The sequence below is a fragment of the Pseudomonas sp. NFX5 genome (assembly GCF_049132125.1).
GTDB lineage: Bacteria > Pseudomonadota > Gammaproteobacteria > Pseudomonadales > Pseudomonadaceae > Aquipseudomonas > Aquipseudomonas marginalis.
Genome location: NZ_JAFMZG010000018.1, coordinates 1 through 56298, shown reverse-complemented (window position 1 = coordinate 56298; position 56298 = coordinate 1). Strand labels below are relative to the sequence as shown.

The window sequence follows — 56298 nt, the reverse complement described above, 5'->3', positions numbered from 1 at the left end:
TAGATATCAATTGCGAACAAATCTCATCCTCTGCTAGCGTGCGCACTTCCTGAACCCTCCGTTCTTCTCAAGGTAGTGCTGTGCCCTCCTGGAATTCGCAGATCGCGCGCCTGTTCGCGGAGCAGAAGAAAGCCCTCGAAGCCTTCGTCACTCGCCGCACCGGCAGCGCCCAGGTGGCCGCCGACCTGACTCAGGAGTCGTTCCTGCGCCTGGCTCGCATGGACTGCGGCGAAAAGATCGACAACCTTCCAGCCTTCCTCTTCACCATCGCCAGCAACCTGGTGCGCGATCACCAGCGCCAGGCCATCCGCCGTGAGCGCCTGGACGCGGGCGAGCCCAGCGAAGAGCTGCCGTGCAGCAATCCGGGTGCCGACGAGCAATTAGCCGCCTACCAACAGGAACAACTGATGCAGGATGCGATCCTGGCGTTGCCCCCAGCGACTCGGCAGATCTTCCTGCTTTATCATGTCGACGAACTTTCCTACCGCGAGATTGGCGAACGCCTGTCGATCACGGCACGCAGTGTGGAATACCAACTGCGTCGCGCCTTGATTGAATGCCGCGCGTACATCAAGACGCGGCTTGCCTGCGATGAACAAGGACGTCGCTCATGACCGCCACCTCCACTGCCGACGTGTTGTTTGACGAAGCGTCCGGCTGGTATTTCCGCCTGCAGGCCGAGGACGTGACGCCGGCTGACATGGACGCCTTTGCCGCCTGGCTGGGGCAAGGCCCGGCCCAGGATGACGCCTGGCGGGAAGTGCAGGCGATGCTCGGCGGCCTGCGCGAACCGGCGCGGGTGATTCGCCGCGCCGAACAGGCCGCCTGGCGCAAACCGGCGCGAGCCTGGCAGCGTTGCGCGTGTGCTGCGGCGGTGTTGCTGGCCGTGGGGCTTACCGTGCAGAACACGCCATGGCTCGATCGCCTGCGCGCGGACTACACCACCGGCACCGGCGAGTCGCGCAGCATCGAACTGGCCGACGGCTCGCACCTGCAACTCAACACCGACAGCGCGGTGCAGATCCGCTTGAGCGGGGGCGAACGGCAAATCCGTTTGCTGCGTGGCGAAGGCTTTTTCGACGTCACCAAGGATTCGACACGGCCGTTCGTGGTGCAGTCCGGCGACGGCTGGGTGAAGGTGGTCGGGACGCAGTTCAGCGTTGCGCGGCGCGATGCGCAGACGCGGGTGCAGGTGGCGCAGGGCAAGGTGCAGGTCAGTGCCGGCAGCGGTGAACCGGTGTACCTGGAGCCAGGGCGGGCCGTGGAATATCAAGGCCAGCGCCTGGCCGAGGTGCATGCTTTCGACCCGGCCAGCGGCTTTGCCTGGCGCCAACGGCAACTGGTGTTCCGCCAGCAGCCGCTGTCGGAAGTGGTGAGCGAGTTGAATCGCTATTGGCCCGGCAAGACTCTGGTGCTCGGTGATGCGCTGCGCAACCGCGTGGTGTCGGGTGTGTTTGAAATCGACAAACCCGAAGCCGTGATCAAAGCGCTGGAGTACACCCTTAACCTGCGTGCCGAGCACTACACCCCATATTTACTGGTGTTGCGCGAAGGCAAGGCATCGTAATCGCAACTTTTTGAAAAAACTTTCAGGGTTTCTCCCCAGGCACTCGTCCTTGATCACTGAGGCGTAAATAGTAAGCACTCTCAAGTAGTGCGGCGCCGATCACAGACTTTTTGCACCGGGGAGCACCATCCATGGCACATCGATTCGCCGCACGGTCCTTGTTGGCACTGGCCATTTCCATGGCCTGTGGCACTGCGCCGCTGTATTTGCAGGCCGCCGACACCACCCAGGCCCAGACCTACCGTTTCGATATTGCAGGGCAAAGCCTGGACGGTGCGCTGGCGGCGTTTTCGGCGGTGACGCGAGTTCAGGTGCTGGTGTCGGGTGAGTTGACCCAGGGCGTGCTGTCGCCGGGTGTCAAAGGCAGCCTCGGCCAGCGTGAAGCCTTGGGGCAACTGCTCGGCGGTACCGGGCTGAGTGCGGCGTTTATCAACGCGGACACCGTGACCCTGGAAAAGCGCATGGACACAGGCTCCGCCATCGAAGTCGGCGCCACCACCATCAGCGCCGAACACTTGGGCGCCACCACCGAAGGCAGCGGCTCCTACACCACCGGCGCAGTGACCCTGGGCAAGGGCGAACAGAAACTCAAGGACATCCCGCAATCGGTCAGCGTCATGACCCGCAAGCAGATGGACGACCAGAACACCACCAAGCTCTCCGAAGTGGTCAAGCGCACGCCCGGCCTGACCGCGACCAAATCCCCGGGCCCCGGCATGTTCATCTTCTCCCGTGGCTTCGAGATCGGCACCCTGCAATACGACGGCGTCGGCATCCCGCGTAACACCTACGCGCTGGGCAGCTACCTTACCGAAAACATGGCGATCTACGACCGCGTCGAAACCTTGCGCGGTCCGGCCGCTTTGCTGCAAGGCGCCAACAGCCCAGGCGGCACCATGAACCTGGTGCGCAAGCGCGGCCAGCAGGCGCCTACGGTGACCGTCACCGCCAAGGCCGGTTCGTGGGATCACTATGGCACCCAGGTGGATGCGGGTGGTCCGCTGAACGCCGAAGGCACGTTGCGCGGCCGCTTTGTGGCGGATTACGACACCACCGATTCCTTTGTCGACTATGCCGGCGGCTGGAATCAGACGGTCTACGGGGCGGTGGACTACGACTTCACGCCTGACACCACCGTGGGTGTTGGTATCAGCAACCAGAAAGGCCATTCACGCCCCAACTTCATGTCGCTGCCCCGTTATGCCAACGGCAACGATATTGGCCTGTCACGCTCCACCTTCGTCGGTGCCAGCTGGAACCGCGCCGTCAACAACCAGACCCAGGTGTTCGCCGACATCGAGCATCGCTTCAACGACGACTGGAAAGTGAAAGCCGCCCTCGTGGCGATGGACGAACATAACGACGCGACCTACCAAGCGACGTGGGACGCCATCCCCAACCCCGGCGACACCGGTAACGTGCGCTATGTGGACTGGGTTACCGACTTCAATACCAAAAGTCGTGGTGCGGATGTGTATGTCAACGGCGAGTTTGAAGGCCTGGGTTTCCAACAGGAGATGGTGTTGGGCGCCAACTATTCCAAGCTCACCACAGACGACCAATGGGCCCGTGCGGCGACGGCTGGCGCCGATATTTTCAACATCGACCACAACCGTCCGCAGCGCGATAAGTACCAGCTGTTTCAGGCAGGAAATGCGTCGAGGAGCTGGTACGACATTCGTCAGAAAGGCATCTACGGCACCTGGCGCGTGAAAGTGCTCGATCCGCTGACCTTGATCGTTGGTGCACGTACCAGTTGGTATGACTATTCCTACATCGACCAGAGTGGTTCCAGGGGGGTGTACGGCAGTCCGTCCGGAAGCGCCACTCAGACGAATGGCAAGGTCACGCCGTATGCGGGCCTGGTATATGCCCTCAATGACCAATGGTCTGCCTATGCCAGTTACGCCGATGCGTTCGAACCACAAACCAACCGGACAACTTCCGGCTCCTTGCTCAAGCCTATCGAGGGCAAGAACTACGAGCTGGGTCTCAAGGGGGAGTTGGCGGATGGTCGTCTGAATACCTCGTTCGCGATCTTCCGTTATGATCAGGAAAATCGCGGCGTCCAAGACCTTCAAGGGCCGATGAACTGCGATGGCTGGTACTGCTCGGTCGCCTCGGGCAAGGTCCGAAGCCAAGGCTTGGAAGCCACATTGAGCGGCGAAGTGCTGCCGGGTTTGCAACTGGTCTCCAGTTACACCTACAACACCACCAAATTCCTCAAGGACGACACCTACGAAGGCAAGGTCTTCAGTACCTGGACGCCCAAGCACTTGCTCAAGGTCTGGGGCGATTACCAATTGCCGGGGGACTGGAATAAAGTCAGCGTCGGCGCCGGGGTGACCGCGCAAAGCAGTACCGTGGCCTACGACCGCACCTTCAGTGTGCCGGGCAATGCACTGTGGGATTCGCGGGTGGCCTACAAGATCAACCAGGAGTTCACCGTCGCGGCGAACCTGTACAACATGTTCGACAAGAAGTATTACATCCCTGCCTACAACGCGAACTGGGGCAGCAACTACTACGGTGATCCGCGTAATGTGATGTTTACGATGACCTACACGCCGCAGTTCTGATTACATCCGGATATAAAAATGCCCCGCATTTGGCGGGGCATTTTCATGTGTGGCGGTTAGCCCTTACAGCCCATCCAGCATTGCCTTGTTACGTACCGCACCCTTGTCGGCACTGGTCGCCAACAAGGCATAGGCCTTCAACGCGGTCGTGACTTTGCGCGGACGCTTCTCCACCGGCTTCCAACCTTTCTTGTCCTGCTCGACCCGGCGCGCTGCCAGCTCTTCATCGCTGATCAACAGGTTGATCGAGCGGTTTGGAATGTCGATCAGGACCTTGTCGCCGTCCTGCACCAGGCCAATCGCACCGCCGGCAGCGGCTTCAGGTGACGCGTGGCCGATGGACAGGCCCGAGGTGCCGCCGGAGAAACGGCCGTCGGTGAGCAGGGCGCAGGCTTTGCCCAGGCCCTTGGACTTCAGGTACGACGTCGGGTAGAGCATCTCTTGCATACCCGGGCCGCCTTTCGGGCCTTCGTAGCGGATGATCACGATGTCGCCTTCTTTGACTTCGTCGGCGAGGATGCCGCGTACCGAGCTGTCCTGGCTTTCGTAGATCTTGGCGCGGCCTTCGAAGACGTGGATGGATTCATCCACGCCGGCGGTTTTCACCACGCACCCGTCAAGCGCAATGTTGCCGTACAGCACGGCCAGGCCGCCTTCCTTGGAGTAGGCGTGCTCGACACTGCGGATGCAGCCGTTTTCACGGTCGGCGTCCAGGGTGTCCCAACGGGTCGACTGGCTGAACGCGGTCTGGGTCGGGATACCGGCCGGGCCAGCCTTGAAGAAGGTGTGCACGGCTTCGTCGTCAGTCAGGGTGATGTCCCACTTGGCGATGCCTTCGGCCAGGGATTTGCTGTGCACGGTCGGCAGGTCGGTGTGCAGCAGGCCGCCACGGGCCAGGGAGCCGAGGATCGAGAAGATCCCGCCGGCGCGGTGCACGTCTTCCATGTGGTACTTCTGGATGTTCGGCGCGACCTTGCACAGTTGCGGCACATGGCGGGACAGGCGGTCGATGTCGCGCAGGTCGAAATCGATCTCGGCTTCCTGGGCCGCAGCCAGCAAGTGCAGGATGGTGTTGGTGGAACCGCCCATGGCGATGTCCAGGGTCATGGCGTTTTCGAACGCCTTGAAGTTGGCGATATTGCGCGGCAACACCGACTCATCGTTCTCGCCGTAGTAGCGCTTGCACAGCTCGACGATGGTGCGGCCGGCCTGCAGGAACAGCTGCTCGCGGTCGCTGTGGGTGGCCAGGGTCGAACCGTTGCCTGGTAATGCCAGGCCGAGGGCTTCGACCAGGCAGTTCATCGAGTTGGCGGTGAACATGCCGGAGCACGACCCGCAGGTCGGGCAGGCGCTGCGCTCGTATTCCGCGACCTTCTCGTCAGAAGCGCTGGAATCGGCGGCGATGACCATGGCGTCGACCAGGTCCAGGCCATGGGAGGCGAGTTTGGTCTTGCCGGCTTCCATCGGGCCGCCGGAGACGAAGATCACCGGGATGTTCAGGCGCAGGGCGGCCATCAGCATGCCGGGGGTGATCTTGTCGCAGTTCGAGATGCACACGATGGCGTCGGCGCAGTGGGCGTTGACCATGTACTCCACGGAGTCGGCGATGATCTCGCGGCTCGGCAGGGAATACAGCATGCCGTCATGGCCCATGGCGATGCCGTCGTCCACGGCGATGGTGTTGAATTCTTTTGCCACGCCGCCAGCGCGTTCGATCTCGCGGGCGACCAGTTGGCCCAGGTCCTTGAGGTGCACGTGGCCGGGTACGAACTGGGTAAAGGAGTTGGCAATGGCGATGATCGGCTTCTTGAAGTCGTCATCTTTCATCCCCGTGGCACGCCACAGTGCGCGGGCGCCGGCCATGTTGCGGCCGTGGGTGGATGTTTTCGAGCGGTAATCTGGCATGGAGCACTCCGGGCGGCTAATCAGGTACTAAACAGGGGAGTGAGCTTCTATTGACGTCTGGAGCACTCAGAAATAGCCGTGTGTCCGGAGGTTGCCTCAAACGCTGCGGGATCGCCGCGCGCAGTGGCCTTGAGCTCATAAACCCGCCGGGGGATGACTGGCGATGAATAGGGCCGATTCTACACCGCTGGCGGCTGGAGGGAACGGGATACTCAGGGCCGCTGGCTTTGTTTAGACTGGCGGCCCTTTGCCCCTACCCCTCTCCAAAGGAATTGGAATGCCCGGTATCCATCGTTTTCTTGGGTTCTACCTGCTGATCGGTCTGATCCAGGGAATCGTCTTCTATTACTCCGATCAGCTCTATCGCTTGAGCGAAACCGTGTTTTTTGTCACCTACACCGTGGTGTTGGTGGGCGGTACCACCTTGCAACTGCTGGGGGAAAAAGCCCGACAGTGGCGGTCGTTGCTGCCTACGCTGGCATTCACCCTGTTGATGGGTGGCATGACGCTGTGGGTCTGCTACGGCCTCGACCATGTCGGCAATAACCGCTGGGCGATCAATTCCTGGTTTATCAGCGTGGTGGTGTTGAGCTATGTCTGTGCCACGTTTCTGTTCGCCTGGCCCGCCGAAAAAGGGCAACGCTGGCGTTATGAAGACCTGTTCCAGCAGGCCTGGAACAGCGTATTCATCGTGCTGTATGCCCTGATCCTGGTGGGGGTGTTCATGTTGCTGCTCAAGCTATGGGGCCGACTGTTCCTGATGCTGGGCATCGAATTTTTTGAGCGCCACTTCTGGAGCCAGCTATTCCTGTGCATCAGCTTGCCGTTGGTGTTCGCCTTGGGCATGTACCTGGCGGCGCGCAGCGAGAAAGTCATCGGCCAGATGCGCGGCATGCTGTTCAGCGCCTGTGGCTTGTTGTTGCCGTTGATCGCCCTGATCAGCCTGCTGTTTACCCTGACCTTGCCGTTCACCGGGCTCGGTCGGATTTGGGCGACGGGTTATTCCACGCCGATTCTGCTGGTGCTGGCGGGGGCGCAGCTGTTCTTGCTCAATGGTGTTTTTCAGGAGGGCGTTCAACCTCCACCGTACCCCAAATGGTTAACGCGGTTTATCGAATTGAGCCTGCTGTGCCTGCCGGTTCTCGCCGCCCTGGCGTTTTATTCGAGCTGGTTGCGGGTCGAGCAATATGCCTTATCGCCACAGCGCTTCATTGCACTGGCGGCGGCGTTACTCTGTGGTTTGTATGGCCTGGCGGCCGTGTGGGCGGTGGTGTTGCGTTCGCCGGTCTGGCTGGCCAACCTGCGTGTTACCAACCCGGCCTTGGCGCTGCTGTTTTGTGGGCTGGTGGTGTTGGTCAACACGCCGATCCTCGATCCGGTGCGCCTGAGCGTCGACGATCAGGTCCGGCGTTTGCTCGACGGGCGTACCAAGGCTGAAGCGTTTGACGCGCACTACCTGCGTTTTGGCCTGGAGAAGGCTGGGGAGGCGGCGTATGCCAAGTTGCAGGTCGACCTGGACCAGGAGCGCATTCTGGACCCGGAATCGCGCCGTGCCTTGCGTGAGCGGATGGAAGACACCTCGCTGAGTTTCAGTGAACAGTATGAAAAAGAGCGTGCCCGCCGGCCCAAGCCCGAGCTGGAATGGATCGGCCCCGAGCCCAAGGGCAGCGAGCAGTTTGCCGAGCTCAGCCTGAACACTGACTCTGGGTGCGAGCCCGGCTGTGTGTTGTGGGCGGTGGACTTCGATCAGGACGGGCAGCCCGAAGTGCTTGCGATACCCCGCACCAGTTATCGCCATGACTTCAAGCCGCCGCGCATTTTTGTCCTGGACGATAAGGGCGAATGGGACGATCGCGGCCCTCTCGTATGGACGCAACTGCCCGACGGCTATGTGGACACCGAGACCCTGATCCACGATATCCGTGAGGGCAAGATCTCGTTGGTCAAGCCTCGTTACCGGCAGTTGCAGTCCAGTGACATGTTGCTCACGCCGGTGGTTCGTGAGCCGTAGTCCGCCGATTGGTCACCAGCCCCCAGAGGCTGAATCCGATAAAACTGAGGGCGATGCTCATCAATAGATGATCGCCGGCCTGGGCCAGTGCCGCGCTGCCGACAGCGGCAGTGAGAAACATGATGCTATTGCCCGCCGACGCCGCCGTGCCCGCGCTGCTGGAGAACAACAGCATTGCTGCGGAAATCGCGGCGGGCCTGACCAGGGTGACGGCCAGGGCGCTGATCAGCATCGGGATCAACAAGGTCACGGTGGTCATGGCTTCAATGCTGACGATCAGCGTTAACAGCGCGCCTGCGACGAGCAGCAAGCCAAGACCGATATTGATTTGCCGGGACAGCGCCATGCGTTTTTGCAGGTACGAGGCAGCAACGCCGCCGAGCAGGTAGGCCAGGCCGTACACCATCAGCACCAGCGCATATTGGTATTCGGACAGCTTCAGCGCATCCATGAAAATCAGCGGCGTCACGCTGATCAAGGCGAAGTAGCAGGCAAACACCAGGGCGGCGATCCACCAATAGCGCAGAAAGTCCCGATTGCGCGCCACGGCCTTGAGTGTGCCGATGATGGATACCGGTTCGCGGTGCGGGCTGGAGGACTTCGACGGCAGGATACAGAGCGCATGGATCAACATGCCCGATGCCATCAGCGCAAACCCATAGAAGCTCCCTTGCCAGTCGAAGGTGGTTTGCAGCCAGGAGCCGATCAGCGGCGACAGCGCGACAAACGAGCCGCTCAGGGTCATGTAATAGAGGCGCACCCGGGCTCGGTCCTGTTCGTCGAACAGGTCTTCCACCAGTGCATGGCCCAATACGAAGAAGCCGCAGCCCATGGCCTGGACCGTGCGGAACAGCAGGAAGGTCAGGTAATCCGGCGCCATGGCGCAGCCTATCGCCCCGAGGATCGACAGCGTGATACAGCCGATCAGGACTTCCTTGCGTCCCCATTTATCCGAAAGTGGACCGGCGAGCAGTTGGGAGATGGAAAAGACCAGGGTGAACAGGCTGATGGACAGCGCGATGTCTGCGCTGGGCGTGTCGAACCGGGCGGACAGGGCGGGGAACGACGGGAGCAGGATATTGATCGGGAAAAAGCTGATCAGTGAGATGCAGGTGATGAGGATGAAGCGGGAGAGGGTGGGCCCAGACATTGTTTTTGTTTTCCGGAGTAAAGCCAGAAACCGATACTAGTCTGCGAAAAGTGGAATTCAATCAAAAGTGTTGAGAGAAACTTCCTGAATGGACGTGGCTTGCTTGGGTAGGAAAAGTTTTCACGGCAACCACAAAACAAATGTGGGAGGGGGCAAGCCCACTCCCACATTTTTATCTGTGCTTGGCTTTAGCTGTTTGGCAACAACCGGCACGTAATGCTCTTGATATACCGCGTCTCGACAATCGCCGGATGCACCGGATGATCCGGGCCCTGCCCGCCACGTTCCAGCATCTGGATATTGCGGTCCAGATGGCGGGCGCTGGTCAGCAGGATATTCTGCAGGTCGTCTTCCGGCAGGTGCATGGAGCACGAGGCGCTGACCAGGATGCCGTCCTTGCTGAGCAGGCGCATGGCTTGCTCGTTCAGGCGGCGATAGGCGCCTTCGCCGTTCTTCATGTCTTTCTTGCGTTTGATGAAGGCCGGTGGGTCGGCGACGATCACGTCGAAGCGTTCTTCGCTGGCTTTCAATTCCTTGAGGGCTTCGAAGACGTCACCTTCGATGCAGGTCATCTTCTCGGCAACGCCGTTCAGCGCGGCGTTGCGCTCCACGCCATCGAGGGCGAAGGCCGAGGCGTCGACGCAGAACACTTCACTGGCGCCGAAGGCCGCGGCTTGCACGCCCCAGCCGCCGATGTAGCTGTACAGGTCGAGTACGCGTTTGCCTTTGGCATACGGGGCCAGGCGCGCGCGGTTCATGCGGTGGTCGTAGAACCAGCCGGTTTTCTGGCCCTGGATCACCGGGGCTTCGAATTTCACGCCGTTTTCTTCCAGCGCCACCCACTCCGGCACCAGGCCGAACACGGTTTCGACGTAGCGGTTGAGGCCTTCGGCGTCGCGCGCGGCGGAGTCGTTCTTGAACAGGATGCCGCTCGGCTTGAGCACTTGGGTCAGGGCGGCGATCACGTCGTCTTTATGGGCTTCCATGGTCGCCGAGGCGATCTGAACTACCAGGATATCGCCGAAACGGTCGACCACCAGGCCCGGCAGCAGGTCGGAATCGCCGTAGACCAGGCGGTAGAACGGCTTGTCGAACAGGCGATCACGCAGGGACAGGGCGACGTTCAGGCGGTGCACCAGCAGCGACTTGTCCAGTGGCAACTTGATGTCGCGCGACAGCAGGCGTGCGCAGATCAGGTTGTTCGGGCTCATGGCCACGATGCCCAGGGTCTTGCCGCCGGCCGCTTCCAGGATGGCCTGGTCGCCCGCCTGGAAGCCGTGCAGAGGGGTGGCGGCCACGTCGATTTCGTTGCTGTAGACCCACAGGTGGCCGTTGCGCAAACGACGATCGGCGTTGGCTTTGAGACGCAGGCTTGGCAGGGACATGACGTCGCTCCGGAAAAAAGAGCGGGAGTATACCTTGTTATGTAGGAAATGGCCGGGCTGCCGGATGTGCGGGGAGGTGTCAGCCGAGGGTTGATAAGGGTTAGAATCCCCACCTAGCCCAGAGTGTGTACTTATGTCCCAAGAGCTTTCCGCCGAACAGATCCAGCAGGCCCTCCAAGGCATCAGCGTGCCGCCTCAGCCGCAAATCATGGTGGATTTGCAGATGGAGCAGTACATGCCCGACCCGGACCTGGAAGTGATCGCGCGGTTGATCTCCCAGGACCCGGGCCTGTCCGGCGCGCTGCTGAAGATCGTCAACTCGTCCTATTACGGCCTGAGCAACAAGATCGCCTCGATCCAGCGCGCGGTGAACCTGCTGGGCAGCCGTTCGATCATCAACCTGATCAACGCCCTGTCGATCAGGGGCGAGATGAGCGACGACACCATCGTCACCCTCAACCGCTTCTGGGACACCGCCCAGGACGTGGCCATGACCTGCCTCACCCTGGCCAAGCGCACCGGCGCCCAGGCGGTGGACGAGGCCTATGCCCTGGGGCTGTTCCACGACTGCGGCGTGCCGCTGATGCTCAAGCGTTTCCCCAACTACATGACGGTGCTCGAAGAGGCCTACGCCAACGCCGGCCCCGACTGCCGCGTGGTCGACACCGAAAACAATGCGTTCAACACCAACCATGCGGTGGTCGGCTACTACACCGCCAAGTCCTGGCGCCTGCCGGAGCATGTGACCGACGCCATCGCCAACCACCACAATGCCCTGGCGATCTTCAGCGATGAGACGTCGCGCAATCCGCAGCTGAAAAACCTGCTGGCGATCCTGAAGATGGCCGAGCACATCTGCTCGTCCTGCCGCGTGCTGGGCAACCAGTCGGTGGACCATGAGTGGAATGCCATCGGCCATCTGGTGCTGGACTATGTGGGCCTGTCGGACTACGACTTCGAAAGCCTGAAGTTGTCGATCCGCGAACTGGGCGCGCACTGATCCCCCCCTCACGAGGTACACATGCCCGAGTTACCAGAAGTCGAAACCACCCGGCGTGGGATTGCGCCGCACCTGGAAGGCCAGCGGGTCAGCCGCGTGGTGGTGCGTGAGCGGCGCCTGCGCTGGCCGATCCCGGAAGACCTGGATGTGCGCCTGTCCGGCCAGCGCATCGTGCTGGTGGAGCGGCGCGCCAAGTACCTGTTGATCAATGCCGAAGTGGGCACTTTGATCAGCCACCTGGGCATGTCGGGCAACTTGCGCCTGGTCGAAGTCGGCATGCCGGCGGCCAAGCATGAACATGTGGATATCGAGCTGGAGTCCGGCCTGGCCCTGCGCTACACCGACCCTCGGCGTTTCGGCGCGATGCTCTGGAGCCAGGACCCGCACAACCATGAACTGCTGATTCGCCTGGGGCCGGAGCCGTTGACCGAGCTGTTTGACGGTGAGCGTTTGTTCCAGCTGTCCCGCGGCAAGTCGATGGCGGTGAAACCGTTCATCATGGACAACGCGGTGGTGGTGGGCGTGGGCAATATCTATGCGACTGAGGCGTTGTTTGCGGCAGGGATTGATCCGCGTCGCGCGGCCGGCGGCATTTCACGCGGGCGTTATTTGAAGCTGGCGATCGAGATCAAGCGCATTCTGGCGGCGGCAATCGAGCGTGGCGGCACCACATTGCGGGACTTTATCGGTGGCGATGGGCAGCCGGGGTATTTCCAGCAGGAGTTGTTCGTCTACGGCCGCGGTGGCGAGGCGTGCAAGGTCTGCGGGACTGAGCTGCGCAATATGGTGCTGGGGCAGCGGGCGAGTGTGTTTTGCCCCAGGTGCCAGAGCTGATTGCTGTGTAGTGGTTGATATCGCTATCGGGGGCAAGCCCCCTCCCACTTTTTGACTTGCGAATGAATCCAAATGTGGGAGGGGGCTTGCCCCCGATGAGGCCCTGATAGGCGCTGAAGAAGCTCAAGCCTTACCGGTAATCTTCCGGTACTTCTCCATCAACTGCTCTTCCGTCTCCGGATGGGCTTCATCCAGCGGAATGCAATCCACCGGACACACCTGCTGGCACTGCGGCTCGTCGTAGTGACCGACGCACTGGGTGCACAGGTTGGGGTCGATCACGTAGATCTCTTCGCCCTGGGAGATGGCGGCGTTCGGGCACTCGGGTTCGCAGACGTCGCAATTGATGCAATCGTCGGTGATGATCAGGGACATGGAAACTCCTGCCAGGGCTGTCAGCCAAGGCATCTGAAAACTAATGCGCGCAATTGTGCCGCATTGGCGCCCGCAGTGCGAGCTGTGGTGAGCGGGCTTGCCCCGCGTTGGGCAGCGAAGCGGCCCCAAAACCAGACGACCGGTTATTCACCTGAGGCGACGCGAGTCTTTATTAGGGCTGCTACGCAGCCGAACGCGGGGCAAGCCCGCTCACCACATTACTTCTTGAAGCGCAGCGTCAGCGCATCAGCCACGGCCGGATGCACGAACTTGGTGATATCCCCGCCCAAAGCGGCAATTTCACGGACCAACGTCGAGGAAATGAACGAATAACGTTCCGACGGCGTGAGGAACAGGCTTTCCACGTCCGGCGCCAGTTGGCGGTTCATGTTGGCCAGCTGGAATTCGTATTCGAAGTCCGACACCGCGCGCAGGCCACGCAGGAACACATTGGCGTTCTGCTCCTTGGCGAAATGCGCGAGCAACGTGGAAAAGCCCACCACTTCCACGTTGGGCAGGTGCTTGGTGACCTCACGCGCCAGCTCCACGCGCTGTTCCAGGGGAAACAGCGGGTTTTTCTTGGGGCTGGCCGCGACTGCGATGATCACATGGTCGAACAAACGAGAGGCGCGTTCGACCAGATCGCCATGGCCTTTGGTAATCGGGTCGAAGGTACCTGGGTACAACACTCGGTTCATCGCGTCGTCCTGGCGGAGTCCGTTGGGGAACCGGATGGTATCGCAGCCATCCCGGTCGGCCAAGTCAACTTATGCATAAGAAAGCCGTATAGACACCGTGAATAGCGTGTTTTTTCACGCTGTTTTCAGACGTTCGGCCAAGGCTGTCGCCAGTTGAGCGGTTAATCCGTACACCGATAATTGCGGGTTGGCCCCAATACTGGTGGGGAATAGCGAACCGTCGTGGATCGAGAGGTTGCGCAATTGGTGATGGCGACCGAGGCTGTCAGCCACCGCATTTTTGGGATCTTCGCCCATGGCACAGCCGCCCATCACATGGGCGCTGCCCAGGGTTGTCCGGTGCAATTCCAGATTCAAACCCTCAATGACGCTGCGTGCCTCGGCCAAGGTGTTCACGAACCGTGCGTCATGGTGCATGGGCTTGACCGACTTGGCGCCCGCCGCGAACTGGATTTCGGCCATGCTGTGGAAGGCCCGGCGCAGGCCATCCCAGGCGTAGGGCGAAACCTGATAGTCGAGCACCGGCGTACCGTCACCGCGTAAATCCACGCTGCCGCCCTGGCTGTCGGGGTGAAAGCCGTCACGCAACAGCGCGAGCATGGCGTGGGTATGGGGCAATTGGCCCATGTCCAGGGCGTTCTGCGTGCCATAGCCGCCGAACAAGGTGCTGGCCAATGCTGGATGCAAGGGCGGCGCTTCAAGCTTGTAGGACATTTTGCCGGTGGTGCCGTCCTGCCACTGGAAATGGTCGGAGTAGATCGACTGCGGCGCGCCGTAGAACGGGTTGATCACCTCGTCGAACAATGCGGCGGAGAAGTTCACCAAGTGCAAAAAGGTCCGCTTGCCCAGCCGCGAATGCGGGTCGGGGGCACCCGAGCGCATCAGCAGCGCCGGGCTATTGATGCCGCCGCCCGACAGCACGTAATGCTTGGCCTTCACTGTGATCTTGCGCCCGGTAGGCGCCACGCAGCGCGCGTCCATCGCTACGCATTCCAGGCTGCTGATGGTGTCGCCGCTGTATTTGAGCTGCTCGGCGCGGGCCAGGTACAGCAGCTCGCCGCCTTTTTCCAGGGTGGACGGGATGGTGGTCACCAACATCGACTGCTTGGCGTTGACCGGGCAGCCCATGCCGCAATAACCCAGGTTGAAGCAGCCACGGACGTTGCGCGGGATCACATGCCAGCTGTAGCCGAGCTTTTCGCAGCCTTTGCGGATCACATCATTGTTGGCATTCGGGGGGATGGCCCATGGTGCGATGCCCAGGCGCTGCTCCATCTTTTCGAACCACGGTGCCATCTCTGCACTGCTGTGGCCTTTTACCGCGTACTCGCTGGCCCAATGGCCGAGGGTGGCGTCCGGGGTACGGAAGCTGGAGGTCCAGTTGATCAGCGTGGTACCGCCCACCGCGCGGCCTTGCAGGATGGTGATGGCGCCGTCCTTGCTCATGCGGCCGATGCCTTCCTGATACAGGCTGGCGTAGGCCTCGTCCTCCAGCAGCTTGAAGTCGCTGCTGGTCTTGAGCGGGCCTTCTTCGATCAACAGTACTTTGTAGCCGGCGGCGCTGAGGATCTCGGCAGTGGTGCCGCCACCGGCACCGCTGCCGATGATGGCCACGTCGGCCTCCAGGGTCAGGTCGCGGTCGAGGGCGGCGCCATCGTGGGTTTTCCAGCCGCGGGCCAGGCCGTCGCGGAACAGATCGGGTACGGGCATCAGGGTCGTCTCTTGTTTTTATTGTGAGGGATGCAAATCAGATCTTCGGCGGGCCGGGGTAGCCGCAATGCGCCCAGGATTCGGGCCGGAAGTACCAGGCCATGATCACCAGCTTGAGCAGCGAGCCCTGGCCCATGCGCAGCAGGTTCAGGTAGCTGTTTTCCCAGCGGTGCAGGAAGTTGCGGATCTGCTCCGCGCTGGCGTTTTCCCAACTGCCCCAGATGCCGGTCAACGGGCCGCGCGTAATGCCCATGCCGAGCACATCGAACAGCTGCTGGGTGAGCTTGAACATCTCCGGCGACAGGTGTTGCAGGCTGTAGTCGAGTTTTTTCAACGTGTCTTCAATCCCGGCGACCACATCCTGAGCGCTGGCCACGCCTTCGAGCAGCACCGGGATCACCGCGCGCAGGAACGGCAGGTCACTGCTGCGCAACATGGCAAAGCCGCTGGCCGGGGTGCTGCTGGAGCAGCCGCTGAGGCTGGCGCCCAGCCCGGCCGTGGCCAGGAAAGCGCCGGCGCACAGACTGATTTTCAAGACGCCGCGCCGCGACAGCGCGGGTGAATCAATGAGGCTAGGGTTCATTGTTATTGTTATCCCGTGGGTGGCGGTGTCAGCGGACAAACAGCTTCTGGATCAGTTTCTGGATCGATTTGCCGTAGGGCGGGTAGATCAATTTCGCCGCGTTCAGGCGCTGTTTCACCAGCACACCCTTGGCCTTGCTGAACGTCAGGAACCCTTCATGGCCGTGGTAGTGGCCCATGCCCGAGGGGCCGATGCCGCCAAAGGGCATGTCGTCCTGGGCCACGTGCAGGAGGGTGTCGTTCAGGCAGACACCGCCGGAATGGGTCTCGTGGAGGACCCGGTCCTGCTCGCGCTTGTTGTAGCCGAAGTAATACAGGGCCAGCGGGCGAGGGCGCTGGTTGATGTAGGCAAAGGCTTGGTCGATGCCGCGATAAGGCACGATCGGCAGCACCGGGCCGAAGATTTCGTCCTGCATCACGGTCATGTCATCGCTGACATTCAGCAGCAGGCTATGGGCCATGCGCCGTGCCTGGCCCTGGTCGTACAGCGGGATCAGGGTGGCGCCCTTGTCGGTGGCGTCCTTGACGTAGGCATTGAGCCGGGCCAATTGACGCTCATTGATGATGGCGGTGTAGTCCGGGTTGTCGGCCAGCGTCGGATAAAACCCGCGAACCGCCTTGCTGTAGGCCTCGACGAAACCCTCCACGCGGTCCTCCGGCACCAGCACGTAGTCCGGGGCCACGCAGGTTTGCCCGGCGTTCAAGGCTTTACCGAAGGCGATGCGTTCGGCGGCGTCCTTGAGCGGTACGTCGGCGGAGACAATGGCCGGCGACTTGCCGCCCAGTTCCAGGGTGACCGGCGTGAGGTGTTCGGCAGCGGCGCGCATCACGTGCTTGCCAATACTGGTCGCGCCGGTAAACAGCAGGTGATCGAAGCGCAGCTTGGAAAACGCCATGCCCACCTCGGCCTCTCCGAGCACCACGCACACCAGGTCCTCGGGGAAAATCCTCGCCAGTAACGCCTTGAGCAGTTCGCCGGTAGCGGGCGTGGATTCGCTGAGCTTGAGCATCACCCGGTTGCCTGCGGCCAACGCACCGACCAGTGGGCCGATGGCCAGGTACAGCGGGTAGTTCCACGGCACGATCACGCCGACCACGCCCAGGGGTTGGTAAATGACTTTGGCTGACGCAGGTTGGAAGGCCAGGCCTACAGCGCGGCGGGAAGGTTTCATCCAGCCTTTTAGGTGTTTGCTGGCGTAGTGAATGCCATGCAGGCTGGGCATCAGTTCGGCGAACAGGGTTTCGTCGGCGCTGCGCTGGCTGAAATCCTGGCTGATCGCATGGATCAGTGCCTGGCGCTCGTCACTGAGCACATCCCGCAAGGCCTTCAGCCACTGTTGGCGCTGTGCAGCTGGCGGCATCGGGTTGGCGGCGTAGGCGCGGCGTTGGGCGTCGAACAGGTCCTGGAGTTGATCCAGCGCCTGGGCATCTTGCAGGTAGGCAACGTTGGCAGACATGGCGCAGCACCGATTGTTATTGGTCTGCGTGGATTTTTAGAGTCATTGCTCTAAATTGTCAAATGACATTGCAGCAACATGCAGATTTATCCTGGCAAGGATAGGCCGTAAGATGCCCTATCACGTGTACAGAAGCTGATTCCCCTATGGCACCACGAGTAAAGACCAGCGAGCGTATTGTGCAAACCAGCCTGGAGCTTTTTAACCAGCAGGGCGAGCGCAGTATCAGCACCAACCATATCGCCGCCCATATGGAAATTTCGCCGGGCAACCTGTACTACCACTTCCCCAACAAGCAAGCGATCATCTCCGTGCTGTTTCGCGAATATGAAGCGTTGGTGGACAGTTTCCTGCGTCCGCCCCAGGGGCGTGCAATGGTCGTGGAGGACAAGCGCTTTTATCTCCAGGCCGTACTGGCCGGCATGTGGCGCTACCGTTTTCTGCACCGCGATCTTGAACACCTGCTGGAGAGCGACCCGGAGCTGGCCACCGGCTATCGGCGTTTTTCCCAGCGTTGCCTGATCCAGGGCGGCGCCATCTACCAGGGGTTTGTCGATGCAGGCATCCTGAACATGGACCCGGTGCAAACCGAAGCCCTGACCCTCAATGCCTGGATCATCCTCACCTCCTGGGTGCGTTTCCTGTGCACCACCAATGAAAACTCCGCCCACCTGAGTGCCGAAGCCATCAAGCGCGGTGTGTATCAGGTGCTGGTGCTGGAGGCGGGTTTCGTTACGCCCCAGGCGAAAGAAGCGGTGGATGCACTGTTCAAAGAGTTTTACGTGCCGTTGAACCAGGCACTGGAAGACGTGAAGTAGGACCTTTCCCGAATCTGTTCACAGGAGTCCATCATGCCGCTTGCCCAACTGATCAGCCCCCAGCAATTGGCCGAGCGCCAGACGTCGGCGGGGCTGGTGATCCTGGATTGCCGTTTTGCCCTGGAAGACCCGGATTACGGGCGTTGCAGCTACGCCGAAGGGCATATCGAGGGTGCGCAATATGCCGACCTGGAGCGCCATCTCAGCGGGCCGGTGATCAAAGGTGTGACCGGTCGTCACCCGTTACCGGCGGCGGGCACCTTCGCCGAGCAACTGCGGACATGGGGCATCCATGCTGACACCGATATCGTGCTGTATGACGACGGCCCTGGCGCCTATGCGGCTCGTGCCTGGTGGCTGCTGGCCTGGCTGGGCAAGCGTGACGGTGTGTTTATCCTGGACGGCGGCCTCAAGGCCTGGCATGCCGCGGGTTTCCCGTTGAGCCTGGACGCGCCGGTAACCGAGCGTGGGACTTTCGATGGCGCGCCGGACAATCACCTGCTGCTGGATGCCGAACACCTGCAAAAACGCCTGGGCCAACCCGGCCTGACCCTGATCGATGCCCGCGCCCAACCGCGCTTTCGCGGTGAAGTTGAGCCCATTGATCCGATTGCCGGGCATATCCCCGGTGCGCAATGTGCGGCGTTCAACGAAAACCTGGGCAGTGACGGGCGTTTCCTCCCGGCCGAGCAACTCAAGCAGCGCTTCGCCGCGCAGTTGCAGGGGCGCTCGCCGGAGGAACTGGTGGCGTATTGCGGTTCGGGCGTGACGGCCTGCCACAACCTGTTCGCCCTGAGCCTGGCGGGTTACCCGTTGGGCAAGTTGTATGCGGGGTCGTGGAGCGAGTGGATTACCGATCCGACACGGGCAATTGCTACGGGTGACTGAGTTCCCGGCCCGGTAAGCCCAGTCCAAATGTGGGAGGGGCTTGCCCCTCCCAGGTGTTTAACCGTGTCGTGCCAATAACCATTGTGGGATGCGCCGCTCCAGGTAGTAGCCTGGGCGTTTCAGCGAGCCATCGACGAAGCCCACGTGCCCGCCCTTGGCCGTCAGCTCAAACTCGGTGCACGCCGACAGCTCGCTGGCCTCGGGCAAGCTGTGGGCGAATACGAACGGGTCGTCGGCCGCCTGGATAATCAGCGTCGGTGTGCGGATCGTGCCCAGGTAGTAGCGACTCGACGCGTGACGGTAATAGTCCTCGGCACTCAAGAACCCATGCAGCGGCGCGGTAACCCGGCCGTCGAAGTCCCAGAAGGTGCGCATCTTCTCCAGCGAGCCAAGCGCTTCCAGGGTTTTCAGCCCGTCCGCGCGGCCATCCTGTAAAAAACGGCGTTGTTTGACGCGGATATACGCGAGCATTTCACCCATGAAGTGCTTTTGATAAATCCGCGAGAAACCTATCCCGATCCGGTCTGCACACTGATCCAGGCGAAATGGCACCGACACCGCCGCTGCGCCTTGCAGCCCGGACGCCTCGCCGGTTTCCTCCAGGTGCTTGAGCAGCACATTGCCCCCCAGCGAATAACCCACCGCATACAGCGGCGCCAACGGCCGCTTGGCGCGCAGGTGCGCAATCGCGGCGGCGAGGTCTTCGCTGGCGCCTGAGTGATAGCTGCGCGCCAGCAGGTTGGGCTCGCCCGAGCAGCCGCGCCAGTTCAAGGCCGCACTGGCCCAGCCTTGGGCGCCGAGGACTTTTTGCAGGCCGGCCACATAGGGGGAATTGGATGAGCCGGTCAGCCCGTGCAGCACCAGCACCAACGGCGCCTGTGCGTCATGGGGGCCATGCCAGTCGAGGTCGAGAAAGTCGCCGTCTTCCAGCCACAGGCGTTCGCGTTGGCGTTCGATATGGGTAGTCGGCCGCCACAGCGGCCCCCACAGGGTTTGCAGGTGAGGGTTGCCGAGGCCGAAGGCGGGGGTGAACTGGTCGGAGGACGGTGTCATGACACTCTCAGTTTTGAGCTGACTCACTGTCTGTGGTGAGCAGGCTTGCTCACCACAGATTTTAAGCGACGCTTTCGACCAATCGATGCCACAGCGCGTAATACACACGACCGGATTTCTGCTCCCGGTGCAGGCGCCAGGCGCCCGGCAAGCCCAGGGTAGACGGCGCGGTCTCGCTTTCAGTGTAGATCCACGCATCCGGTGCCAGCCATTGGCGCTCTTCGAGCAAGGCGCACACGGTCGGCAACAGGTTCTGGTTGAACGGTGGGTCGAGGAACACCACGTCGTAGGCACTGGGCGCCTGGGTTTCCAGGTAGCGCAGGGCGTCGGCGGTCTGCACCTGGCCATTGGTGCAGCGCAGGGTGCCCAGGTGTTCCTTGAGGCTGGACACCGCGACATTGCTGGCATCCAGCGCCTGGGCCTGGGCTGCGCCACGGGACAGCGCCTCCAGGAACAGCGCGCCACTGCCGGCGAACGGGTCCAGCACCTTGGCGCCGGCGATGTACGGCGCCAGCCAGTTGAACAGGGTTTCACGTACGCGATCCGGCGTCGGGCGCAGGCCCACGACGTCGGGGAAGCTCAGCTTGCGGCTGCCCCATTCGCCGCCAATGATGCGCAGTTGGCCCACACCGTTATGCACGTTGTGGACAGGTTTTTTCGGGCGAGATGAACTGGCCATTAATGCTCCGGAACCCCGAGCGGCTGCTCGGCAGGTTTATCAGTGGGGGGCGGTAGTGGCTTTTGCGCAGTCGTTGGGCCGGCGGTCACGATGACCATCTTGTCGGCGCTCAAGTGTTTGTTCAAGGCAGCCTTGACCTGCTCTACGGTCAGGGCCTGGGATTGTTTCATGAAATCTTCCAGATAGCTCAGCGGCAGGTTGTAGAAACCCATGGCGCCCAGCTGTCCGACGATATCGGCGTTGCTTGCGGTGGACAGCGGGAAGCTGCCGGCCAGCTCGCGCTTGGCGTCATCCAGTTCCTTTTGCGTCGGGCCGGTCTTGAGGTAGTCGGCGAGCACGTCTTCGACCAGGCGCAGGGTGCCGCCGCTCATTTCGGCGCGGGTCTGCAGGTTGATCATGAACGGGCCACGCACTTGCATCGGCGAGAAACCGGAATACACCCCATAGGTCAGGCCACGTTTCTCGCGCACTTCGCTCATCAAGCGGGTTCCGAAGCCGCCGCCGCCGAGAATCTGGTTGCCCAGGGACAGGGCTGCGTAGTCCGGGTCGGCGCGGTCGATGCCCAATTGGGCGAACAGCAGGTGAGTCTGTTTGGACGGGAACTCGATATGGCTCAGGCCGGCCTTGGGCTCGGTCGGCTGGGCGATCTTCGCCATGGCCGGGCCCTTGGGCAGCGAAGCGGACACTTTGGCGGTCATCGCTTCGGCTTCGGCGCGGGTCAAGTCGCCGACCACGGCAATCACTGCATTACCCGCCGCATAAGCCTTGGCGTGGAACGCCTGCAGCTGCGCGAGGGTAATCTTCGGAACGCTTTGCGGCGTGCCTTCACTCGGGTGAGCATAGGGGTGATCGCCGTACAGGCGCTTGAACAGCTCCAGGCTCGCCAGCTTACCGGGATTCTGCTTCTGGTATTCAAAGCCGGCGAGGATCTGGTTCTTGATCCGCGCCAGGGAGTCGGCGGGGAAGGTCGGCTTGCCGATCACCTCGTCAAACAGCGCCAGGGCGGCGTCGCGTTTAGCGCTGTCGCTGAGGCTGCGCAGGGACACCAGCGCCATATCGCGATAAGCGCCATTGCCAAAGTCGGCGCCCAGGCCTTCAAAACCACTGGCAATCTGGCTCACATCCTTGCCCGGTACGCCTTCGTTGAGCATGGCGTTGGTCATCAGCGCCAGGCCCGGCACGTTGCCGTCCTGGCTGCTGCCGGCGGCGAACAGGATGCGCATGTCGAACATCGGCAACTCATGGGCTTCGACGAACAGCACCTTGGCGCCTTCGGCGGTGGTCCAGGTTTGCACGTCGAGCTTGCGGTTGGTCGGCGCCTTGCCGTCCAGTTCCGCCAGGGATTGCAGTTTGTTGGTCGATTGAGCCTTGTCCAATGCCTGGCTGGCGACGGAGTCACTCGGGCGCAGGAAGTACACGGCGCTCGCCGCGATCAACGTGACGACGATCAGGCCCGGCAGGATCAGGCGGCTGCTTTTGCGATCACTCATGAGCGGTCTCCTCAGGCAAAACATGGGCGACGCTCAGACGTTCGCGGGTGAAATAGGTGCGCGCGGCCTTCTGGATATCTTCCGGGGTCACGCTTTGCAGGTCGGCCAGTTCGGTGTCCATGAGTTTCCAGGACAGGCCCACGGTTTCCAGGGAGCCGATGGCCGTGGCCTGGCTGGTGATGGAATCGCGTTGGTACACCAGGCCGGCAATGACCTGGGCACGGATGCGTTCCAGTTCTTCGGCGGTCGGTGGCTTGGCCTTCAACTCTTCCAGCAGGCGCCACAGGCCGGCTTCGGCTTGGGCAACGGTCTTTTTCTTCTGCTGGTTCGGGGTGGCCGAGAGGGTGAACAGGCTGTCGCCCCGGGTGTAGGCGTCGTAGTTGGTGGACGCGGCGGATACCAGCTCTTCGCCACGCTCCAGTTGCTCGGAGATCCGTGCACTGTAGCCGCCGTCCAGCAGGGCCGAGATCAGGCGCAGGGCCTGGACCGAACGCTTGTCTTCGGCGGTGGCCAGGCCAGGTACGTTGAAGCCCAGGATCACGCTCGGCAATTGGGTCTGCACATGCATGGTCAGCAGGCGCTCGCCGGGCTCGGCCAGCTCCATCGGAACCTTGGCGGGCGGTACGTCACGCTTGGGGATCGGGCCGAAGTAGCGCTGGGCCAGGTTTTTTACCTCGTCCGGGGTGACGTCGCCGACCACCACCAACGTGGCGTTGTTCGGTACATACCAGGACTGGTACCAGTGGCGCAGCTCCTCGACCTTCATGCGGTCGAGGTCGGCCATCCAGCCGATGGTCGGGGTGTGATAGCCGCTGGCCGGGAAGGCCATCGCCTTGAAGCGCTCGAAGGCCTTGGACATCGGGTTGTCGTCGGTGCGGAGGCGGCGTTCTTCCTTGATTACCTCGATTTCGCGGCTGAACTCGTCGGCCGGCAGGCGCAGGCTGGCCATGCGGTCGGCTTCCAGCTCAAAGGCAACGCCCAGGCGGTCACGGGCCAGCACCTGGTAGTAGGCGGTGTAGTCATCGCTGGTGAAGGCGTTTTCTTCGGCGCCCAGGTCACGCAGGATCAGCGAGGCTTCGCCGGGGCCGACCTTGGCGCTGCCCTTGAACATCATGTGCTCCAGGGCGTGGGACAAACCGGTCTGGCCCGGGGTTTCGTAGCTCGAACCGACCTTGTACCAGACCTGGGAAACCACCACCGGCGCGCGATGGTCTTCGCGCACGACCACCTTGAGGCCGTTATCCAGGGTGAATTCATGGGTGGGTTGTGGGTCGGCAGCCAAGGCTGAAAGGGGCAGACAAACTGTGCTGAACAGCAGGCCTGCGGCGTGGCGGGCTAGAGCATTCATTCGTTTTTAAACCTGTTGGGCTGCCCGCTTGGTCTTAGCGTCGGCGGGCGAGGAGGTGCTAGGATACTGATCCGACCTAGGGACGGCCACTATGGCTGTCTTGTTAAGGCCCTATTTAGGCCTTACAAAATGTTGCGCATGAACGAGCTGGCTAAAAAACAGTCTGTTACGCATCGAATTTTATTTACCGATGTGCCCCTTGGCGCGTCGCTACCTTGAGATAGCCGTCTCCATGTTTGGTTCCAACGACGACAAGAAGACCCCAGCTGCGGCTGGCGAGAAGAAAGGCCTGTTCGGATGGCTGCGCAAAAAGCCGCAGGAAACCGTCGCTGAACAGCCACAGGTTCAAGCTGAGCCGATCCCCGAGCCTATAGTAGAAGCCGAGCCCGTTGCCGAAGCGCCGGCGCCGGTGGTGTTGCCGATGGCTGAGCCGGTGTTGCAGCCGGTGGCCGAGGTGGAGCCTGAGCCCGAACACAAGCCGTGGCCTGAGCTGCCGGTGCCCGAAGAGCCTGTGGCGCTGGTTGAAGATGTGCAGGCCGAGCATGTGGTGCCGCCGATTCCGGTGACCGTTGAGCCACAGCCGGTCGTTGTCGAAGCTCCCGCCCCCGTGCCCGCGCTCGTCGAGCCAGTGGTTGCCGCTCCCGCCGTCGTCGAAGCGCCCGTCGCCTCCACCGAAACCAGCAAGACCGGCTTCTTCGCCCGCCTCAAGCAAGGCCTGAGCAAGACCAGCGCCAGCATCGGCGAAGGCATGGCCAGCCTGTTCCTCGGCAAGAAAGTCATCGACGATGAGCTGCTGGAAGACATCGAAACCCGCCTGCTGACCGCCGACGTGGGCGTCGAAGCCACCGCCGTGATCATCCAGAGCTTGACCCAGAAGGTCGCGCGCAAGCAGTTGACCGATGCCGACGCCCTCTACAAATCCTTGCAGGCCGAACTGGCTGCGATGCTCAAGCCCGTTGAGGCGCCGCTGGTGATCACCCCGAACAAGCCGTTCGTGATCCTGGTCGTGGGTGTCAACGGCGCCGGCAAGACCACCACCATCGGCAAACTGGCCAAGAAGCTGCAGTCGGAAGGCAAGAAAGTCATGCTCGCCGCCGGCGACACCTTCCGCGCCGCTGCCGTCGAGCAATTGCAGGTCTGGGGGGAGCGCAACAAGATCCCGGTCATCGCCCAGCACACCGGTGCCGATTCCGCCTCGGTGATCTTCGACGCCGTGCAAGCCGCCAAGGCTCGTAACATCGACGTGCTGATCGCGGATACCGCCGGTCGCCTGCACACCAAAGACAACCTGATGGAAGAGCTGAAGAAAGTCCGCCGCGTGATCGGCAAGCTCGATGCAGACGCCCCGCACGAAGTGCTGCTGGTGCTCGACGCCGGTACCGGGCAGAACGCCATCAGCCAGGCCAAGCAATTCAACCAGACGGTCCAGCTGACCGGCCTGGCCTTGACTAAGCTCGACGGCACGGCCAAAGGTGGCGTGATCTTCGCCCTGGCCAAGCAGTTCGGGTTGCCGATTCGTTATATCGGCGTCGGTGAAGGCATCGACGACCTGCGCACCTTTGAAGCCGAACCCTTTGTCCAGGCACTGTTTGCCGAGCGGGAGCGTTCATGATTCGATTCGAACAGGTCGGTAAACGCTATGCCAACGGGCATGTGGGCTTGCATGAGCTGAGCTTTCGAGTGCGCCGCGGCGAGTTCTTGTTTGTCACCGGTCACTCGGGGGCCGGCAAAAGTACGCTGTTGCGCCTGCTGCTGGCCATGGAACGCCCGACCACGGGCAAGTTGCTGCTGGCGGGCCAGGACCTGGCTACCATCAGCAATGCGCAGATCCCGTTCCTGCGCCGCCAGATCGGCGTGGTGTTCCAGAACCACCAGTTGCTGTTCGATCGCACGGTGTTCAACAACATTGCCCTGCCGTTGCAGATTCTTGGGCTGTCCAAGGCCGAAATCGTCAAGCGTGTGGATTCGGCCCTGGAGCGCGTGGCGCTGTCGGACAAGACCGACCTCTACCCCGGCGACCTGTCCACCGGCCAGCAACAGCGCGTCGGCATTGCCCGCGCCATCGTCCACCGCCCGGCCTTGCTGCTGGCGGACGAACCCACCGGTAACCTCGACCCGCGCCTGGCGGCCGAGATCATGGGCGTATTCGAAGACATCAACCGTCTGGGCACCAGCGTACTGATCGCCAGCCATGACCTGGCGCTGATCGCCCGCATGCGCCATCGCATGCTGACCCTGCAACGCGGTCGCCTGATCGGTGACGGGGAGGCTGGCGTATGAGTGCAACACGTAGCCCCAAGGTTTCCGAGCGCGTGGCGCCGAAACCGGCCGATCCGCAACCGAAAAAGAAAAAACACGACGATGACGATGGCCCCGACTTCAGCACCCTGCTGCGCGCCTGGATCGAAAGCCATCGCGCCAGCCTGCTGGACAGCCTGCGTCGCCTGGGCAAGCAGCCGATCGGCAGCTTTTTTACCTGCCTGGTGATGGCCGTGGCCCTGAGCCTGCCGATGGGCTTGTCGTTGCTGCTTAATAATGTCGAGCGCCTGGGCGGTTCCTGGCAGCGTGCGGCACAGATTTCCCTGTACCTGAACCTCGATGCCAGCACCAAGGAAGGCGAAGCACTACGGGACGATATCAAGAACATGCCGGGCGTCGCGGACGCCGAGTACGTCAGCCGCGACCAGGCCCTTGAGGAGTTCCAGCAACAGTCCGGCCTGGGCGAGGCGCTGAAAGAGCTGCCGCAGAACCCGCTGCCGGGCGTGGTGCTGGTGACGCCGAATGAAGTCGACAAGGCGGGCCTTGAAGCCCTGCGACAAAAACTCGCAGAGATGCCGAAGGTGCAACAGGCGCAACTTGATCTAGTCTGGGTGGAGCGCCTGGCGGCGATCCTCAAGCTGGGCGACCGGTTTGTGTTCGGCCTGACGGTGCTGTTGGTGTCTGCATTACTTTTGGTGATAGGTAATACCATTCGTCTTCATATTGAAAACCGTCGCACCGAGATAGAAGTGATTAAACTGGTCGGCGGCACGGACAGCTATGTGCGTCGGCCTTTTCTGTACATGGGCGCGCTTTATGGCCTGGGTGCGGGGATTTTGTCCTGGGGCGTGCTGGCGTTCGGCCTGAACTGGCTGAACGACGCGGTTGTCGGGCTTGCCGGCTTGTACGGCAGCGATTTTGCCCTGGCCGGGGTGCCGGTTGCCGATGGTCTGTCGCTCTTGCTTGGCGCGGTATTGTTGGGTTATATCGGTGCCTGGATTGCGGTCGCACGGCATTTACGCGAGCTGGCACCGAAGTAGTTAATGTCAGGGTAATGTGGTTTCGTTTGTATTGGCCGTATCAGTGGTTTAGGGAACTTGTCCTACGGTTCCCGGTCAATTTTCGCAGTGCTGAACTGCACGAGTTATGTGAGTCGGAGGTTTTTTCGTATGACCACTTCTTTGCAACCTGCTTATGCCTTGGTCCCGGGTGCGAACCTGGAAGCCTATGTGCACACGGTCAACAGCATTCCATTGCTGACGCCCGAGCAGGAGCGTGAACTGGCCGAGAGTCTCTACTATGAGCAGGATTTGGGGGCGGCTCGGCAGATGGTGCTCGCCCACCTGCGTTTTGTCGTACATATCGCCCGTAGCTATAGCGGCTACGGCCTGGCCCAGGCTGACCTGATCCAGGAAGGCAACGTCGGCCTGATGAAGGCTGTAAAGCGCTTCAACCCTGAGATGGGCGTGCGCCTGGTGTCGTTTGCCGTGCACTGGATCAAGGCGGAAATCCACGAGTTCATCCTGCGCAACTGGCGCATCGTGAAAGTCGCGACCACCAAGGCCCAGCGCAAGCTGTTCTTCAACCTGCGCAGCCAGAAAAAACGCCTGGCGTGGCTGAACAACGAGGAAGTCCACCGCGTGGCCGAAAGCCTCGGCGTGGAGCCCCGTGAAGTGCGCGAGATGGAAAGCCGCTTGACCGGCCATGACATGGCCTTCGACCCGGCCGCCGAAGCGGACGACGACAGTGCTTTCCAATCGCCGGCCAACTACCTGGAAGACCACCGGTACGACCCGGCGCGTCAACTGGAAGACGCCGACTGGAGCGATAACTCCAACCACAACCTGCACGAAGCGCTGGAAGTGCTGGACGACCGCAGCCGTGACATCCTCTACCAGCGCTGGCTGGCGGAAGAAAAAGCCACGCTGCACGACCTGGCGCAGAAGTACAACGTGTCGGCCGAGCGCATTCGTCAGCTTGAGAAAAGCGCGATGAACAAGCTGAAGTTGTCGATCGCCGCCTGAACATGTGGGAGGGGGTAAGCCCCTCCCACATTTGTTTTGTGTTGTATCAGTCGGACCAAGGCGCTTTGCGGGAATTGTTCAGTTCCACCAGGTAACCCTCTCCGCCCAGCTGGCTCATCTGCTGGCGAATCCAGGCTGCCCGCCGCGCCACATACGCGGTCGGATGGCTGGCACTCCACACCCGTGGATTAGGCAACACCGCCGCCAGGTAGCTGGCCTGCTGCCGGGACAACCCCTTGGCACTCACCCCAAAGTGATGTCGCGCCGCCGCTTCTGCGCCAAACACGCCTTCATCCCATTCCACGCTGTTGAGGTACACCTCAAGAATCCGCTGCTTGGGCCAGAACACCTCGATCAGCCCGGTAAACCAGGCCTCCAGGCCTTTGCGCAAATAACTGCGACCCGCCCACAGGAACAGGTTTTTCGACACCTGCTGGCTCAGCGTGCTCGCGCCACGGATCGAACCGCCGCGTTCGTTGTGCAGGAGCGCCGCCTGGATCGCGCCGAAATCAAAGCCCCAGTGCTGCGGGAAACGTTGGTCTTCACCGGCCATCACCGCCACTTTCAGCTCGTCGGAGATCTCGTCCCACGGCACCCAGGTGCGTTGCAGGTCAATGGGCTCGCCGTCGAACCAGGATTCGACCTTGCGCTCCACCATCAGCGCGGTGAAGGGCGGCGGGACGACACGGAACAGCAGCACCAGCAGAACACTGCCGATGGCAAACCATTTCACGATGGTGAGAAAGCGTTTGAAGAGGACACGCAGCATAGAGATGGCTTGGCCGAACCCGTTGAGCGGGCCATTATACAGACCCTGCCCAATGAGTCTGACTGGAGTTCCTCATGCTGCGTAGCTTTCTGATGCTGGCTGCCTTTTTCGGCTTCACCGGTGTCGCCCTCGGTGCGTTCGCCGCCCATGGCCTGAAAAGCCGCCTGAGCGCCGAGTACCTGGCGATCTTTCACACCGGCGTGACTTATCAGTTGGTGCACACTCTGGCGCTGTTCGGCGTGGCGCTGCTGCTGGCGCATATTCCGGGGCGCCTGGTGACGTGGGCGGGCGTGTCCTTTGTCGTCGGTATCCTGCTGTTCTCCGGCAGCCTGTACGTGCTGACCACCACGGGGATCAGCAAACTCGGCATCATTACGCCCTTCGGCGGGTTGGCGTTCCTGCTGGGTTGGTTCTTCCTGGGCCTGGCTGCCTGGCGCATGCAACTGACCGCTTGACGCTTGGAGCTGACCTTCAGGTGCCAATCGGGCTAGAATGCTGGCCCCTAAAATCGATGGCGGCCCGTGGCATGCGCATTCAGTTGAACGGCGAATCCCTTGAACTGCCCGACGGCGAAACCGTTGCGGCCCTGCTGACCCGCCTGGACCTGACCGGGCGTCGCGTCGCAGTGGAACTCAACCTGGATATCGTCCCGCGTAGCCAGCACGCCGAGACCACGCTCACCGAGGGTGACCAGGTCGAGGTGGTCCACGCCATCGGCGGCGGCTAGTCCCGCGCTTTTATGTAGCCCCGGATTCTGCAGAACCTCACCCCATTTCGAGGATTTCCCATGAGCATCGTTCGTAGCGACAAGCCCTTCGTCCTGGCCGGTCGTACCTACCAGTCCCGTCTGCTGGTCGGCACCGGCAAGTACCGCGACATGGAAGAAACCCGCCAGGCCATCGAAGCCTCGGGCGCCGAGATCGTGACCTTCGCCGTGCGCCGTACCAACCTCGGCCAGATCGAAGGCGAGCCGAACCTGCTCGACGTGCTGTCGCCGGATCGCTACACCTTCCTGCCGAACACCGCCGGGTGCTACGACGCCATCGAAGCCGTGCGCACCTGCCGCCTGGCCCGTGAACTGCTCGACGGCCACAACCTGGTCAAGCTGGAAGTGCTGGCTGACCAGAAAACCCTGTTCCCCAACGTGATCGAAACCCTCAAGGCCGCAGAAACCCTGGTCAAGGAAGGTTTTGACGTGATGGTCTACACCAGCGATGACCCGATCATCGCCCGCCAACTGGCCGAAATCGGCTGTATCGCCGTGATGCCGCTGGCCGGCCTGATCGGTTCCGGGCTGGGTATCTGCAATCCGTACAACCTGCAGATCATCCTCGAAGAAGCCAAGATCCCGGTCTTGGTGGACGCCGGTGTCGGTACCGCCTCCGACGCCACCATCGCCATGGAACTGGGCTGTGACGCGGTGCTGATGAACTCGGCCATCGCCCACGCCCAGCAACCGATCATGATGGCCGAAGCCATGAAACACGCCATCGTCGCCGGCCGCCTGGCCTACCTCGCCGGGCGCATGCCAAAAAAACTCTACGCCAGCGCCTCTTCGCCGCTGGATGGTCTGATCAAGTAAGAGCCATTGATGACTGAATCAAACGAAACGCCGAACACTGTGGAAGAAGGCGACGAGTCCAAGCACCGCCGCATCAAGAGTTTTGTGATGCGCGCCGGCCGCATGACCGAGGGCCAGCAAAAGGGCCTGGAGCAAGGTACGCCGCTGTTCGTCCTGCCCCTGGCCGACGCGCCGGTGGACTATGACCAGGTGTTCGGCCGTTCGGCCCCGCGTTCCCTGGAAATCGGTTTCGGCATGGGTCACTCCCTGCTGGAAATGGCCGCAGCCTCGCCGGAACAGGATTTCATCGGTGTGGAAGTCCACCGCCCAGGTGTCGGTGCGCTGCTTAATGGCGTGCTGACTCAAGGCCTGACCAACCTGCGGGTCTATGACTGCGACGCGATCGAAGTGCTCAACCGCTGCATCGCCGACAACAGCCTCGACCGCCTGATGCTGTTTTTCCCGGACCCTTGGCACAAGAGCCGTCACCACAAGCGCCGCATCGTCCAGGCTTCCTTCGCGGAACTGGTGCGCAGCAAGCTGAAAGTCGGCGGTATCCTGCATATGGCTACCGACTGGGAACCCTATGCCGAATACATGCTGGAAGTGATGGACGTTGCCCCTGGCTACCGCAACCTGGCGCAAGACGGCAAATGCGTACCACGCCCGGCCGAACGCCCGATCACCAAGTTCGAGCGGCGTGGTGAGCGGCTGGGGCATGGGGTTTGGGATTTGAAGTTCGAGAAGCTGGCGTAACTCGCCACTGACTTGAAATGCAATTCAATGTGGGAGGGGGCTTGCCCCCGATAGCGGTGGATCAGTCACTTTGATGTCGACTGACCCTCAGCTATCGGGGATAAGCCCCCTCCCACAGTTGTTTTGTGTTGGATTTGAGGTCAGCGGCGATCGGCGACGACGCCAATCAACACCAGCACCACCACCAGCACCGGCGCCAGGCTGTAGTTATTGAACTGGCTCAAGCCACGCACAATCCACGGCGTCGCATAGATCAGCGCCGCACCACTGCCGATCATGCACAGCAGGGCCATCAACGGTACGCGCAACGCGCCGGCAACGCTGCCCAGGCGTGCTTCGACCCAGCCCTTGATGTCGGCGCCAAACAGCACCAGCAAACAGCCCACAAGGGCCAGGGAGATTTCCGACAGGTTGCTGCGGCTCCAGCGGGATACGGTGGCGAGCAGGTCGAGTACCAGATCCATTCGATTTCCTTAGAGCGATCAGCTCAAAAACTTCTGCAACAGGTCATTGAGAAAGAGTTGCCCGCGGTCGGTGGCCGCCAGGCGTGACGGTTCGACCTGCATTAAGCCACTTTGTTCTGCCTCGCGCCGCGCCTCGTCGAGGCTCGCCAGGTCGAGGCCGGTGCGTTCGGCGTAGAGCGTGGCGTCGACGCCCTCGGTGAGGCGCAGGGCGTTCATCAGGAACTCGAACGGCAACTCTTCGTTGGTCAGCGCCTTCGCCCCGGCCTGGAAGCTTTTGGCCGGGTTGAGGTAGTCCTTCGGCGCGCGGGTCTTCCAGGTGCGCACAATGCGCCCGTCCGGATGGCTGAGCTTGCCGTGGGCGCCGGCGCCGATGCCGATAAAGTCGCCGAAACTCCAGTAGTTGAGGTTATGTCGCGCCGGGCGCCCGGGCTGGGCGTAGGCCGACACTTCGTATTGTGCGTAACCGTGTTCGGCCAGCAGCGCCTGGCCGGCTTCCTGGATGTCCCACAGGGTATCGTCTTCCGGCAGCGCGGGCGGCTGGTTCCAGAACACGGTGTTGGGTTCCAGGGTCAACTGGTACCAGGACAGGTGTGTGGGTTTGAGCGCGATAGCCTGGCGCAGGTCGCTTAACGCATCGTCCAGGGACTGATCGGGCAAGCCGTGCATCAGGTCCAGGTTGAAGTTGTCGAACCCGGCCTGGCGCGCCATTCCGGCGGCGCGTACGGCCTCGTCGCCGTTGTGGATACGGCCCAGGGCCTCAAGCTTTGCCTGCTGGAAGCTCTGGATGCCGATGGACAGCCGGTTGATCCCCAGCGCGCGGTAGGCGACGAACTTCTCTTGCTCGAACGTGCCGGGGTTGGCTTCCAGGGTGATTTCGATGTCGCCGGCAAACGGGATACGTGCTTCCACGCCTTTGAGCAATCGGCCCAGCGCCGCAGCGCTGAACAGGCTTGGCGTGCCGCCGCCGAAGAAGATCGAACTCAGTTCGCGCCCATACACCGCGTGCAGGTCCTGATCGAGGTCGGCCAGCAAGGCGTCCACATACTCTTCTTCCGGCAGCACCTTGCTGGCGGTGTGGGAGTTGAAGTCGCAGTAAGGGCATTTGCGCACGCACCACGGGATGTGGATGTACAGCGCCAGGGGCGGCAGCACCGGCATGGCCGCCCGTGGTGTTTGCGCGCCACCGTGGATCAGCGGCTGCGCGGAGGTGTTCCGGGTCATTTCAAGCCCAGGCGCTGGCGCAGCAAATCCATTGCGCGGGCGCGGTGGCTGATCTGGTTCTTGTCGGCCGGGCTCAATTCGGCGCTGGAGACATTGCGCTCCGGCACCCAGAACAACGGGTCATAGCCAAAACCGTGCTCACCGCTGGCAGCGTGCAGGATGCGCCCGTGCCACAGGCCTTCGCAGAGGATCGGCAGCGGGTCATCGGCATGCCGCACCAAGGCCAGCACACAGACGAACTGCGCGCCGCGCATCGCGTCCGGCACGTCCTTGAGCGCGTCCAGCAGCTTGGCGTTGTTGGCCGCGTCGCCCTTGCCATCGGCATAACGCGCCGAGTAGATACCCGGCGCGCCGCCGAGGAAGTCCACCGCCAGGCCAGAGTCGTCCGCCAGCGCCGGGAGGCCCGAGATCCGTGCGGCATTGCGCGCCTTGAGGATGGCGTTCTCGACGAACGACAGGCCGGTCTCTTCCGGCTCCACCTGGCTGAACTCGCCGATCGAGCGCAGCTGCACGGATTCGCCGAGCATGGCCTGGAGTTCTTTGAGCTTGCCGGCGTTATGGCTGGCCAATACGAGTTGAGTAAGGTTCATCATTCCGCCGGAAACAGTTCCTGGTTGAATTGGAAGCTATGGGCTTTGCCGCCGGTTTCCACATTGATGGTAAACGTCTTGTATTCCCGCTGCGTCACGGAGTACGGCGCGAGGTAATTGATCCCGCCTTTCTCGTCGATTTGCTTGAACGTCAGGATCTCGCTCTTGCCGCCCAGGTCCTTGATGGTGCCTGTCACCTGCGCTGCCACCGGGGTTACGCCCTTGATCACGGTCACATTGATCAAGCCCTTCTCCTTGCTGCGCACCACGCCGACTTTCTGGGCGGTTTCCGGCTGCAGGAAGCTGGAGGTGAAGGTGTTGTAATGAACGGTGATATCACCGAAGTCTTTCTTGCGATTAGCGTCGATAGTGTCCGCCGCCATGGCGCTGGCGCCCAGGCATGCAGTCAGTAGAAAAATAGCCAAGCGACTCATGATCGTCCCTCTTGAAAATGATTAGACGGCAATCTTGTGATCCGTCAGGCCAGGGCTGCTGACCCGGTAGATACCAATTTCGCCCAACAGATTGGGCCATAGCTTGCTTGCCCAGCCGTGACGATGCTGTTGATCGACGGCCAGGCGGTTGATCACCTTGGCTTCACGCTCGCCACACAGGGCTTCGAAGTCTTCGAAGGTGCAGAAGTGGATGTTCGGCGTGTTGTACCAGGTGTACGGCAGGAAATCCGAGACTGGCATGCGGCCCTTGGTCGCCAGGTACCAGCGGCAGCGCCAGTGCCCGAAGTTGGGGAAGGTGATGATGCACTGGCGGCCCACGCGCAGCATTTCGTCGAGGATGCGGTCCGGGTAGTGCACCGCTTGCAGGGCCTGGGTCATCACCACGATATCGAAGCTGTTGCTGGCGAAGTTGCCCAGGCCCTTGTCCAGGTCCTGCTCGATCACGTTGATGCCCTTGGCCACGCACTGGGCGATGTTGTCCGGGTCGTTTTCCAGGCCGTAGCCGGTGACTTGCTTGTTGTCGCGCAGCCAGCTCAGCAGTTCGCCATCGCCGCAGCCCAGGTCGAGCACGCGGCTGCCGGCGGGGATCCAGTCTTGGATGATGTCCAGGTCGGCTCTCATGGCGTTCTCACAAAGTAATGCGGTTCATGTAGTTGCTGAAAGCCTGGAGGTAGCGCGGGATCGGAATCAGGAAGGCGTCATGGCCTTGCGGTGCATCGATCTCCAGGTAGCAGACGTCTTTCTTGGCGGCCATCAGCGCATCCACCAGCTCTCGGGAGCGGGCCGGCGAGAAGCGCCAGTCGGTGGTGAACGACATGACGCAGAACTTCGCCGTGGCGCCCTCGAAGGTTTTCGCCAGGTCGTCGTCGTGGTTGGCTGCCGGGTCGAAGTAGTCCAGGGCCTTGGTCATCAGCAGGTAGGTGTTGGCGTCGAAACGCCCGGAGAACTCCTCGCCCTGATAACGCAGGTAGCTTTCCACCTGGAACTCTACGCTGTGGAAGTCGTAGTTGAGCTTTTCGCTCTTGAGGCCACGGCCGAATTTCTCGCCCATGGAGTCATCGGACAGGTAGGTGATGTGCCCGACCATTCGCGCCAGCATCAAGCCGCGCTTGGGGATCACACCGGCTTCCTGGAACGAACCGCCGTGGAACTCGGGGTCGGTGAGGATGGCCTGGCGTGCTACTTCGTTGAAGGCGATGTTCTGCGCCGACAATTTGGGTGCCGAGGCGATGGCCAGGCAATGGCGCACGCGATCCGGATACGTGATGGTCCATTGCAGGGCCTGCATGCCGCCCAGGCTGCCGCCGATCACGGCGGCCCATTGTCGGATACCCAGCAGGTCGGCGAGGCGCGCCTGGCTGTGCACCCAGTCTTCCACGGTGAGCACCGGGAAGTCGGCGCCGAACGGCCTGCCGGTTTCCGGGTTGAGGCTGCTGGGGCCGGTGGAACCGTTGCAGCCGCCGAGGTTGTTCAGGCTGACGACAAAGAACTTGTTGGTGTCGATGGGCTTGCCGGGGCCGATGCAACTGTCCCACCAGCCAGGCTTGCGCTCGTCAACGCTGTGGAAGCCAGCGGCGTGATGATGGCCGGAGAGGGCGTGGCAGATCAGCACGGCGTTGCTCGCCGTGGCGTTCAGTTGGCCGTAGGTTTCATAAATCAGGTCATAGGCAGGCAGCGAACGACCACAGGCCAGGGCCAGTGGTTCGCTGAAGTGCGCCACTTGGGGCACGACCAGTCCAACAGAATCGGGGGGGAAGGCAGTTGGCATCGACCCTGCTCTCGTTTAAATGAGGCGTAAGTCTAAAGACCGATGCACCCAGCGGCAAGCAAAGGCCAAATGTGGGAGGGGCAAGTCGAATCGTCGCCCCGCCCCTCCTGCATTTGCTCTGCCTGTCAGATCAGTCCGAACAGTTCCTTCGGCATGTTCGCGAAGTCAGCCAGGTACGGGATGCCCCAGCCTTGTATCAGCTGGATCGCGATAAACGCGAAGATCGGCGAAATATCCAGGCCGCCCAGGTTGGGCACCCAGCGGCGGAACGGCGCGAGCACCGGCTCGGTGATCTGAGACACCAGCTCGGCACCTGGGCTGCGGCTACCCGGCGCGACCCAGGACAGGATCACGCTGATGATCATCGACCAGAAGATGATCTTCAAAAACAACGAGAAGATCCCGATCAGTGCCCACGGCAACAGCAGCACGGTGTAAGGCAGGTAGCCCTTGAGCATCAGGACCAGCGCGAACAGCAGGATCTGCAGCAGCAGCGCCAGCACCAGCGACGACATGTCCAGGCCGAACATGCTCGGGACCACTCGGCGCAGGGGCTTGAGCAGCGGTTGGGTGGCCTTCACCACGAATTGGCACAGCGGGTTGTAGAAGTTCGCCCGCACCAGTTGCAGGATAAAACGCATCAGCACGATCAGCAGGTACAGGCTGCCCAAGGTCTGGATGATGAAGATGACGGCGTCATTGAGTCCAAGCATCATTTATTCCTTCGTAGGGGGACGACTATTTGCCCAGCTGCTCGGCCATTTCAGCCGAACGATGTGCTGCGGCACCCAGTGCTTTTTCCACCAGGGCTTCAAAGCCCCCGGCCTGGAACGATTCGATGGCAGCCTGCGTCGTGCCGCCGGGGGAAGTGACGCGGCGGCGCAACTCGGCAGCGTCCACCTCACTGGAGACAGCCATTTTCGCGGCGCCCAGGGCGGTTTGCTCGGCCAGTTGCTCGGCGACTTGCTGCGGCAGGCCCAGTTTCACGCCGGCGGCGGTCATGGCCTCGATCAGCAGGAAGAAGTAAGCCGGGCCGCTGCCCGACACGGCGGTGACCGCGTCCAGTTGCTGCTCCTGTTCCAGCCACAGGGCGATGCCCACGGCGGACAGCAGTTCCTGGGCCTGGTCACGTTGCTCGGCGGTCACCTCGTGGGTGGCGTACAAACCGCTCACACCCTGGCGCAGCAGCGCCGGGGTGTTGGGCATGCAACGCACGATCGGTTGCGCGCCGAGCCAGTTGTTCATGCTGGCGCAGGTGATGCCGGCGGCGATCGACACCACCAGTTGGTGCGGCTGCAGGCTTGGGCGCAGGCTTTCGCACACGGCCTTCATGGCCTGTGGCTTGACCGCCAGCACGATCACATCGACACCTTGGATGGCTTCGGCGTTATCGGCGAAGGTTTCGATACCGTGCTCGGCGCTGACGCGGGCACGGGTCTCGGCGCCCGGATCGCTGGCGCGGATCTGCGCCGCTTCCAGGCCCTTGGCCCGCAGGCCGCCGATCAGGCTGGCCGCCATGTTGCCGGCGCCGATAAAGGCAATACGCGTGTTGCTCATGACAGGTCCTTACTTAGATGGATGTCAGCCATTTCATGGCTGGCCGTAGTCGCGGGCGCCAAACAGGGCGGTACCGATCCGCACCCAGGTGGCGCCCTGGGCGATGGCCGACTCAAGGTCGTGGCTCATGCCCATGGAAAGTGTGTCGAGCGGCAGGTTCAGGCTGTTTTGCAGGTCGCGCACGCTGGAAAACGCGGCGTCTTGTTCGGCCCGATCGTCCGTCGGCTCGGGAATCGCCATCAGGCCCCGCAGCTTCAAGCGCGGCAGGGCGCTGATGGCGTTGGCCAGGGCCGGCAGGTCGGCGGAGGTGCAGCCGGACTTGCTGGCCTCGCCACTGACATTGACCTGGATGCAGATATTCAGCGGTGGCAGGTCGGCCGGGCGTTGCTCGGACAGGCGTTGTGCAATTTTGAGACGGTCCACGGAATGCACCCAAGCGAAATTCTCGGCGATGGCGCGAGTCTTGTTCGATTGAATGGGGCCGATGAAGTGCCAACTCAAGGGCAGGTCGGTTAATTCGGCCTGCTTGCCCAGGGCTTCCTGCAGGTAGTTTTCGCCAAAATCACGCACCCCGGCGGCATAGGCTTCACGCACGGCTTGGGCGGGTTTGGTCTTGCTCACGGCCAGCAGGTGGATGCTGTTTGCGTCACGTTGCACGGCGTCGGCTGCGGCGCGGATGCGCTGGCTAACCTGGCCGATGTTGTCTGCTATCGTCGACATTCAAGATGCGCCCGTGGATATGGAGTCCGCGGCATTCTACTGGAAATGGAAAGCCCTATGGATATCACTGAATTACTGGAGGCCGGCGTGCGTCGCGGCGCTTCCGACCTGCATCTGTCGGCCGGTATGGCGCCCATGCTGCGTATTGACGGTGAGGTCTGGCCGTTGGATTGGCCGGTGCTTTCACCCCCGCAAGTAGCGGATTTATTGAGCCCGTTGCTCAACCGCTACCAACAAAAGGATTTCGAAACATCTCTTGAAACGGATTTTGCCTTCGAGTTGCCGGGCGTGGCGCGGTTCCGGGCGAACGTATTCCAGCAGGATCGCGGCATGGGCGCGGTGTTTCGCACCATCCCGGCCGAGGTCCAGAGCCTGGAAAACCTCGGCCTGGGGGAAGTGTTCCAGCGTATCGCCCAGCTTGCGCGCGGCCTGGTGCTGGTGACGGGCCCCACCGGCTCCGGCAAGTCCACTACCCTGGCGGCGATGATTGATTACCTCAACCAGCATCGGCGCCAGCACATCCTCACGCTGGAAGACCCCATCGAGTTTATCCACACGCCGAAAATCGCCCTGATCAACCAGCGCCAGGTGCATCGCGACACCCACAGTTTCTCGCTGGCCTTGCGTTCGGCGCTGCGCGAAGACCCCGACGTGATCCTGGTGGGCGAACTGCGCGACCTGGAAACCATCCGCCTGGCCCTGACGGCGGCTGAGACCGGGCATCTGGTATTTGGCACCCTGCACACCACCTCGGCGGCAAAGACCGTGGACAGGCTGGTGGACGTGTTCCCGGCGGGGGAAAAGGCCATGGTCCGCTCGATGCTGTCGGAGTCGTTGCAGGCGGTAGTGTCCCAGGTGCTGGTCAAGAAGGTTGGCGGCGGGCGGGTGGCGGCCCATGAAATCATGCTGGGTACGCCAGCCATTCGAAATTTGATCCGCGAGGACAAGGTGGCGCAGATGGTCTCGGCGATTCAGACCGGCGGTGCGCTGGGTATGAAAACGCTGGATATGAGCTTGAAGGCGTTGGTCACGGAAGGCGTGATCAGCCGGGAAGAGGCGCGGGAGAAGGCGAGGGTGCCTGGGGATATCTGAGGGGTTGTGAACGACACACATCAAATGTGGGAGGGGGCTTGCCCCGATAGCGGTGGATCAGTCAGCTTATCTGTACCTGGCCCACTGCTATCGGGAGCAAGCCCCCTCCCACATGTACTACTGCATTCCAGCTTCAGATCAGCGTTGTACTACCCGCAAGGTGTTCTGCTCTTTCGGCAGAACCCGCTTGGCAATCACGTAGTTCTTGTCCCAGAACGGCTTTTTCAGCGTGTCGATGCTGACCGACTTGCCACGACGCGGTGCGTGGATGAAGCGGTCGTTGCCCAGGTAGATGGCTACGTGGTTCACCTGGCGGCTCTTCAGTTTGAAGAACAACAGGTCACCCGGTTTCAGGTCCTTGCGCTCAACCTTCTGCCCATGACCGGCGGCCATGGCGTTGGAGGTGCGCGGCAGATCCACGGCCGCTACGTCGTTAAACGCATATTTCACCAGGCCGCTGCAGTCAAACCCTTTACTTGGGCTGCTGCCGCCCCAACGATAAGGCGTACCGAGCACGTTTACGGCGCGGCTGAGGACGGTGCTGCTTTGCCTGGTGTTGACTGCCATCAGGCCTGGAACTGCTTTACCGTGGGCCTTGCTCAGTTGAGTCGGGCGGCTGACGGTTGGCTTTGCCGATTTGGCAGTGCTGGGCGCGCTGTGGACTTTAGGGGTGAAACCGTTGACGTTCGGAAGTCGTTGCTCACGATTGGTGGCGTGGGCGGCCAGTGGCATTAATAGGCAAATGGTTAGCCATGTCTTTAAAAATGGTCGCATCAGGCGTGGCTCTTATGGGTTTGCGCGCAACTTTATAACAGCTTTTTGTGTCGTTCTCAGGCCGTTTGTCGACTGAACCTTGGGGTCAAACTCAGGAAAAACGCGACGATTCGCCGCGATTGTCCTACACAAGTCAGGTGGCATAAGGCTTTCAGGGGAGGGAAGATACCATTTGCCGTACGTCGGGCGCCTGTAAAAAAGTCACAAAGAAAGTGAAAAAATTTATCTATCGAAGCAAAAGAGGTACGCCATGAACACCTATCAACAGGTTGGTCCGCAGCAAGACACCCACAGCAAGGTGATCGGTTACCTGCTCTGGATTTTCGGGTTTACCGGGGCCCATCGTTTCTATTACGGCAAACCGGTCACTGGAACGATCTGGTTTTTCACCCTCGGCTTGCTGGGGATCGGCTGGCTGATCGACCTGTTCCTGATTCCGGCCATGGACCGTGAAGCGGACCTGCGTTTTACCGCTGGGCCAATCGAATACAACGTGGCGTGGATTCTGTTGGCGTTCCTGGGGGTGTTCGGCGTGCACCGCATGTACCAGGGCAAATGGATCACCGGCCTGATCTACCTGCTGACCGGCGGCTTATTCCTGGTGGGGGTGCTGTATGACTTCTGGACCTTGAATACCCAGGTTTCGATCCGCAATGCCGAGCGCAACGGCGGCCGGTAGATCATAAATAACCTGTAGAAGCGAGCAAGCTCGCTCCTACAGTTTTTAATGGCTCAAGCCTGGTAGCTGATGCGCCCATCCACCAAGGTGTAGCGCACGCTCGCCGGCAGGCTATGGCCGATGAACGGGCAGTTCTCACCCTTGGACAGCCAGTGCTCGCCCGCAACCGTGGAGCCGGCCGGGTCAAACAGCACCAGATCCGCCGCCGACCCCACCGCCAGCTTGCCCGCCGGCAGGCGCAAGGCCTCGGCCGGGCCTGCGCTCAGGCGCGCCAGCAGTGTCGGCAGGTCCAGCAAACCGTCTTCCACCAACGTCATCGCCAGCGGCAGCAACAGCTCCACGCTGCTGATGCCCGGCTCCGTCGCGCCGAACGGCGCCAGCTTGGCATCGCGCTCATGGGGCTGGTGGTGGCTGGAAATCGCCGAGATCACACCGGATTTGACTGCCGCACGCAAACCGTCACGATCGGCCAGTGTGCGCAGCGGCGGTTGCACGTGGTAAAGGCTGGAGAAGTCGATCAGCGCCTCATCCGTCAGCAGCAACTGATACAACGCCACGTCTGCCGTCACCGGCAGGCCACGGGCCTGGGCCTGGGCGATCAGGGCCACGCCCCGGGCGCTGGTCAGTTGGCTGAAGTGCGCACGCACGCCGCTTTGTTCCACCAGCAGCAGGTCACGGGCCAGGGCTACGGTTTCAGCGGTTTCCGGAATACCCGGCAAGCCGAGGAAGCTGGCGACCGCACCTTCATGGGCCAGGCCGCCTTCGGCCAGGTCGCGGTCCTGGGAGTGGAAGATCACCGTCAAGTCGAAGGTGGCCGCGTATTCCAGGGCGCGGCACAGGGTGCGGGTGCTGCGGAAACTCTCCAGGCCGTTGCCGAACGCCACGCAACCGGCATCGCGCAGGGCGATCAGTTCGGCGAGTTGTTCGCCTTCCAGGCCTTTGCTCAGGGCGCCGATGGGGAACACTTTGCAATTGCCGGCTTCACGGGCACGGTCGAGGATCAGCTCGGTCACGGCCGACGTGTCGAGCACCGGCTTGGTGTGCGGTGGGCAGCACAGGCTGGTGACGCCACCGGCTGCGGCCGCGCGGGTCTCGCTGGTGATATTGCCTTTGCGGCTGAAGCCCGGCTCGCGCAGGGCGACGTTCAGGTCAACCAGGCCGGGCGCGGCCACCAGGCCTTTGGCGTCGATGGTCTCGCTGGGGCTGAAAGCACCGGGCGCGGCACCGATGGCGATGATCCGGCCGGCCTCCAGGTGCAGATCGGTAACGTGATCCAGGCCACTGGCCGGATCGATGACTCGGGCGCCGAGAATGCTGAGCTTCACTGGGCCTTCTCCTGCTCGAATTGACGTTGCGCGGTTTGTCCGCTCATGGCCATGGACAACACCGCCATGCGCACGGCGATGCCATACGTGACCTGGTTGAGAATCACCGACTGGCTGCCGTCGGCCACCGCCGACTCAATCTCCACGCCTCGGTTGATCGGCCCCGGGTGCATCACGATGGCGTCCGGCTTGGCGCCGGCCAGGCGTGCGGTGGTCAGGCCGAACAGACGGTAGAACTCGCCTTCGCTCGGCAGCAGGCCACCCGACATGCGTTCGCGTTGCAGGCGCAGCATGATCACCACGTCCACATCCTTGAGGCCTTCGGTCATGTCGGTGTAGACCTTCACGCCGTATTGCTCGATGCCGATGGGCAGCAGGGTTTTCGGTGCGATCACGCGGATGTCCGGGCAACCCAGGGTTTTCAGGGCCAGCATGTTCGAGCGTGCCACCCGCGAGTGCAGGATGTCGCCGACGATGGCCACCGAGAGGTTTTCAAAGCTGCCCTTGTGCCGGCGTATGGTGAGCATGTCGAGCATGCCCTGGGTCGGGTGGGCGTGACGGCCGTCGCCGCCGTTGATGATCGCCACCTGCGGGCACACGTGCTCGGCAATGAAGTGGGCGGCACCGGAGTCGCCGTGGCGCACCACGAACATGTCGGCGGCCATCGCTTCCAGGTTGCGCAGGGTGTCGAGCAGGGTCTCGCCCTTGCTCGCCGACGAGGTGGACACGTTCAGCGTGATCACGTCGGCCGACAGCCGTTGGGCCGCCAGTTCAAAGGTGGTCCGTGTACGGGTGGAGTTCTCGAAGAACACGTTGCAGATGGTCTTGCCGCGCAGCAGCGGGACTTTCTTCACCGCCCGGCCGCCAACCTCGAGGAACGAGTCGGCGGTGTCGAGGATTTCGGTGAGCAGTTCGCGGGGCAAACCGTCGAGGGACAAGAAGTGTTGCAACTGGCCCTGAGCATTGAGCTGCAGCGGGCGCTTGGCATCTAGAGGCGTCATCGCGGGGACTCTTTACAAGGCGGTTTAAAGGGCAAGGTCTTGCAGTTCGAGTTCGAGCGGCGTGGGACCGGACAATTTTACTCGCTGGCTGGCCTCAAGGGACAGCGTGGCGCCAACCACGTCCGGGCTGATGGGCAGTTCGCCTGCCTCCAGGTCCAGCAGGCAGACCAGGGTGATGCTGGCCGGGCGCCCGTAATCGAACAATTCATTCATGGCGGCGCGGATGGTACGGCCGCTCATCAGTACATCGTCGATCAGCACCAGGTGCTGGCCTTCAATCTCGAACGGCAGGGCGGACGGGCGCACTTGCGGGTGCAGGCCGTTCTGGCTGAAGTCGTCGCGGTAGAAGGACACGTCCAGGGTACCCAAGGGTGAGTCGCTGCCCAGTTCGTCCAGCAACGCCTGGGCGACCCACACACCACCGGTGCGAATGCCGATAAAGCGCGGTTCGCTGATGCCACGGTGTTCCAGGTGCGTCTTGAGGCTAACCGCCATCTGGCGGATCAGTTCGGCGGGGTTTGGCAGGCTCATGGTGGCTCCTTCAAGGCCTTGCGCGGCGGGGGCGACGACAAGGTCCGGGCTCAAACGTAAGAAGACGCGGCAAGCCGCGTCAGTCAGGATTCAAATAAAGCAGTGTTTTCGTCCAGCCAGCCCTGTAACAGCAAGGCGGCGGCGATGGCGTCCACCGGGTTGTCGCGGTAGCTGCCTTTCTGGCCGCCACGGTCACGGCGCTCGCCCTTGGCTTCAAAGGTGGTCAGGCGTTCATCGTGGGTATAGAAGGGCAGGTTGTAGCGGCCATTAAGACGGCGGGCGAACTTTTCGGCGCGCAGGCACATGTCGCTGGGGGTGCCGTCCATGTTCAGGGGCAGGCCGACCACTACGGCATCGGGCTTCCACTCTTTGATCAGGGCTTCGACCTGGTTCCAGTCCGGTATGCCGTTCTGGGCCTTGAGGGTGCACAGCTCGCGGGCCTGGCCGGTGATGACCTGGCCGACCGCTACGCCGATCTGCTTGGTGCCGTAGTCAAAGCCGAGGATCAGACGCAAGGCCATCAGGCGTGCCCCGCCTGGCTGGTCAGCAGGCTGAGGTTGACCCGCAGCTTGGCCGCGGCGGCTTCCAGGCGCAATTCGCTTGCGGTGTTGAACAGGATGTCGGCATCGAACGGGCAGGTCAGCCAGGCATTGCTGGCCAGTTCGGCTTCCAGCTGCCCGGCTTCCCAGCCGGCGTAACCCAGGGTGATCACACTTTGCTCAGGGCCCACGCCGTCGGCGATGGCGAACAACACGTCCTGGGAGGTGGACAGCGAGACTCCGTCCAGGTCAACCGTGGCCTGGAACTTCGGCCCGGTGGGGTGCAGCACAAAGCCGCGATCGGTCTGCACCGGCCCGCCGATGTAGATCGGCACGCCCTGGCAACGGGCCGGCGGGTCGACCTCCGGACGCAGTTGTTCAAGGATATCGGCCAGGTTCAGCGCCTGCGGGCGGTTCACCACCAACCCCATGGCACCATTGGCCGTGTGCTCGACGATGTAGGTCAAGGTCTGCGCAAAGTTCGGGTCGGCCATATGGGGCATGGCGATCAGGAATTGGTGCTTGAGGTAGGTCGGGCTGACATTTTTCATGTCCGCTAGTGTGGCGTTGGAGGGGCGAACTGACAAGCTGGACGTGACCCGAATACCGTGCTGTCGGCTTTTCTGTAGGACGGCGCGTTCAGTTGCTGGAAAGGCGATCACCCTTGGCAAACTTCCAGGTGCGGATGATTTCCAGACGGTCCACATCGTTCAAGTCCCCGGTAAACGGGGCAAAGGGCGCGGCCAGGCGCACGATGCGTTGGGCCGCCTGGTCCAGCAGCGGCTGACCGGACGATTCCAGCACCTGCACTTCATATAAGGTGCCGTCGCGGTTGATCGACACCAAAAGACGCAAATTGCCGTAGATCTGCTGGCGCCGTGCCTCTTCCGGGTAGTTGAGGTTACCGATGCGCTCGACCTTCTTACGCCACTCGTCCTTATACCAGGCGCCCTTGTCGCGCATGGTCGAGGCGGCGTTCAGGCGGTAAATGCGTGGGCGCTTGGCGTACAGCTGTTGTTCATGGGCCAGTTCGGCTTCCAGGCTGGAGATTTCGTCGGACAGTGTCGAGCTGTCGAACGTCGGTGCCGGCTTCACGGGCTCGGGTTGCGGCTCGGTCTTGGTTTTCTCGCGCTGGACTGGGGCTTTTTGCGGCTTGGGTGCGACGGTGGTCACCGTGGGCTTGGGCGTGGCCTGTTTGACTTCAGGCTTGGGCGCCGGCGGCGGTGTGACCTTATTGACCTTGTTGTCCTGGAAGGGCGCCACTTCGGTGGTCTTGGGGATCGCCTTCTTGTCCAGGGTGCCACTGCCCTGCTGGTTGTCCTGGGCGAGAAAGTCGGCCTTCTCGGGCTTCTTTTCGCTCTTGAACGTGGCGAGGGTGATTTCCAGGGTCTTGGTGATCTGCTTGGGCTCGACCATGGTGAAACCCACGCCGAGGATCAAGGCCAGGTGAATCAATGCCGCGAGAAACAGGGTAAATCCGAGCCGATCAGCCGGGCGCACGCCGCTGTGGGAGAGTTCGGAGGGCAGATCGGACGGGAGTGTCATGACAAGAAAACCAACATCGCGCGTTTCACAGGTCGGGCATGATAGCGCAATGTTGGTATGTGTCCGGCTGTTCTATATCAGTTGGCCTGCAGCTTGCGTTCGATGGCGGCCATCAACATTTCGCCGATGTTCGTGCCAAATGCGTTATCGATCTCGCGAATGCAGGTCGGGCTGGTGACATTGATTTCGGTAAGATTTTCCCCAATTACGTCAAGGCCTACAAACAGCAAACCCTTTTCCCGCAGGGTCGGGCCAACCTGGCTGGCGATCCAGCGGTCCTTGTCGGACAACGGCCGAGCTTCGCCTCGACCGCCTGCTGCCAGGTTGCCACGGGTCTCGCCCGCCGCCGGAATACGCGCCAGGCAGTAATCCACCGGCTCGCCGTCGATCATCAGGATGCGTTTGTCGCCGTCCTTGATCGCCGGCAGGTAGGCCTGGCCCATTATCTGCTGGGTGCCCAGGGCGGTCAGGGTTTCGAGGATCACCGACAGGTTCGGGTCGCCGGCGCGGTGACGGAAGATCGAGGTGCCTCCCATGCCGTCCAGCGGCTTGAGGATCACATCACCGTGTTTGGCGGCAAATTCACGCAGCACGTCGGCACGACGGCTGACCACGGTGGGCGGCGTGCACTGCGGGAACAACGTGGCGAACAGCTTTTCATTGCAGTCGCGCAGGCTTTGCGGCTTGTTGACGATCAGCACGCCGGCACGCTCGGCCTGCTCCAGCAGGTAGGTGGAGTAGACGAACTCCATGTCGAACGGCGGGTCCTTGCGCATCAGGATCACGTCGAGGTCGCTCAGGGGGCTGTCGATTTCGTCCTGCAGTTCGAACCACTTCTCGGGGTTGGCAAACACCTGCAGCGGGCGCATGCGTGCACGGGCCTCGCCGTCGCCCTGGTAAAGGTCGCGCTGCTCCATATAGAACAGGCTCCAGCCGCGGGCCTGGGCGGCCAGGAGCATGGCCAGCGAGCTGTCCTTTTTATAGGAAATGCTGGCGATAGGGTCCATGACAATGCCGACGCGAACGCTCATGGGGGATTTCCTCTAGCAAAATTGGGGCGCATAAAAGTGGCGTCAGAGTGGCGCTGCGGCTGTTGTGGGTCAAGGAAAAACCACCGGGCGGGTGCCTCGATAGATTGCTCCCCGAGACTGTGCTAAAAAGACTGCCACGGCGCAGCAGCCCTTGAATTCCAAGGCCTGCGGCGCTCATCCTGTGCAACATCAGGCAGTACACACCGAAAACCGATTCGCTGTGGCGATGGTAGAGCAGATATGGAACAGCATTCCAACGCCTTGAGAGTGATGGTGATCGACGATTCGAAGACGATCCGCCGCACCGCCGAGACGCTGTTGAAGAACGTGGGCTGCGATGTCATCACGGCCATCGACGGTTTCGATGCCCTGGCCCGGATTGTGGATCATCACCCGCACATTATCTTTGTCGACATCATGATGCCGCGCCTGGATGGCTATCAGACCTGCGCCCTGGTGAAGAACAACCCGGTGTTCAAGTCGATCCCGGTGATCATGCTGTCCTCCAAGGACGGTCTGTTCGACAAGGCCAAGGGGCGCATCGTGGGTGTCGATCAGTTTTTGACCAAGCCTTTCAGCAAGGAAGAACTGCTGAGTGCGATCAAGGCCTATGTGCCCGGGTTCGCCGCAGTGGAACAAGCACACTGACGCCGCCTCACAAGGGCCGGCGCCGACCAATGTAGTGGGGAAAACCATGGCACGTGTTCTGATCGTCGACGATTCGCCGACCGAAATGTACAAACTGACCGGCATGCTGGAAAAGCACGGCCACCAGGTCCTCAAGGCCGAGAACGGCGCCGACGGCGTGGCCCTGGCCCGCCAGGAAAAGCCCGACGCCGTGCTGATGGACATCGTGATGCCGGGCCTCAATGGCTTCCAGGCCACCCGCCAGCTGTCCAAGGAGCCGGAAACCAACGGCATCCCGATCATCATCATCACCACCAAGGATCAGGAGACCGACAAGATCTGGGGCGCACGCCAGGGTGCCAAGGATTACCTGACCAAGCCTGTGGACGAGGAAACCCTGATCGCCACCCTGAACAAGGTGCTGGCCGGCTGACGGCACGCCATCATGACCGAGTCGCAAACCGCCTTCGAGTTGCTGCTGGACATCGACCGCCGCTGCCGCCTGCTGGCCGCCGACCTGCCATCCCAGGAAACCCGCCTGCAACGCTGGAGCGGGATTGGCTTTCGCCTGGGGCAGCATTGGTATGTCGCGCCCATGGGCGAAGTCGCCGAAGTCCTGCATGAGCCGCGTTGCACTTTAATGCCCGGGGTCAAGGCCTGGGTCAAGGGTGTTGCTAACCTGCGCGGGCGTTTGCTGCCGGTGATGGACCTCGGCGGCTTCCTTGGGCTTGAGCTGTCCAAGGCGCGCAAGCAACGGCGGGTGCTGGTGGTGGAATACAACGATCTGTTTGTCGGGCTGCTGGTAGACGAGGTGGTGGGGATGCAGCATTTTGCACAAGACGCCTTGCTGGTGAGCCCCAGCCCCGGCGCGCCATTTATCCAGGGCCAATTCGACGGCGAGCCGCTGTGGCAGGTCTTCAGCCCCTTCGCCCTGGCCCAGGCCCCTGGCTTCATGGATGTCGCCGCATGACCACCGCTACTACGCCCAAACCCCAGGCCGGCTCACGCAGCCGTTCACAGATCATCGTGCTGTTTATCGCGCTGATCGTATTCATCATGCTGCTGTTCGCCAACTTCGCTTACCTCAACACCCAGTCCACCTATGACAAGCAGTACATCGGCCACGCCGGTGAACTGCGCGTGCTGTCCCAACGCATTGCCAAGAACGCTACCGAGGCCGCCGCCGGCAAGGCCGCCGCATTCAAGCTGTTGGGCGATGCGCGCAACGACTTTGCCCGACGCTGGGGCTACCTGAAAAAAGGCGACCCGGAAACCGGCCTGCCCGCTGCGCCCAGTGCGGTCCGTGCCGAAATGCGCGCGGTGCAGACCGACTGGGAGGCGCTGCTGAAAAACACCGACGCGATCCTCGCCAGCGAACAGACCGTGCTGTCCCTGCACCAAGTGGCCGCGACCCTCGCCGAAACCGTACCGCAATTGCAGATGGAGTCGGAAAAGGTCGTCGACATCCTGCTGCAACGCGGCGCGCCGGCCAGCCAGGTGGCCTTGGCCCAGCGCCAGTCGCTGCTGGCCGAGCGTATCCTGGGCGCGGTCAACACGGTGCTGGCCGGTGACGAAACCGCCGTCCAGGCCGCCGACACCTTTGGCCGCGATGCCAATCGCTTCGGGCAGGTGCTCAATGGCATGCTCAACGGCAACCCCGGGCTGCGCATCACTCAGGTAGAAGACCGCGATGCCCGCGCGCGGCTGGCGGAAATCGCCGAGCTGTTCGAGTTTGTCTCCGGCTCCGTGGATGAAATCCTCGAAACCTCGCCGCAGCTGTTCCAGGTCCGCGCCTCGGCGAGCAATATTTTCAACCTGTCGCAAACCCTGCTCGATGAAGCCTCGCACCTGGCCACCGGTTTTGAAAACCTCGCCAGCGGACGCAGCTTCGACACCATCGGCGGCTATGTGCTGGGCCTGTTGGCGCTGGCCTCGATCATCCTGATCGGCCTGGTGATGGTGCGCGAAACCAACCGCCAACTGCACGAGACCGCCGAGAAGAACGAGCGCAACCAGAACGCGATCATGCGCCTGCTCGATGAAATCGAAGACCTGGCCGACGGCGACCTCACCGTGACCGCCTCGGTGACCGAAGACTTCACCGGCACCATCGCCGACTCCATCAACTATTCCGTGGACCAACTGCGCGACCTGGTGGCCACCATCAATCTCACCGCCGGGCAAGTGGCGGGCGCCGTGCAAGAGACCCAGGCCACCGCCATGCACCTGGCCCAGGCCTCCGAGCATCAGGCCCAGCAGATCGCCGAAGCCTCCACCGCGATCAACCAGATGGCCCAGTCCATCGACCAGGTGTCGGCCAACGCGGCCGAGTCCTCGGCGGTGGCGGAACGTTCGGTGGAAATCGCCAACAAAGGCAACGAGGTGGTGCACAACACCATCCACGGCATGGACAACATCCGCGAACAGATCCAGGACACCGCCAAGCGCATCAAGCGCCTGGGCGAGTCGTCCCAGGAGATTGGCGACATCGTCAGCCTGATCGACGACATTGCCGACCAGACCAACATCCTCGCCCTCAACGCCGCGATCCAGGCGAGCATGGCCGGGGATGCCGGGCGCGGCTTTGCGGTGGTGGCCGATGAAGTGCAGCGGCTGGCCGAACGTTCGTCGGCGGCCACCCGGCAGATTGAAACCCTGGTGCGCGCGATCCAGGCCGACACCAACGAAGCCGTCATTTCCATGGAGCAGACCACCACCGAAGTGGTGCGCGGTGCACGGCTGGCCCAGGACGCCGGGGTGGCGCTGGAAGAGATCGAAGGCGTATCGAAAACCCTGGCCGCGCTGATCCAGAGCATCTCCAACGCGGCGCAGCAACAGACCTCATCGGCGGGGCAGATCTCCCTGACCATGAACGTGATCCAGCAGATCACCACGCAGACGTCATCGGGCTCCACCGCTACCGCCGAAAGCATCGGCAACTTGGCGAAGATGGCCAGCCAGTTGCGCAGGTCGGTGTCGGGTTTCACCTTGCCTGCGGCCAAACAGGTTGATGATTGAAATGCGATCCAAATGTGGGAGGGGCTTGCCCCCTCCCACACTAGATCTCTATTGGCTTTGAGATCCAGGCAACCCACGAATTCTAAGCGGAGCAGTTATGGTTGATCGGCACGACTACGTGGCCCTTGAATGGGTCAAGGGCGACATTGCCGAAACCCTGAAGCAGGCCCGTTCGGCGCTGGATGCATTTGTCGAGACCCACGACGATGGCGTGATCAGCCAGTGCCTGGACGCTATCCACCAGGTGCATGGTGCGCTGCAAATGGTCGAGTTCTACGGCGCGGCGCTGCTGGCCGAAGAGATCGAGGAACTGGCCCTGGCGCTCCAGGCCGGGCATGTCGGCCAGCGCGAGGAAAGTATCCGCCTGCTGCAACAGGCCTTGGGCCAACTGCCGTTGTACCTTGACCGGGTGCACAGCGCTCGCCGTGATTTACCGCTGGTGGTGCTGCCGCTGCTCAACGACCTGCGCAGTGCCCACGGCGAAAGCCTGCTGTCGGAAACCAGCTTGTTCAGCCCGCAACTGCTGTCGATTGCGCCGCTTGCCGAGGACGCCCTGGCCCAACGCGCGCCGGCCGACCTCCAGGCGCAACTGCGCCAGTGGCATCAACTGTTGCAGCAAGCCCTCGCCGGGCTGCTGCGTGAAGACCACGGGCCGAGCAACCTGGAAGACATGGCGCGGGTGTTCGCGCGCCTTGAGGCGCTGTGCCAGGGCGCGCCGCTGTTGCCGCTGTGGCAAGTGGCGTCGGCGCTGGTCGAGGGCATGCTCACCGGCGTGGTCGCCAACAGCCCGGCGCTGCGCAGCCTGCTCAAGGCCAGCGACAAGCAGCTCAAGCGCCTGCTGGCGCAGGGCATCGGCGGGATCAACCAGCCCGCACCGGATGAACTGCTCAAGAGCCTGTTGTTTTACGTCGCCAAAGTCACCCGGCCGACCCCGCGCATGCAGAGTCTGAAAGAGCGCTACAGCCTGGATGAGGCCTTGCCCGACAGCACGGTGGTGGACGCCGAACGCGCGCGCCTTGCCGGGCCGGATCGCAACGCCATGGGCTCGGTGCTCGGTGCGTTGTGTGAAGAGTTGGTGCGGGTCAAAGAGCGCCTCGACCTGTTCGTGCGCAGCGACCGCCAGCACACGAGCGACCTCGACGCGCTGCTGGCGCCCCTGCGACAGATTGCCGATACCCTCGCGGTGCTGGGGTTTGGCCAGCCGCGCAAAGTCATCATCGACCAGCTGGCCGTGGTATTGAGCCTGGCCCAGGGGCATCGCGAGCCCAACGATGCGGTGTTGATGGACGTCGCCGGTGCGTTGCTCTATGTGGAAGCCACGCTGGCGGGAATGGTCGGCACCGTCGAGCCGGAAGGCCACGAAGAAAGCCGCCTGCCCACCACCGACCTGACCCAGATCCACCAGTTGGTCATCCGCGAATCCTGCCAGTGCCTGCAGCAAGCCAAGGAGCTGGTGATCGACTGTATCGAAGCCGATTGGGACCGCCAGCGCCTGGAATCCCTGCCGGAACTGCTGAGCCAGGTGCGCGGCGCGCTGGCGATGATCCCCTTGCCCCGCGCGGCCAGCCTGATGCGCGGTTGCACCGATTACGTCGACGAACAGTTGATGGTCAACGACAGCCCGCCGTCGGAGCTGCAACTGGGGCATTTCGCTGACGTGATCAGCAGCCTGGAGTATTACCTCGAACGCATGCTCCAGGACCCGGACGCCGCCGGTGAGCGGGTGTTGGAACTGGCCACCCAAAGCCTGGCTGCGCTGGGTTACCTGCCCGCCGAAAAACCCTGGCGCCAGGCGCTGGCAGCACCCGATGGCGCGCTGTCGAGCGAGGTTGCGCCCAGCCAGTCCCAGTTCGACGCATTGGCCAACCCCACTTCGGGCCTCAATCCGCCGGCCTTGCAACGCCCCGGTAGCCTGCTGCCGCCGCCGGCCGATGAAGCGCCCATCGACGATGAACTGCGCGACGTCTTCCTCGAAGAAACCGAGGAAGTCCTTGAGGTGCTGCACCGTCACCTGCCCAACAGCGCGGACAAAACCGCCCAGGGCGAAATGCGCCGCGCCTTCCACACCCTGAAAGGCAGCGGCCGCATGGTGCGCGCCCTGGTGCTGGCAGAATTGGCCTGGGCCGTGGAAAACCTGCTGAACCGTGTGCTCGAGCGCAGCGTGGCCCTCGGCCCCGAGATCCAACAGGTGCTGGATGACGCCGTGGCCCTGCTGCCGGCATTGATCGCCGACTTCGCGACGGGCGAGCAACACCAGCGCGATGAGGTCGACGCCCTGGCCGCCCGCGCCCACGCCTGGGCCAACGGCGCCCCAGCGTCGGTCGGCGAACCCCACGATCCGATGTTGCTGGAGATCTTCCGCAACGAAGCCCAGAGCCATCTGGACAGCCTCAACCACTTCCTGCAACAGGCCGCCGAGCATGTGCCGCTGCAAGTCAGCGATGAACTGCAACGCGCCCTGCACACCCTCAAGGGCAGCGCCTACATGGCCGGCGTGTTGCCGATCGCCGAGCTGGTGCGCCCACTGGATCACCTGACCCGCGAATACAAGGCCCATCGCCTGCCGCTGGACCTGGACGAAGTCGAGCTGCTGCTGGAAGCCGAAGGCCTGTTCCAGCGTGGGTTGCGTCAACTGGACCGCGATCCCCTGGTGCCGATCAAGGGCGCGGATGACTTGATCCGCCGGACCCAGGCCCTGCTCGACCATCAACTGGCCGCGCTGCTCGACGCCCCCAACACGGGGTTGCGGATCAAGCGCGACCCGCAACTGATCGCCAACTTCCTGGCCCAGGGCATGGACATTCTGCTCGACGCCGAAAGCCTGCTGCGCCGCTGGCAGCAGCACCCCGGCGAACGCCAGGAACTCACCGCGCTGCTGGATGAATTGACCACGCTGGGGGAGGGCGCCCATGTCGCTGACCTGCACGCCATCGATGAACTCTGCGAAGCCTTGCTCGACCTCTACGGCGCCGTGGAAGAAAGCAGCCTGGCGGTCAGCGAGCGGTTTTTCCATGAGGCCGAGCAGGCCCATGAAGCGCTGATCAACATGCTCGATCAATTGGCCGCCGGCCAGGAAATCATCCCGGCACCGGCACGTGTACACGCCCTGCGCGAACTGTTGGACGATGCACTGGACCCTTCTGCCACCGGCCTGATCAAAAGCGACGGCAGCCGCGCCTTGAGCATCTCCGAACTGGGCGCCGCCACCGCGCAACTGCAGGATGACACGTGGATCGACGATGAACTCGTGGAAATCTTCCTCGAAGAAGCCGTGGATATTCTCGACAGTGCGGGGCAGTCCCTGAAACGCTGGCTGCTGGAGCCGGACAGTGCCGCGCCGTTGTCGTCCCTGCAGCGCGATCTGCACACCCTCAAGGGCGGCGCGCGCATGGCCGACATCGGACCGGTGGCCGACCTGGCCCATGAACTGGAATGCCTGTACGAAGGCCTGGTGGATCGGCGCTACAGCTACTCCAGCGAGCTGTCGCAGGTGCTGATGGCCAGCCATGAGCGACTGGCCTTGCAACTGGAGGAACTGCAGCACCATCAACCCTTGAGCGACAGCGCCGAACTGGTCGCCCGGTTGCGCGCGCTACGCCAGGGCGGCATGCCGGCTGTACAGGCCGCCCCACCTGCGGAAACGCCGGGCACCGACCCCGAATTGCTGGACATCTTCCTCGAAGAAGCCGCCGACATTCTCGACAGCTCCGGCAGCGCCTTGCTGCGCTGGCAGGCCGAGCCGAACAATCGCCAGGAAGTCGAAACCCTGCTGCGCGACCTGCACACCCTCAAGGGCGGCGCGCGCATGGTCGAGATCGGGCCGATCGGTGACCTGGCCCATGAGCTGGAATTTCTCTACGAAGGGCTGTCCGCCGGTTTGCTCGCGCCGTCCGCCGAACTGTTCGCGTTGCTGCAGGGCTGCCACGACCGCCTGGCGCAGATGATCGACGCCGTGGCGGATGGGCTGCCGGTGGGTTCGGTGGACAAGCTTATCGAACGTATCAAGAGCCTGGTGCACCCCAGCGATGAGCCCGTGACGCCCGTGGCGCTGCCCGCAGGCAAGGCCGAAGCGGTGGTTGATCCCGGCGCCGACATGGTGAAGATTTCCGCTGACCTGCTGGACGACCTGGTCAACCTGGCCGGCGAGACCTCGATCTTCCGTGGTCGTATCGAGCAGCAAGTCAACGACGCGCGCATTGCCCTGCATGAGGTGGAAACCACTATCGAACGCATGCGCGACCAACTGCGCCGCCTCGACACCGAAACCCAGGGGCGAATCCTCAGTCGTCAACAGGCCGAGGCCGAGCGCCTGGGCTATGAAGAATTCGATCCGCTGGAAATGGACCGTCATTCGCAGTTGCAGCAGCTGTCCCGGGCGCTGTCGGAATCGGCCTCCGACCTGCTCGACCTCAAGGACACCCTCGACCGCCGCAACGAGGACGCCCATGGCCTGTTGCAGCAACAGGCGCGCATCAACACCGAGTTGCAGGAAGGCCTGATGCGCACGCGCATGGTGCCCTTCGAGCGCATGCTGCCGCGCCTCAAACGCATCGTGCGCCAGGTGGCGGGCGAGTTGGGCAAGGACGTGGAGTTCATCGTCGGCAATGCCGAGGGTGAAATGGACCGCAATGTGCTGGAGCGCATGGCGGCACCGCTGGAACACATGCTGCGCAACGCCGTCGACCATGGCCTGGAGCCCCGCGATGCGCGGCTGTTGGCCGGCAAGCCGGAGAAGGGCCGCATCACCCTGGACCTGACCCACGAAGGCGGCGATATCGTTTTCGACATGCGCGACGACGGTGCCGGTGTGCCTCTGGACGCGGTGCGGCGCAAGGCGATCAAGCGCGGTTTGCTCGCCCCTCATCAAGAGATGAGCGACCGTGATGTGTTGCAGTTCATCCTGCAGCCGGGGTTCTCCACGGCGGAAAAGATCACGCAGATTTCCGGGCGCGGCGTGGGCATGGACGTGGTGCACGAAGAAGTGCGCCAGCTCGGCGGCTCGATGTTCATTGACTCGACACCGGGGGAGGGCGTGCACTTTCGCATCCGCCTGCCGTTTACCGTGTCGGTCAATCGGGCGTTGATGGTGCACTGCGCGGACGATCAATATGCGATCCCGCTCAACACCATCGAAGGTCTGGTGCGGGTGCTGCCCCATGAGCTGGCGGGGCACTACCAGCAGGATCCGCCGTGTTATGAATATGCCGGCCAACGCTACGAGCTGTTTTACCTGGGTGACCTGCTGCACACCGTCGGTCGCCCGAAATTACTGGGCCAGTATCAACCCGTGCCGGTGTTGCTGGTGCAGTGCAACGAGCGCCGTGTGGCGGTGCATGTGGACGCCATGGCCGGCACCCGGGAGATTGTGGTCAAGGGCCTGGGCCCGCAGTTTTCCGGGGTGCAGGGGTTATCCGGCGCGACCATCCTGGGGGATGGGCGCGTGGTGTTGATCATCGACCTGCTCGCGCACATCCGCGCCCGGCAAACGGCCTTGCCGGCCCAGGCGGTGGATGCTCCGTTGATCCTCAACGACCCGCTGAAAAAGCGCCCGCTGCTGGTGCTGGTGGTGGACGACTCGGTCACCGTGCGCAAAGTCACCAGCCGCCTGTTGGAGCGCAACGGCATGAACGTACTCACCGCCAAGGACGGCATCGACGCCCTTGCCGTGCTCGAGGAACATACCCCCGACCTGATGCTGCTCGACATCGAAATGCCGCGCATGGACGGCTTCGAAGTGGCCATCAAGGTGCGCAATGACCCCCGGCTGATGCGCCTGCCGATCATCATGATCACCTCCCGCACCGGCCAGAAACACCGCGACCGCGCCATGGCCATCGGCGTCAACGACTACCTGGGCAAGCCGTACCAGGAATCGGTGCTGCTCGAAAGCATCGCCTACTGGAGCAAATCCCGTGCTTGACCACCGCACCAGCCAACTCACCGGCCTGCTCCTGCCCCTGGCCGACCGCCACCTGATACTGCCCAACGTCGCCATCGCCGAGTTGATCGACTTCCAGCGCGGCGAACCGGCCAGCGATGCGCCGCCGTGGTATTTGCGGCAAGTGACGTGGCGAGATCGACAAATCCCGTTGATCAGCTTTGAAGCGGCGTGCGGCGAGGCCGGCGTGACCGGCGAACGCTCGCGGATCGTGGTGTTGAATGCACTGGGCGGCCGACCGACGTTGAAGTTCATTGCGCTGGTGATCCAGGGGATTCCACGGTCGTACAAGCTCGATAGCGAATTGAGCTACGTGGACGTGCCGCTGTGCCCGCTGGAACTGGCGGCGGTGCAGGTGGGGGAACATGTGGCTAAGGTGCCGGATTTGATGGGGCTTGAAGCCTTATTGGTCGAGTCCGGACTGGCCTGAATCTAAGTCATGTGAGGATCCCCTGTGGGAGGGGGCTTGCCCCCGATGGCAGTGGGTCAGCCACCAGATGCAGTGACTGACACACCGCCATCGGG

Annotated in this window: 54 protein-coding genes; 24 read left to right on the top strand and 30 right to left on the bottom strand. The window is 62.3% G+C overall.

Going from position 1 to position 56298, the window contains the following annotated elements:
* Nucleotides 1-80: 80 nt before the first annotated feature.
* From J1N02_RS11630 to J1N02_RS11620, 3 genes are all read left to right on the top strand, one after another.
* Nucleotides 81-614 carry an RNA polymerase sigma factor gene (locus J1N02_RS11630; RefSeq protein WP_092355721.1) on the top strand — a complete coding sequence of 178 codons (534 nt, stop codon included), beginning with the start codon at nucleotides 81-83 and terminating at the stop codon, nucleotides 612-614.
* A complete protein-coding gene (locus J1N02_RS11625) occupies nucleotides 611-1567 on the top strand; it encodes a FecR family protein (protein ID WP_421147364.1) in 957 nt (318 codons plus the stop codon). The genes J1N02_RS11630 and J1N02_RS11625 overlap by 4 nt, the downstream gene beginning before the upstream one ends.
* A gap of 131 nt (nucleotides 1568-1698) precedes the next feature.
* Entirely contained in the window at nucleotides 1699-4146 is a 2448-nt protein-coding gene (locus J1N02_RS11620; RefSeq protein ID WP_027606119.1) for a TonB-dependent siderophore receptor, read from the top strand.
* 63 nt (nucleotides 4147-4209) lie between these two features.
* Here the strand turns inward: J1N02_RS11620 and ilvD are convergent, their stop codons facing one another.
* Entirely contained in the window at nucleotides 4210-6051 is a 1842-nt protein-coding gene (gene ilvD / locus J1N02_RS11615; protein ID WP_027606118.1) for a dihydroxy-acid dehydratase, read from the bottom strand.
* A gap of 277 nt (nucleotides 6052-6328) precedes the next feature.
* On the opposite strand from ilvD, the gene J1N02_RS11610 reads away from it, so the two are divergent.
* The gene (locus J1N02_RS11610; RefSeq protein WP_092355713.1) at nucleotides 6329-8062 is read left to right on the top strand and encodes a DUF4153 domain-containing protein; all 1734 of its coding nucleotides are present in this window, start codon (nucleotides 6329-6331) and stop codon (nucleotides 8060-8062) included.
* On the opposite strand, the gene J1N02_RS11605 is transcribed toward J1N02_RS11610, so the two are convergent.
* Nucleotides 8037-9212, bottom strand: a complete 1176-nt coding sequence (locus J1N02_RS11605; protein WP_414887632.1) for an MFS transporter — start codon at nucleotides 9210-9212, stop codon at nucleotides 8037-8039. The two genes, J1N02_RS11610 and J1N02_RS11605, sit on opposite strands and share 26 nt — an antisense overlap.
* A 188-nt stretch (nucleotides 9213-9400) precedes the next feature.
* The gene (locus tag J1N02_RS11600) at nucleotides 9401-10597 is read right to left on the bottom strand and encodes a class I SAM-dependent rRNA methyltransferase (RefSeq protein ID WP_015373227.1); all 1197 of its coding nucleotides are present in this window, start codon (nucleotides 10595-10597) and stop codon (nucleotides 9401-9403) included.
* A 187-nt stretch (nucleotides 10598-10784) separates the two neighbouring features.
* Between J1N02_RS11600 and J1N02_RS11595 the strand changes: the two genes are divergently transcribed.
* Entirely contained in the window at nucleotides 10785-11597 is an 813-nt protein-coding gene (locus J1N02_RS11595) for an HDOD domain-containing protein (protein ID WP_169898796.1), read from the top strand.
* 21 nt (nucleotides 11598-11618) lie between these two features.
* Nucleotides 11619-12431: a bifunctional DNA-formamidopyrimidine glycosylase/DNA-(apurinic or apyrimidinic site) lyase gene (gene mutM / locus J1N02_RS11590; protein ID WP_098480778.1), complete on the top strand. Its 813-nt coding sequence runs from the start codon at nucleotides 11619-11621 to the stop codon at nucleotides 12429-12431.
* A gap of 123 nt (nucleotides 12432-12554) precedes the next feature.
* On the opposite strand, the gene J1N02_RS11585 is transcribed toward mutM, so the two are convergent.
* From J1N02_RS11585 to J1N02_RS11565, 5 genes are all read right to left on the bottom strand, one after another.
* Complete coding sequence (locus tag J1N02_RS11585) at nucleotides 12555-12806, bottom strand: YfhL family 4Fe-4S dicluster ferredoxin (protein WP_003195146.1); 252 nt, start codon at nucleotides 12804-12806, stop codon at nucleotides 12555-12557.
* Between the two features lie 218 nt (nucleotides 12807-13024).
* The gene (gene coaD / locus J1N02_RS11580; RefSeq protein ID WP_003176711.1) at nucleotides 13025-13504 is read right to left on the bottom strand and encodes a pantetheine-phosphate adenylyltransferase; all 480 of its coding nucleotides are present in this window, start codon (nucleotides 13502-13504) and stop codon (nucleotides 13025-13027) included.
* 114 nt (nucleotides 13505-13618) lie between these two features.
* Entirely contained in the window at nucleotides 13619-15214 is a 1596-nt protein-coding gene (locus J1N02_RS11575; RefSeq protein WP_146477639.1) for a GMC family oxidoreductase, read from the bottom strand.
* A gap of 37 nt (nucleotides 15215-15251) precedes the next feature.
* Entirely contained in the window at nucleotides 15252-15797 is a 546-nt protein-coding gene (locus tag J1N02_RS11570; RefSeq protein ID WP_421147363.1) for a twin-arginine translocation pathway signal protein, read from the bottom strand.
* Between the two features lie 28 nt (nucleotides 15798-15825).
* Complete coding sequence (locus J1N02_RS11565) at nucleotides 15826-17253, bottom strand: coniferyl aldehyde dehydrogenase (protein ID WP_027606111.1); 1428 nt, start codon at nucleotides 17251-17253, stop codon at nucleotides 15826-15828.
* A gap of 146 nt (nucleotides 17254-17399) precedes the next feature.
* Here J1N02_RS11565 and J1N02_RS11560 point away from each other — a divergent pair, with 146 nt between their 5' ends.
* Nucleotides 17400-18071: a TetR/AcrR family transcriptional regulator gene (locus tag J1N02_RS11560; protein ID WP_027606110.1), complete on the top strand. Its 672-nt coding sequence runs from the start codon at nucleotides 17400-17402 to the stop codon at nucleotides 18069-18071.
* Nucleotides 18072-18104: 33 nt separating this feature from the next.
* Complete coding sequence (locus J1N02_RS11555; protein WP_421147362.1) at nucleotides 18105-18959, top strand: sulfurtransferase; 855 nt, start codon at nucleotides 18105-18107, stop codon at nucleotides 18957-18959.
* A 57-nt stretch (nucleotides 18960-19016) separates the two neighbouring features.
* Here J1N02_RS11555 and J1N02_RS11550 read toward each other — a convergent pair whose 3' ends face one another.
* The 4 genes from J1N02_RS11550 to J1N02_RS11535 form a co-directional block, all read right to left on the bottom strand.
* Nucleotides 19017-20012: a hydrolase gene (locus J1N02_RS11550; RefSeq protein ID WP_421147361.1), complete on the bottom strand. Its 996-nt coding sequence runs from the start codon at nucleotides 20010-20012 to the stop codon at nucleotides 19017-19019.
* Nucleotides 20013-20073: 61 nt separating this feature from the next.
* A complete protein-coding gene (gene rsmD / locus J1N02_RS11545; RefSeq protein WP_027606107.1) occupies nucleotides 20074-20691 on the bottom strand; it encodes a 16S rRNA (guanine(966)-N(2))-methyltransferase RsmD in 618 nt (205 codons plus the stop codon).
* Entirely contained in the window at nucleotides 20691-22181 is a 1491-nt protein-coding gene (locus J1N02_RS11540; RefSeq protein ID WP_368963714.1) for a M16 family metallopeptidase, read from the bottom strand. The genes rsmD and J1N02_RS11540 overlap by 1 nt, the downstream gene beginning before the upstream one ends.
* On the bottom strand, nucleotides 22174-23529 hold the full coding sequence (locus J1N02_RS11535; protein WP_027606105.1) for a M16 family metallopeptidase: 1356 nt from the start codon (nucleotides 23527-23529) through the stop codon (nucleotides 22174-22176). The genes J1N02_RS11540 and J1N02_RS11535 overlap by 8 nt, the downstream gene beginning before the upstream one ends.
* A gap of 232 nt (nucleotides 23530-23761) precedes the next feature.
* On the opposite strand from J1N02_RS11535, the gene ftsY reads away from it, so the two are divergent.
* The 4 genes from ftsY (at nucleotide 23762) to rpoH (ending at nucleotide 27812) form a co-directional block, all read left to right on the top strand.
* On the top strand, nucleotides 23762-25141 hold the full coding sequence (gene ftsY / locus J1N02_RS11530; protein WP_027606104.1) for a signal recognition particle-docking protein FtsY: 1380 nt from the start codon (nucleotides 23762-23764) through the stop codon (nucleotides 25139-25141).
* The gene (gene ftsE / locus J1N02_RS11525) at nucleotides 25138-25809 is read left to right on the top strand and encodes a cell division ATP-binding protein FtsE (protein ID WP_003213784.1); all 672 of its coding nucleotides are present in this window, start codon (nucleotides 25138-25140) and stop codon (nucleotides 25807-25809) included. Before ftsY ends, ftsE begins: the two co-directional genes overlap by 4 nt.
* Complete coding sequence (ftsX, locus tag J1N02_RS11520; RefSeq protein ID WP_065923857.1) at nucleotides 25806-26828, top strand: permease-like cell division protein FtsX; 1023 nt, start codon at nucleotides 25806-25808, stop codon at nucleotides 26826-26828. The genes ftsE and ftsX overlap by 4 nt, the downstream gene beginning before the upstream one ends.
* 129 nt (nucleotides 26829-26957) lie before the next feature.
* Nucleotides 26958-27812, top strand: a complete 855-nt coding sequence (rpoH, locus tag J1N02_RS11515) for an RNA polymerase sigma factor RpoH (RefSeq protein WP_003176698.1) — start codon at nucleotides 26958-26960, stop codon at nucleotides 27810-27812.
* 46 nt (nucleotides 27813-27858) lie between these two features.
* On the opposite strand, the gene mtgA is transcribed toward rpoH, so the two are convergent.
* A complete protein-coding gene (gene mtgA, locus J1N02_RS11510) occupies nucleotides 27859-28581 on the bottom strand; it encodes a monofunctional biosynthetic peptidoglycan transglycosylase (protein ID WP_169898737.1) in 723 nt (240 codons plus the stop codon).
* A 74-nt stretch (nucleotides 28582-28655) separates the two neighbouring features.
* On the opposite strand from mtgA, the gene J1N02_RS11505 reads away from it, so the two are divergent.
* From J1N02_RS11505 to trmB, 4 genes are all read left to right on the top strand, one after another.
* Complete coding sequence (locus J1N02_RS11505; RefSeq protein WP_065938111.1) at nucleotides 28656-29036, top strand: DUF423 domain-containing protein; 381 nt, start codon at nucleotides 28656-28658, stop codon at nucleotides 29034-29036.
* A gap of 71 nt (nucleotides 29037-29107) precedes the next feature.
* Entirely contained in the window at nucleotides 29108-29308 is a 201-nt protein-coding gene (gene thiS / locus J1N02_RS11500; RefSeq protein ID WP_049711100.1) for a sulfur carrier protein ThiS, read from the top strand.
* Nucleotides 29309-29368: 60 nt separating this feature from the next.
* The gene (locus tag J1N02_RS11495) at nucleotides 29369-30163 is read left to right on the top strand and encodes a thiazole synthase (protein WP_421147360.1); all 795 of its coding nucleotides are present in this window, start codon (nucleotides 29369-29371) and stop codon (nucleotides 30161-30163) included.
* A 9-nt stretch (nucleotides 30164-30172) separates the two neighbouring features.
* Nucleotides 30173-30898 (top strand): tRNA (guanosine(46)-N7)-methyltransferase TrmB, encoded by a 726-nt coding sequence (trmB, locus tag J1N02_RS11490; protein WP_027606098.1) that lies wholly within the window; start codon nucleotides 30173-30175, stop codon nucleotides 30896-30898.
* A gap of 140 nt (nucleotides 30899-31038) precedes the next feature.
* On the opposite strand, the gene J1N02_RS11485 is transcribed toward trmB, so the two are convergent.
* The 9 genes from J1N02_RS11485 to J1N02_RS11445 form a co-directional block, all read right to left on the bottom strand.
* Nucleotides 31039-31362, bottom strand: coding sequence for a DUF3392 domain-containing protein (locus J1N02_RS11485; protein ID WP_010207241.1), 324 nt, complete (start codon nucleotides 31360-31362; stop codon nucleotides 31039-31041).
* An 18-nt stretch (nucleotides 31363-31380) separates the two neighbouring features.
* Nucleotides 31381-32520 carry a radical SAM family heme chaperone HemW gene (gene hemW / locus J1N02_RS11480; RefSeq protein WP_421147368.1) on the bottom strand — a complete coding sequence of 380 codons (1140 nt, stop codon included), beginning with the start codon at nucleotides 32518-32520 and terminating at the stop codon, nucleotides 31381-31383.
* Between the two features lie 59 nt (nucleotides 32521-32579).
* On the bottom strand, nucleotides 32580-33176 hold the full coding sequence (gene rdgB, locus J1N02_RS11475; protein ID WP_027606096.1) for an RdgB/HAM1 family non-canonical purine NTP pyrophosphatase: 597 nt from the start codon (nucleotides 33174-33176) through the stop codon (nucleotides 32580-32582).
* Nucleotides 33173-33607: a DUF4426 domain-containing protein gene (locus tag J1N02_RS11470; protein WP_027606095.1), complete on the bottom strand. Its 435-nt coding sequence runs from the start codon at nucleotides 33605-33607 to the stop codon at nucleotides 33173-33175. Before J1N02_RS11470 ends, rdgB begins: the two co-directional genes overlap by 4 nt.
* Before the next feature lie 21 nt (nucleotides 33608-33628).
* Nucleotides 33629-34249, bottom strand: coding sequence for a methionine biosynthesis protein MetW (metW, locus tag J1N02_RS11465; RefSeq protein ID WP_017735309.1), 621 nt, complete (start codon nucleotides 34247-34249; stop codon nucleotides 33629-33631).
* Nucleotides 34250-34256: 7 nt separating this feature from the next.
* Nucleotides 34257-35396, bottom strand: a complete 1140-nt coding sequence (metX, locus tag J1N02_RS11460; RefSeq protein WP_027606094.1) for a homoserine O-succinyltransferase MetX — start codon at nucleotides 35394-35396, stop codon at nucleotides 34257-34259.
* A 125-nt stretch (nucleotides 35397-35521) separates the two neighbouring features.
* Nucleotides 35522-36109, bottom strand: a complete 588-nt coding sequence (locus tag J1N02_RS11455) for a YggT family protein (RefSeq protein WP_027606093.1) — start codon at nucleotides 36107-36109, stop codon at nucleotides 35522-35524.
* A gap of 25 nt (nucleotides 36110-36134) precedes the next feature.
* Nucleotides 36135-36953: a pyrroline-5-carboxylate reductase gene (proC, locus tag J1N02_RS11450; protein WP_027606092.1), complete on the bottom strand. Its 819-nt coding sequence runs from the start codon at nucleotides 36951-36953 to the stop codon at nucleotides 36135-36137.
* Between the two features lie 33 nt (nucleotides 36954-36986).
* The gene (locus J1N02_RS11445) at nucleotides 36987-37673 is read right to left on the bottom strand and encodes a YggS family pyridoxal phosphate-dependent enzyme (protein ID WP_027606091.1); all 687 of its coding nucleotides are present in this window, start codon (nucleotides 37671-37673) and stop codon (nucleotides 36987-36989) included.
* 57 nt (nucleotides 37674-37730) lie between these two features.
* On the opposite strand from J1N02_RS11445, the gene J1N02_RS11440 reads away from it, so the two are divergent.
* Nucleotides 37731-38765, top strand: a complete 1035-nt coding sequence (locus tag J1N02_RS11440; RefSeq protein ID WP_027606090.1) for a type IV pilus twitching motility protein PilT — start codon at nucleotides 37731-37733, stop codon at nucleotides 38763-38765.
* Between the two features lie 138 nt (nucleotides 38766-38903).
* Here the strand turns inward: J1N02_RS11440 and J1N02_RS11435 are convergent, their stop codons facing one another.
* Nucleotides 38904-39539: a C40 family peptidase gene (locus J1N02_RS11435; RefSeq protein WP_027606089.1), complete on the bottom strand. Its 636-nt coding sequence runs from the start codon at nucleotides 39537-39539 to the stop codon at nucleotides 38904-38906.
* 250 nt (nucleotides 39540-39789) lie between these two features.
* Here J1N02_RS11435 and J1N02_RS11430 point away from each other — a divergent pair, with 250 nt between their 5' ends.
* Nucleotides 39790-40218 carry an NINE protein gene (locus J1N02_RS11430; RefSeq protein WP_027606088.1) on the top strand — a complete coding sequence of 143 codons (429 nt, stop codon included), beginning with the start codon at nucleotides 39790-39792 and terminating at the stop codon, nucleotides 40216-40218.
* A 53-nt stretch (nucleotides 40219-40271) separates the two neighbouring features.
* Here the strand turns inward: J1N02_RS11430 and J1N02_RS11425 are convergent, their stop codons facing one another.
* The 7 genes from J1N02_RS11425 to gshB all read right to left on the bottom strand — a co-directional run bounded on the left by J1N02_RS11425 (nucleotide 40272) and on the right by gshB (nucleotide 46190).
* Nucleotides 40272-41543: a dihydroorotase gene (locus J1N02_RS11425; protein WP_027606087.1), complete on the bottom strand. Its 1272-nt coding sequence runs from the start codon at nucleotides 41541-41543 to the stop codon at nucleotides 40272-40274.
* Complete coding sequence (locus tag J1N02_RS11420) at nucleotides 41540-42544, bottom strand: aspartate carbamoyltransferase catalytic subunit (protein WP_027606086.1); 1005 nt, start codon at nucleotides 42542-42544, stop codon at nucleotides 41540-41542. Before J1N02_RS11420 ends, J1N02_RS11425 begins: the two co-directional genes overlap by 4 nt.
* Before the next feature lie 24 nt (nucleotides 42545-42568).
* Entirely contained in the window at nucleotides 42569-43075 is a 507-nt protein-coding gene (gene pyrR, locus J1N02_RS11415) for a bifunctional pyr operon transcriptional regulator/uracil phosphoribosyltransferase PyrR (protein WP_027606085.1), read from the bottom strand.
* A gap of 83 nt (nucleotides 43076-43158) precedes the next feature.
* Entirely contained in the window at nucleotides 43159-43596 is a 438-nt protein-coding gene (gene ruvX / locus J1N02_RS11410; RefSeq protein WP_005792259.1) for a Holliday junction resolvase RuvX, read from the bottom strand.
* Complete coding sequence (locus tag J1N02_RS11405; RefSeq protein ID WP_027606084.1) at nucleotides 43596-44165, bottom strand: YqgE/AlgH family protein; 570 nt, start codon at nucleotides 44163-44165, stop codon at nucleotides 43596-43598. The genes ruvX and J1N02_RS11405 overlap by 1 nt, the downstream gene beginning before the upstream one ends.
* Nucleotides 44166-44253: 88 nt before the next feature.
* Nucleotides 44254-45159 (bottom strand): energy transducer TonB, encoded by a 906-nt coding sequence (locus J1N02_RS11400; protein WP_027606083.1) that lies wholly within the window; start codon nucleotides 45157-45159, stop codon nucleotides 44254-44256.
* A 77-nt stretch (nucleotides 45160-45236) separates the two neighbouring features.
* On the bottom strand, nucleotides 45237-46190 hold the full coding sequence (gene gshB / locus J1N02_RS11395; protein ID WP_027606082.1) for a glutathione synthase: 954 nt from the start codon (nucleotides 46188-46190) through the stop codon (nucleotides 45237-45239).
* 240 nt (nucleotides 46191-46430) lie between these two features.
* On the opposite strand from gshB, the gene pilG reads away from it, so the two are divergent.
* The 6 genes from pilG to J1N02_RS11365 all read left to right on the top strand — a co-directional run bounded on the left by pilG (nucleotide 46431) and on the right by J1N02_RS11365 (nucleotide 56203).
* Entirely contained in the window at nucleotides 46431-46838 is a 408-nt protein-coding gene (gene pilG, locus J1N02_RS11390) for a twitching motility response regulator PilG (protein ID WP_027606081.1), read from the top strand.
* A gap of 46 nt (nucleotides 46839-46884) precedes the next feature.
* On the top strand, nucleotides 46885-47250 hold the full coding sequence (pilH, locus tag J1N02_RS11385; protein WP_014720320.1) for a twitching motility response regulator PilH: 366 nt from the start codon (nucleotides 46885-46887) through the stop codon (nucleotides 47248-47250).
* A 12-nt stretch (nucleotides 47251-47262) separates the two neighbouring features.
* Complete coding sequence (locus tag J1N02_RS11380; protein ID WP_027606080.1) at nucleotides 47263-47787, top strand: chemotaxis protein CheW; 525 nt, start codon at nucleotides 47263-47265, stop codon at nucleotides 47785-47787.
* A complete protein-coding gene (locus J1N02_RS11375; RefSeq protein ID WP_027606079.1) occupies nucleotides 47784-49835 on the top strand; it encodes a methyl-accepting chemotaxis protein in 2052 nt (683 codons plus the stop codon). The genes J1N02_RS11380 and J1N02_RS11375 overlap by 4 nt, the downstream gene beginning before the upstream one ends.
* A 97-nt stretch (nucleotides 49836-49932) precedes the next feature.
* Entirely contained in the window at nucleotides 49933-55755 is a 5823-nt protein-coding gene (locus tag J1N02_RS11370; RefSeq protein WP_368963740.1) for an Hpt domain-containing protein, read from the top strand.
* Nucleotides 55748-56203 (top strand): chemotaxis protein CheW, encoded by a 456-nt coding sequence (locus J1N02_RS11365; RefSeq protein WP_027606077.1) that lies wholly within the window; start codon nucleotides 55748-55750, stop codon nucleotides 56201-56203. Before J1N02_RS11370 ends, J1N02_RS11365 begins: the two co-directional genes overlap by 8 nt.
* Nucleotides 56204-56298 lie beyond the last annotated feature (95 nt).

Bases quoted from the DNA above. Each gene is read 5' to 3' on its own strand.
- J1N02_RS11625 (WP_421147364.1), top strand. From the start codon at position 611: ATGACCGCCACCTCCACTGCCGACGTGTTGTTTGACGAAGCGTCCGGC.
- J1N02_RS11620 (WP_027606119.1), top strand. From the start codon at position 1,699: ATGGCACATCGATTCGCCGCACGGTCCTTGTTGGCACTGGCCATTTCC.
- ilvD (WP_027606118.1), bottom strand. From the start codon at position 6,051: ATGCCAGATTACCGCTCGAAAACATCCACCCACGGCCGCAACATGGCC.
- J1N02_RS11610 (WP_092355713.1), top strand. From the start codon at position 6,329: ATGCCCGGTATCCATCGTTTTCTTGGGTTCTACCTGCTGATCGGTCTG.
- J1N02_RS11605 (WP_414887632.1), bottom strand. From the start codon at position 9,212: ATGTCTGGGCCCACCCTCTCCCGCTTCATCCTCATCACCTGCATCTCA.
- J1N02_RS11600 (WP_015373227.1), bottom strand. From the start codon at position 10,597: ATGTCCCTGCCAAGCCTGCGTCTCAAAGCCAACGCCGATCGTCGTTTG.
- mutM (WP_098480778.1), top strand. From the start codon at position 11,619: ATGCCCGAGTTACCAGAAGTCGAAACCACCCGGCGTGGGATTGCGCCG.
- J1N02_RS11585 (WP_003195146.1), bottom strand. From the start codon at position 12,806: ATGTCCCTGATCATCACCGACGATTGCATCAATTGCGACGTCTGCGAA.
- coaD (WP_003176711.1), bottom strand. From the start codon at position 13,504: ATGAACCGAGTGTTGTACCCAGGTACCTTCGACCCGATTACCAAAGGC.
- J1N02_RS11575 (WP_146477639.1), bottom strand. From the start codon at position 15,214: ATGCCCGTACCCGATCTGTTCCGCGACGGCCTGGCCCGCGGCTGGAAA.
- J1N02_RS11570 (WP_421147363.1), bottom strand. From the start codon at position 15,797: ATGAACCCTAGCCTCATTGATTCACCCGCGCTGTCGCGGCGCGGCGTC.
- J1N02_RS11565 (WP_027606111.1), bottom strand. From the start codon at position 17,253: ATGTCTGCCAACGTTGCCTACCTGCAAGATGCCCAGGCGCTGGATCAA.
- J1N02_RS11560 (WP_027606110.1), top strand. From the start codon at position 17,400: ATGGCACCACGAGTAAAGACCAGCGAGCGTATTGTGCAAACCAGCCTG.
- J1N02_RS11555 (WP_421147362.1), top strand. From the start codon at position 18,105: ATGCCGCTTGCCCAACTGATCAGCCCCCAGCAATTGGCCGAGCGCCAG.
- J1N02_RS11550 (WP_421147361.1), bottom strand. From the start codon at position 20,012: ATGACACCGTCCTCCGACCAGTTCACCCCCGCCTTCGGCCTCGGCAAC.
- rsmD (WP_027606107.1), bottom strand. From the start codon at position 20,691: ATGGCCAGTTCATCTCGCCCGAAAAAACCTGTCCACAACGTGCATAAC.
- J1N02_RS11540 (WP_368963714.1), bottom strand. From the start codon at position 22,181: ATGAGTGATCGCAAAAGCAGCCGCCTGATCCTGCCGGGCCTGATCGTC.
- J1N02_RS11535 (WP_027606105.1), bottom strand. From the start codon at position 23,529: ATGAATGCTCTAGCCCGCCACGCCGCAGGCCTGCTGTTCAGCACAGTT.
- ftsY (WP_027606104.1), top strand. From the start codon at position 23,762: ATGTTTGGTTCCAACGACGACAAGAAGACCCCAGCTGCGGCTGGCGAG.
- ftsE (WP_003213784.1), top strand. From the start codon at position 25,138: ATGATTCGATTCGAACAGGTCGGTAAACGCTATGCCAACGGGCATGTG.
- ftsX (WP_065923857.1), top strand. From the start codon at position 25,806: ATGAGTGCAACACGTAGCCCCAAGGTTTCCGAGCGCGTGGCGCCGAAA.
- rpoH (WP_003176698.1), top strand. From the start codon at position 26,958: ATGACCACTTCTTTGCAACCTGCTTATGCCTTGGTCCCGGGTGCGAAC.
- mtgA (WP_169898737.1), bottom strand. From the start codon at position 28,581: ATGCTGCGTGTCCTCTTCAAACGCTTTCTCACCATCGTGAAATGGTTT.
- J1N02_RS11505 (WP_065938111.1), top strand. From the start codon at position 28,656: ATGCTGCGTAGCTTTCTGATGCTGGCTGCCTTTTTCGGCTTCACCGGT.
- thiS (WP_049711100.1), top strand. From the start codon at position 29,108: ATGCGCATTCAGTTGAACGGCGAATCCCTTGAACTGCCCGACGGCGAA.
- J1N02_RS11495 (WP_421147360.1), top strand. From the start codon at position 29,369: ATGAGCATCGTTCGTAGCGACAAGCCCTTCGTCCTGGCCGGTCGTACC.
- trmB (WP_027606098.1), top strand. From the start codon at position 30,173: ATGACTGAATCAAACGAAACGCCGAACACTGTGGAAGAAGGCGACGAG.
- J1N02_RS11485 (WP_010207241.1), bottom strand. From the start codon at position 31,362: ATGGATCTGGTACTCGACCTGCTCGCCACCGTATCCCGCTGGAGCCGC.
- hemW (WP_421147368.1), bottom strand. From the start codon at position 32,520: ATGCCGGTGCTGCCGCCCCTGGCGCTGTACATCCACATCCCGTGGTGC.
- rdgB (WP_027606096.1), bottom strand. From the start codon at position 33,176: ATGATGAACCTTACTCAACTCGTATTGGCCAGCCATAACGCCGGCAAG.
- J1N02_RS11470 (WP_027606095.1), bottom strand. From the start codon at position 33,607: ATGAGTCGCTTGGCTATTTTTCTACTGACTGCATGCCTGGGCGCCAGC.
- metW (WP_017735309.1), bottom strand. From the start codon at position 34,249: ATGAGAGCCGACCTGGACATCATCCAAGACTGGATCCCCGCCGGCAGC.
- metX (WP_027606094.1), bottom strand. From the start codon at position 35,396: ATGCCAACTGCCTTCCCCCCCGATTCTGTTGGACTGGTCGTGCCCCAA.
- J1N02_RS11455 (WP_027606093.1), bottom strand. From the start codon at position 36,109: ATGCTTGGACTCAATGACGCCGTCATCTTCATCATCCAGACCTTGGGC.
- proC (WP_027606092.1), bottom strand. From the start codon at position 36,953: ATGAGCAACACGCGTATTGCCTTTATCGGCGCCGGCAACATGGCGGCC.
- J1N02_RS11445 (WP_027606091.1), bottom strand. From the start codon at position 37,673: ATGTCGACGATAGCAGACAACATCGGCCAGGTTAGCCAGCGCATCCGC.
- J1N02_RS11440 (WP_027606090.1), top strand. From the start codon at position 37,731: ATGGATATCACTGAATTACTGGAGGCCGGCGTGCGTCGCGGCGCTTCC.
- J1N02_RS11435 (WP_027606089.1), bottom strand. From the start codon at position 39,539: ATGCGACCATTTTTAAAGACATGGCTAACCATTTGCCTATTAATGCCA.
- J1N02_RS11430 (WP_027606088.1), top strand. From the start codon at position 39,790: ATGAACACCTATCAACAGGTTGGTCCGCAGCAAGACACCCACAGCAAG.
- J1N02_RS11420 (WP_027606086.1), bottom strand. From the start codon at position 42,544: ATGACGCCTCTAGATGCCAAGCGCCCGCTGCAGCTCAATGCTCAGGGC.
- pyrR (WP_027606085.1), bottom strand. From the start codon at position 43,075: ATGAGCCTGCCAAACCCCGCCGAACTGATCCGCCAGATGGCGGTTAGC.
- ruvX (WP_005792259.1), bottom strand. From the start codon at position 43,596: ATGGCCTTGCGTCTGATCCTCGGCTTTGACTACGGCACCAAGCAGATC.
- J1N02_RS11405 (WP_027606084.1), bottom strand. From the start codon at position 44,165: ATGAAAAATGTCAGCCCGACCTACCTCAAGCACCAATTCCTGATCGCC.
- J1N02_RS11400 (WP_027606083.1), bottom strand. From the start codon at position 45,159: ATGACACTCCCGTCCGATCTGCCCTCCGAACTCTCCCACAGCGGCGTG.
- gshB (WP_027606082.1), bottom strand. From the start codon at position 46,190: ATGAGCGTTCGCGTCGGCATTGTCATGGACCCTATCGCCAGCATTTCC.
- pilG (WP_027606081.1), top strand. From the start codon at position 46,431: ATGGAACAGCATTCCAACGCCTTGAGAGTGATGGTGATCGACGATTCG.
- pilH (WP_014720320.1), top strand. From the start codon at position 46,885: ATGGCACGTGTTCTGATCGTCGACGATTCGCCGACCGAAATGTACAAA.
- J1N02_RS11380 (WP_027606080.1), top strand. From the start codon at position 47,263: ATGACCGAGTCGCAAACCGCCTTCGAGTTGCTGCTGGACATCGACCGC.
- J1N02_RS11375 (WP_027606079.1), top strand. From the start codon at position 47,784: ATGACCACCGCTACTACGCCCAAACCCCAGGCCGGCTCACGCAGCCGT.
- J1N02_RS11370 (WP_368963740.1), top strand. From the start codon at position 49,933: ATGGTTGATCGGCACGACTACGTGGCCCTTGAATGGGTCAAGGGCGAC.